At 60.5% G+C, this 49,478-nt stretch carries 28 protein-coding genes, 4 pseudogenes and 1 riboswitch (1 of these 33 only partly in view); of the genes and pseudogenes, 15 read left to right on the forward strand and 17 right to left on the reverse strand.

The window, feature by feature from the left end; translation table 11 throughout:
• The 14 genes and pseudogenes from EOC93_RS02575 to EOC93_RS02640 all read right to left on the reverse strand — a co-directional run.
• A protein-coding gene (locus EOC93_RS02575) for an RNaseH domain-containing protein (RefSeq protein ID WP_127203771.1) crosses the window boundary here: on the reverse strand, positions 1-7,581 show its 5' portion. Its footprint begins 2,352 nt before the window's first position; the window shows 7,581 of its 9,933 coding nt (coding positions 1-7,581); the start codon lies at positions 7,579-7,581; its stop codon lies off the left edge, out of view.
• 8 nt (positions 7,582-7,589) lie between these two features.
• A complete protein-coding gene (locus EOC93_RS02580; protein WP_127203772.1) occupies positions 7,590-8,042 on the reverse strand; it encodes a hypothetical protein in 453 nt (150 codons plus the stop codon).
• 39 nt (positions 8,043-8,081) lie between these two features.
• Positions 8,082-11,003 carry a hypothetical protein gene (locus EOC93_RS02585; RefSeq protein WP_127203773.1) on the reverse strand — a complete coding sequence of 974 codons (2,922 nt, stop codon included), beginning with the start codon at positions 11,001-11,003 and terminating at the stop codon, positions 8,082-8,084.
• Entirely contained in the window at positions 11,000-12,085 is a 1,086-nt protein-coding gene (locus EOC93_RS02590; protein WP_164547112.1) for a hypothetical protein, read from the reverse strand. Before EOC93_RS02590 ends, EOC93_RS02585 begins: the two co-directional genes overlap by 4 nt.
• A gap of 350 nt (positions 12,086-12,435) precedes the next feature.
• The gene (locus EOC93_RS02595; RefSeq protein ID WP_127203774.1) at positions 12,436-15,738 is read right to left on the reverse strand and encodes a UvrD-helicase domain-containing protein; all 3,303 of its coding nucleotides are present in this window, start codon (positions 15,736-15,738) and stop codon (positions 12,436-12,438) included.
• Positions 15,738-18,371, reverse strand: a complete 2,634-nt coding sequence (locus EOC93_RS02600) for a PD-(D/E)XK nuclease family protein (RefSeq protein WP_126104940.1) — start codon at positions 18,369-18,371, stop codon at positions 15,738-15,740. The genes EOC93_RS02595 and EOC93_RS02600 overlap by 1 nt, the downstream gene beginning before the upstream one ends.
• A gap of 471 nt (positions 18,372-18,842) precedes the next feature.
• A complete protein-coding gene (locus EOC93_RS02605) occupies positions 18,843-19,658 on the reverse strand; it encodes a hydroxymethylpyrimidine/phosphomethylpyrimidine kinase (protein WP_127203784.1) in 816 nt (271 codons plus the stop codon).
• Positions 19,649-20,254: a thiamine phosphate synthase gene (locus EOC93_RS02610; protein ID WP_095486989.1), complete on the reverse strand. Its 606-nt coding sequence runs from the start codon at positions 20,252-20,254 to the stop codon at positions 19,649-19,651. Before EOC93_RS02610 ends, EOC93_RS02605 begins: the two co-directional genes overlap by 10 nt.
• Entirely contained in the window at positions 20,251-21,024 is a 774-nt protein-coding gene (locus EOC93_RS02615) for a thiazole synthase (RefSeq protein ID WP_095486991.1), read from the reverse strand. The genes EOC93_RS02610 and EOC93_RS02615 overlap by 4 nt, the downstream gene beginning before the upstream one ends.
• Position 21,025: 1 nt before the next feature.
• A complete protein-coding gene (gene thiS, locus EOC93_RS02620; RefSeq protein WP_095486993.1) occupies positions 21,026-21,223 on the reverse strand; it encodes a sulfur carrier protein ThiS in 198 nt (65 codons plus the stop codon).
• A complete protein-coding gene (gene thiO, locus EOC93_RS02625) occupies positions 21,192-22,193 on the reverse strand; it encodes a glycine oxidase ThiO (RefSeq protein ID WP_095486995.1) in 1,002 nt (333 codons plus the stop codon). The genes thiS and thiO overlap by 32 nt, the downstream gene beginning before the upstream one ends.
• Positions 22,190-24,025, reverse strand: a complete 1,836-nt coding sequence (gene thiC / locus EOC93_RS02630) for a phosphomethylpyrimidine synthase ThiC (protein WP_095486997.1) — start codon at positions 24,023-24,025, stop codon at positions 22,190-22,192. The genes thiO and thiC overlap by 4 nt, the downstream gene beginning before the upstream one ends.
• A gap of 103 nt (positions 24,026-24,128) precedes the next feature.
• Positions 24,129-24,245: riboswitch (TPP riboswitch) on the reverse strand.
• A gap of 117 nt (positions 24,246-24,362) precedes the next feature.
• A pseudogene (locus EOC93_RS02635) lies at positions 24,363-24,620 on the reverse strand (aspartate 1-decarboxylase); the annotation flags it as partial.
• 613 nt (positions 24,621-25,233) lie between these two features.
• Positions 25,234-25,497, reverse strand: coding sequence for a hypothetical protein (locus EOC93_RS02640; protein ID WP_095487001.1), 264 nt, complete (start codon positions 25,495-25,497; stop codon positions 25,234-25,236).
• A gap of 3,056 nt (positions 25,498-28,553) precedes the next feature.
• Between EOC93_RS02640 and EOC93_RS02655 the strand changes: the two are divergent.
• From EOC93_RS02655 to EOC93_RS02705, 11 genes and pseudogenes are all read left to right on the forward strand, one after another.
• Positions 28,554-29,158 (forward strand): annotated as a pseudogene (locus EOC93_RS02655) (SMC-Scp complex subunit ScpB).
• Between the two features lie 562 nt (positions 29,159-29,720).
• On the forward strand, positions 29,721-30,290 hold the full coding sequence (gene msuE / locus EOC93_RS02660; RefSeq protein WP_095487005.1) for an FMN reductase: 570 nt from the start codon (positions 29,721-29,723) through the stop codon (positions 30,288-30,290).
• Positions 30,291-30,315: 25 nt separating this feature from the next.
• Positions 30,316-31,416 carry a dimethylsulfone monooxygenase SfnG gene (gene sfnG, locus EOC93_RS02665; RefSeq protein ID WP_095487007.1) on the forward strand — a complete coding sequence of 367 codons (1,101 nt, stop codon included), beginning with the start codon at positions 30,316-30,318 and terminating at the stop codon, positions 31,414-31,416.
• Between the two features lie 55 nt (positions 31,417-31,471).
• Positions 31,472-32,374 carry an ABC transporter ATP-binding protein gene (locus EOC93_RS02670; protein ID WP_127203775.1) on the forward strand — a complete coding sequence of 301 codons (903 nt, stop codon included), beginning with the start codon at positions 31,472-31,474 and terminating at the stop codon, positions 32,372-32,374.
• Complete coding sequence (locus tag EOC93_RS02675) at positions 32,374-33,270, forward strand: branched-chain amino acid ABC transporter permease (RefSeq protein ID WP_095487011.1); 897 nt, start codon at positions 32,374-32,376, stop codon at positions 33,268-33,270. The genes EOC93_RS02670 and EOC93_RS02675 overlap by 1 nt, the downstream gene beginning before the upstream one ends.
• A 3-nt stretch (positions 33,271-33,273) precedes the next feature.
• Positions 33,274-34,323 (forward strand): branched-chain amino acid ABC transporter permease, encoded by a 1,050-nt coding sequence (locus EOC93_RS02680; RefSeq protein WP_095487013.1) that lies wholly within the window; start codon positions 33,274-33,276, stop codon positions 34,321-34,323.
• A 49-nt stretch (positions 34,324-34,372) separates the two neighbouring features.
• A complete protein-coding gene (locus EOC93_RS02685; protein ID WP_127203776.1) occupies positions 34,373-35,704 on the forward strand; it encodes an ABC transporter substrate-binding protein in 1,332 nt (443 codons plus the stop codon).
• A 65-nt stretch (positions 35,705-35,769) separates the two neighbouring features.
• Positions 35,770-36,561 (forward strand): ABC transporter ATP-binding protein, encoded by a 792-nt coding sequence (locus EOC93_RS02690; protein WP_127203777.1) that lies wholly within the window; start codon positions 35,770-35,772, stop codon positions 36,559-36,561.
• A complete protein-coding gene (locus tag EOC93_RS02695; RefSeq protein WP_127203778.1) occupies positions 36,558-37,805 on the forward strand; it encodes an SfnB family sulfur acquisition oxidoreductase in 1,248 nt (415 codons plus the stop codon). Before EOC93_RS02690 ends, EOC93_RS02695 begins: the two co-directional genes overlap by 4 nt.
• 30 nt (positions 37,806-37,835) lie before the next feature.
• Positions 37,836-39,011, forward strand: coding sequence for an FMNH2-dependent alkanesulfonate monooxygenase (ssuD, locus tag EOC93_RS02700; RefSeq protein ID WP_127203779.1), 1,176 nt, complete (start codon positions 37,836-37,838; stop codon positions 39,009-39,011).
• The gene (locus EOC93_RS02705) at positions 39,008-40,438 is read left to right on the forward strand and encodes an FAD/NAD(P)-binding protein (protein ID WP_126104953.1); all 1,431 of its coding nucleotides are present in this window, start codon (positions 39,008-39,010) and stop codon (positions 40,436-40,438) included. The genes ssuD and EOC93_RS02705 overlap by 4 nt, the downstream gene beginning before the upstream one ends.
• 441 nt (positions 40,439-40,879) lie before the next feature.
• On the opposite strand, the gene EOC93_RS02710 is transcribed toward EOC93_RS02705, so the two are convergent.
• Together EOC93_RS02710 and EOC93_RS02715 are read right to left on the reverse strand one after the other, a co-directional pair.
• The gene (locus EOC93_RS02710) at positions 40,880-41,938 is read right to left on the reverse strand and encodes a class I SAM-dependent methyltransferase (RefSeq protein WP_095487025.1); all 1,059 of its coding nucleotides are present in this window, start codon (positions 41,936-41,938) and stop codon (positions 40,880-40,882) included.
• A gap of 57 nt (positions 41,939-41,995) precedes the next feature.
• Positions 41,996-42,191 (reverse strand): annotated as a pseudogene (locus tag EOC93_RS02715) (insulinase family protein); the annotation flags it as partial.
• Between the two features lie 925 nt (positions 42,192-43,116).
• Here EOC93_RS02715 and EOC93_RS34575 point away from each other — a divergent pair.
• On the forward strand, positions 43,117-43,584 hold the full coding sequence (locus EOC93_RS34575; protein WP_245458162.1) for an extracellular solute-binding protein: 468 nt from the start codon (positions 43,117-43,119) through the stop codon (positions 43,582-43,584).
• 161 nt (positions 43,585-43,745) lie between these two features.
• On the opposite strand, the pseudogene EOC93_RS02725 reads toward EOC93_RS34575, so the two are convergent.
• A pseudogene (locus EOC93_RS02725) lies at positions 43,746-43,976 on the reverse strand (IS21 family transposase); the annotation flags it as partial.
• 393 nt (positions 43,977-44,369) lie between these two features.
• Here EOC93_RS02725 and EOC93_RS02730 point away from each other — a divergent pair.
• The 3 genes from EOC93_RS02730 to EOC93_RS02745 all read left to right on the forward strand — a co-directional run.
• The gene (locus EOC93_RS02730) at positions 44,370-45,605 is read left to right on the forward strand and encodes an MFS transporter (protein WP_126104954.1); all 1,236 of its coding nucleotides are present in this window, start codon (positions 44,370-44,372) and stop codon (positions 45,603-45,605) included.
• 1,179 nt (positions 45,606-46,784) lie between these two features.
• Positions 46,785-48,143 (forward strand): SidA/IucD/PvdA family monooxygenase, encoded by a 1,359-nt coding sequence (locus EOC93_RS02740; RefSeq protein ID WP_127203781.1) that lies wholly within the window; start codon positions 46,785-46,787, stop codon positions 48,141-48,143.
• Positions 48,107-49,478, forward strand: a 1,372-nt coding sequence (locus EOC93_RS02745; protein ID WP_164759021.1) for a class I tRNA ligase family protein, incomplete at its 3' end; no start/stop codon positions are given. The genes EOC93_RS02740 and EOC93_RS02745, both read left to right, overlap by 37 nt.

The raw sequence follows: 49,478 nt of genomic DNA on the forward strand, positions 1-49,478 counted from the left end.
GACGGCCACACGGTAATTGCCCTCGGTTCGGGAGCCGAAATCAGGTAACAGCAGGCTTTCTGTGTCGGTCGGGATGTCGAGCTTGAAATCGCCGACATACATTTTTCCCTTGGCGATCGGAGGCACAGGGATGTTGGCTACGTCCTTAAACTCGGCCCTTATGCCGAATTTCTCGAGGAAACTTGCCGCGAAGGGGGCGAAGTCCTTGACATGGAACTTGCGGAACAGCTCCCGCCATTCCGTGACGATCTCGACAGATTCCTTCCGGCGGGTTTCCGAAAGCTGGTCGTAGGCTATCCCTTCAAATGCATCACCGTTCATGATTGCGTGGGACACGTTGCTGGCGATGTCGCCGCGGTAATGTTCCAGAGCGGGAAGCACTTCATCCCGGAAGGTCTCGAACCTCCAGTTGCGGCGGCGCGATTCCGGCAGGCGGCCTTCGTTCCTGACTTCCTGGATATGCTCTTCAGCTGTCAGGAGGTCGTCAGTTTCGCAAAGCGCCCGAAGCTTCTGGCAGATTTTGGGGTCGATGCCATTGGATGACAGTTCGTCAATGTCTTTCTGGAGGCGGATGCGCGGTTCCTCCAGCAGTGCTTGGGCCCCTTCTCGGATCGTTTCGATTTCGTCCTGAGCCACGCTGACATCGAATATGCCGTCAATTTCCTCTTCGATGCGAGCGCCCGGCTCAAGGGTAATGGGGACGTCTACGGCCTCGATCTTTTCGAGACGGTCGAGGAGGGAGGCGGCCTGTTCGGCATCGGTGCCTTGCCGCAACGAGCCGAACCGCATGACGCGTTCGACAACTTTCCGAGCCTGGCCGATGTCGTCTTTCATGGATGTCTTCGCGGTGAGGATGTTTGCTCCGACTTCCTTTTCGAGGTTTTCAGCGAGTTCCTGGCTGATTTCGAGAAAATCGTCGGCATCGAGAAGCATGCGTGCGCCGACGAACGAGCCGCGGTCCATGCGTTGGCGGACGATGTTGTCGAAGGCCTCGTCCCGCTCCTGCCCCTTTTCAGGGAGCAACGGGAGCTTTGCATTGCAAAGAAGGCCGACCATCTCCGCGGCGGAATACGGACTTGGAAACCAGGAGCGTCCGTAATCAAGTTCGGGAAGGAGGGCGATCTCGGCGTGGCAGGCCTGAAGGTATTCGTTGCTGTTGGCGGAGGGAACCTGCTCCCCCGAAACGATGGCCGACAGTTTCTTCAGGCGCAGAGCGACGTGCCGTGCGGCTGTTCCGATCAGGCCCTCGTCCTGAGAGGCTACTTCCACGGCCGCGGTCATATTGTTCAGGGACCGCGAAATCTTTTTCGCCAGGTCGCGGGCTTTCGGACGTTCCGCCGAGCTGGTTTCCCGCATTTCGGATTTGAGGTCGATATAGTTGTTGGCGGCATCCCGGAAATTCTCAAGGAAGGAAACCAGGCGGTTGCGCACGACGCCGTCCAGCCCCTTCGAGCGGTCCTGATGCATCGCATGCGTTTCGTCGAGCAGTTCTATGATGGCCGAACGGTCCTTGAGGCTCTCGGCAAAGTTTTTCACGACGGCCAGCGTCGTGTCGTCATCCCTGCCTTTGGTGATCTGGGTCCGCAGTTTTCCGATGAGATTGTCGCTGCGGGACAGCTCGTTCTTGATCTTGTTTCCGGGCTGGTAGTTGAATCGCAGCGCCTGAAAGCCTTCGATTTTTTGGAACAGGTGCGCCCGGCTTTCGCTCAGGGCTTTCGTCAGATCCATTTCATCGGCGACATTGGCGAGCATGGCCCGGGACAGGACGATCGTCGTGTGCTTGAGGGAGTCGAGGTTCTTGAAAACCTCACTCACATTTTTCCCGAGGTCTCCAGGCAACGAGTTTAAGGAACGCAGGATTTCGGCGCTCCCGTAAGATGGCGAGAAGATAGCCAGTTCGATCGCAAGCGGCATCAATGAAAGAAGCCGCGCCGACGCGCGTTCCTCCTTGCTGTCCCGGCCGATTGCTTCGACCGAACTGAATGCCTCGCTGACCCATGACGAAACGAGAAAGGGGTTGGACTGAAGGGCGGTGTGGTTGAGGTGGCCCGCGATTGCCGCAAGCTTCGCTTCCTTTGAAGTGATGACAAGCGGCCGTGACGGGTCTTCGGCCTCGGAGGCCCGTGCAAGATGGTATGCAAGCGAATAGCTTCCCGAAGCCATGAACCTGTCGAGGGACTGGTTTATCCTAAGGGTTTCAAGGTCTTCCGCTGGCGGAGTTTCAACCTCGGCTTCAGGAACCGCCACGACGGAACCGCCATCTTGCGGCAAAGGTTCTGCCATTGGCACGACGTCGTGTTCGGCTGTTTCAGGGTCAAGGATGTCGTCTTCCGGGATGACTTCCGCGAAAACATCGTCCGCGTCATCCGGATTGTCTTCCGCTTCCGCGGTTCCAGCCGCAACAGGTTCGGCGGCTGGAACCGCTTCCCGGTCACTGCCTGCCGCCTCGGGTGTTTCTCTTTCCTGTTCCCGGACTTCGTCGGATTGAAGCGTTCCTTTCCCGGGGCAGTCTCCACCGTCAGGGGACGGCAAAGCGGCCGGTGCCAGATAAGACAGGGCGTTCGCCAGCGCTACGGCAATGGAGCCGATGCCGGATTCGGCTTTTCCGACCTCCTCGTTCATTGAGGGGGCGAGTAGGATTTTTTCAGCTGGCTTGGCCGCCGTCATTTTCTCATCGAGTTCTGTGTAAGCAGCTACGGCGAGCTTCGTGCCGTTAAGTGCCTCCTCCCCTTCACCAAGGCACATTTCAGCCAATTCAGCGGATGACGGCTCGATATTGCCCTCCTCCGGCAAGAAGAGCGCTGTATGTTCAGACCCGAGGAACTCGCAAATTTCAGCGGCTTCCTTGTCCAGAATCTGCACCCGGGCGAGCAATGCGGCATTCGACACCTGACGCGGCAAGGCGGCAACAGCCGCCTGTGCCTTGTCCAGAAGGCCGGAAATGACCGACAGAGAGGCTGAAAGGCTATCCCAATCGGGTTTATTCAGCTTTTCAACCCCGTGTTCTGCTTCCACCACAATAGCGCGGAAGATGTCCTCGATGCCCATGTCAGCCCCCCTTGCGTGCCCGGCTCCGGCTTCTTGTCCGGCGTCCTGCGACGCTATGTTCCCGATCTCGATTTCCGCCTGTACTTCCGGCTCGCTCCGTGCTTCCGGTGCGTTCCCGGTCGTGCCTGACTGGCCGTCTTCACCGGGGACGGCGACCTCTCCGTTTTCGAAACTATCGAGATAGGCTTCGTACAACGGATTGTCGGAACGGTCGTCATTGGCGAAGAACCAAAGCGACGCCTTGCGTCTCGCTTCGATAAATTCCGCAGCTTCCCTGAATTCCTCTCCGGCAGCTTTCACTGCCCGTTCGAGAGGAAGCGACGGGTTTTCGATCGCGCGGATTTTCGCGAACTCGTCGGCGAACTGCCTGTATCCGCCTTCAGACAAGCGTGCGAAGATTTCAGGTGAGGTGCCATCGTCCTCCCAGTTGGCGGGCGACAGCCGCTTTTCCTCGGGGCGGCTTTCGTCAATCGCCCGGACGGTCGTCTCGATCTTGCGGTAGAACGGCCTGAACAGGCTTTCCTTGTCCCGCCTCGATATCGCCGCCAGGATCGGCTCGGGAACCGAGAAGAGCTTCGCGACACAATCGGCAATCACTTCACTGGATGGCTTGTCTTCAGGCCATGCCTTCACATCGCCAAGCACTTCCCTGATCTCAGTGCGGTGGTTGTGGAGATGGCTTCTGAAAGCACCGCTGAGCGACATCCTGTCCCGCAACCAGGCTGCGTTCACTTCAGGCGCGGAAGGGCGTACGGGTTCGGCTTCTTCGGCTATTGTCTGGTAGTCATCCATGCCCAGACGGCCGATACGAGGCGACGCCTTCTTCTGCTCCTGCTCCGCCAGGATCGATTTCAGGTTCACATAGTCTATCAAGCGCTCTTGGAATGCCGCCATCCGGTAGCAAAAGGCCTCGGTGTCGGCATATTCGATGCCGAACTCCTGCCTCAACTTTCCGGCTGCCTCGGCATAAATGGCAGCCTTCTCCGGCCTGAACATGGATTCGACGGTCATGAACTGCCTGGCAAGCAGCCCGTCTCCGCCCTCATGCAATTTCTTCAATGTGTGGATGGGGGACTCATAAAGCGTATCTACGATCGAAATCCCCGTTTCTGACTTGGCCCCGTTCTTCCCTTTGCGGGCAATTTGCTCGTAGACCGGATTGAAAATCCATCTCCTCCTGTTCTTGTCGATGGTGCGGGGGATCGCCGTTTTGGCAAAAACTATTGAATCCCCCAATTGGAGCAGAGCCATCAGGAACCGGGCAAAGGACCGGTCGTCCTTGACGTCGGTCTCAGGCAGCACGAGTTTCATCGGCACCTCTACCTTCATGGCGAGATCGTACAGTTTCTGCCTCGGCTTGACCGATGAATGGGCGCTGAGAAGCAACACCATCCAGTCTTCCGTGATGCAGGAGGGCAACGGCCCCAGCCACATCATTTCCAGAAGGGCTTCGATTTTCAGGTCACCGTTTGCCTTGGCGCGGATTTCAGCAGGAAGCGTCGTCGTTCTCGATTTCGAGAAGGAATCTTTCGGAATGGCGGTAGCACCGTGCGTTCCGTTTGTTCCGTTCATGAACGACAGGTCTCCCAAATATGCCTGCGGTTCCGGCCGCGTGTTGCCAGCATCATCCGTGCCGTCCCCGTCTTCGGGAGATGCAAGTCCATCAGACTCATCCGGCTCCTCTTGGTCTGCGGGTTCGACGGTTTCCGCCGTATCTTCGCGTTCGTCCTCTTCCGTCAGGATGTATGCGGGAATGTACTCGGCGACTTTCTTGGCGTGGAAAAGAGGTGCGGGCATTTTGACGGGCGAGCGTGTGTGGCCGAACCCGAAGCGCAGTCCATGACAGAGAGCCGCTATCCTGTCCGGGTCATCGCCTTCGAGGCAGTGGACAGCCAGAATGCCGATGGTGCCCGGCAGTTTGTATGGCTCTCCGGTGAGATCGCGCTCGCCTTCGATCTTGACCTTCATGAAAGCCAGCGCAGGCGGAAGGTCCGCAGCCACAGCTGCCTTCATCTGGGGGATCGGCCTGTAGACGGACAGCCCCTTGGGCAGTTTCTGGGTTCCGTCCAGATGCCCGGTGGAGATGTAGTTGTCTGCAGGTCCGGCCAGGCGCACGAGGCGTCCAGGCTCGGTCAGGGTGTGTGTCTTCTGGGTCTTCGTCCCAGTCTCCGCGCCAGTTTCGGGGTCGAGAATGGCGAAGGTCTGCTCCTTGCGGGTGATGACGGTCGGCTCGATCTGGTCCTGGATGCGCACGATCCGCGCTCCCGGCCACTCGGACGGATTGAAATCTGTGCCGACAAGCTTGCACGGTTCGTCCCATCCCTTGTTGGAAAGGGCTGGCCAGAGTTTCCTGGCATGGTCTCCTTCGAACATGACAAGGGGCCTGTGACCGCGGTCACATTCGTAACTTACGATCTCGGCGACGAACGTCTGGAAGTCCGATTTTTCCGTTTCACCGTTCCCGGTGTCGGCTTCATCCCAGCCAGCCACTGTCTTCAGCAGGTCGAAGAACGGAAGCGGATCGGTGATGTCTATGGTGCCGTTGACGGGCCGCCCTGCCCTGGCTGTCGTGCTCCCGCTCTCGATATCGATGGAGACCGACAGGAAGAAGGATGACGCCTGCCGGGTGCGGGTCCGGTTCAGGGAAACGACGGAAATCCCGGTGATCGTCTCCGGCCGGGTCGCAGGATCCAGGAATGCTTCGGCGACGTTGTCCCTGACCGGGGAAACAAGCGCGGAATGGCCGAACATGAGGTCGAGTACGGCAGCCTGTATGCGGAAGAACCAGTCATCGACTTTCGGGCCCTTGGTGTCGAGATACTGGACGTTGCAGTCGCCGTAGCGGGCCAGCGCCACGCGACCCGCGATCTTGTTCACGCCATCGTCGGCGAATTTGCGGGCATGGACCAGGACGCGAGTCGGCCCGAACTCCTCGGCCAGCGTCTGTGCGAACGGCTTCCAGAGGGAAACCCGGTTTTCATACCTGTTCCGTGCTTTACCGCCTGGAACGGCAAGAGACTTGCGGGGGCCGTGCACGCCTTCGGGCATCAGCCTATATTCGATGCGCAGACGGCTGTTGAAGAGTGTCCGTACGGCCATCCCGATATGTTCGGCATCGGTTGCGCTTGCGGAAACGATGATCAGCACAGGCAGACTGCTGCCGAACACCTGACGGAGCCTCGCCGAATTGTCCTCCCGCAACGCATCGAAGCGTTCCCTCTGGCTTTCAAGATCGGCGGGGACTTTCACTGACGGAGGCAGATCGCCATCGGCAAGCATTCTCCAGGTTTCGGCGATCGCCTTGTCGTCGATGTCGTTGTATCCGAGCGAGCGTGCGATCTCTTCGAGAACCATCACGGCTTTCATGGCCGGAATGTCTTCGTCGCGGCGCTTGACGCGCTTCGCCTTGTCGACAGGTTCGACAGAAAGCGGCTCGAGAACACCTTTCATGGCCTCGGCGATCCGGTCGAAGCAATCGACGCAGTCAAGCTCCGTCGCCCCCGTTGCCACGGAAGGCGTCGTTTCATATGCGGTGGAATAGGCGATGCCGACGAATGCCCCGTCCCGCGGCCCCGACATCACGAGCTGTGCGAAGCCAAGGCCCGTATCGACGCCCGATTTGAGCGCGCCGAGCACATAGGCCGGGTCTTCAGGCTCGCTGACGGCCCCTTTCAGGATCGGAACATGGAAGGAAACCGCCCGCCTTTCATCCTCGCCGAAGACGGCTGCCGTCAGTTTCCTTTGTCGGGGCAGGAATTTGGCAGGAACATCCGGCGTCCAACGCTTGCGCGATACATCGAGCCTGACGAAAGGTTGCGGCCTGCCGGGGTGCGTTTCGACGGTAAGCCGGGCCTGCATGGACCACGATCCGGCGGCGGCCGCCCTGGGGAAGGTCACGAAGCAGATAGAATTTTCACGGGAAGAAGACCGAATCAGCACACGGACAGGCCCCATTCCTGGAAACAGCTCCGTCCCGGCAATGCGTCGGAATGCTTCTGCATGGATGATGTCCCGGACATCCGTGAAGTCCTTGCCCTTGCCATCCTCGGTCTCGAGCGTTTTCCGGAAAGCGATTGCGGCAGATCCCTCTATGGCGAGACGCGTGATGTCTTCGACGAAGTCGGCAGGAAGCCCTCGGGATTCCGCCCACGGAGCCAGCACTTTCGCCGCCCACATGCGGACTGCATTCGAAACAGCCTTGAGGCATTCTTCTTCAGACGCAACGCATTCGGCAAAAGACCGCGGACCCTTCTCGCTGTCGTGCCAGCCGATCCCGCCCAGTTCGGAGTCCACATAGATCGGATCCGGAAGCCCGGCGGAGAGCAAGGCTCTCAATGTAGCATAAGGAAGGCGGTTTCCTGCGGCGTCTCCTGTGTTCCTGGCTGCCGTGGCCACAGCGGCGAAGGCCTGGGCCATGTCGGAATGCCAGCTTACCTTCACGCAATCCTGGGTGGGCATTTTGCCGCCAAGGAAGGACAATCCCATGACGGAGATACTTTCGGTCTTCTGTTCGGGCTTCGCCAGATAAAACATGCAACTTCCTATTGTCCGTCATTTCCCTTGACCAGCAGGCCCTGACATTGGGAAAGCGGCTCGAGGTATGGCCTGTAGAGGGCTTCATATATTTCGGCGTGCACGGCATCCTTAGAGTTCACGAGGCGGTCGAGAATGCGCTGCATCGCAACGAGGTAGCTTGTGGCGGCTGTGTCTTCGGACGGGCCTTCAGGCCGGGTTGAGTTCGGTGCCCAGGCCGCATCCACGAACAAGACGCGTGTCTTGCATCCGTTGCGCATCGACCGCCCGATCGTCTGGATGACGTCAATCATCACATCGGCGACGAAAGCCTCATTGAGATTGCCAAGCCTGCCGAACCTGACTGAGTGGCGCAAAAGTCTGCGAACGTCGGTCATCGTTTGGCGACGGATGGTTCGCAGCCGTTCCGCCAGTTCCCGCGGATCTACTTCCCGGCCGAACCTTTCGCGGTCGAACTCCATGGAGCTTCGGCCGACCATCCCGGCGACAAAGTCGAAACTCTACTGTGCCGGATGCGGCCTCGTCAGGAAAGCGACAGTGCCGATGGCCGCCTTGTCCGCCAGGTCCGTTCCGGCATAAAGCGGCCCGCCGAAAACGATGTTCACGCCGCGTGAGAGTGCCTTCATCGGAAAGACGACGGCATCCCAATCATCTCTTTCACCGAGCTGTTCGACCTGGGCGGCGGTGACATAATCGCCCATGTTGCCTTCGGGGACTGCATTGACGACGGCAATCAGCCTGCGTCCGTTGCGTTCGGAAACGGACATCGCGTGATCTTTGACCAGCCGCACCTGTTCGTAGCCGTTGACGACGAATGCAACTTTGCGGCCCTTGGCGAACGAATCCGCCAGCAGGCTTTGCAACAGGCCGCCTTCCCTGACGAAGTGATTGGTCATCGCACGCATAATGCGTTCCCGGTCTTCGTAGGGCGCTCCGGAAAATCGGAGGGCCTTCTTTGGATTCTGCGGGTCTGGAACAGTTTTCAGGAGGTAGCGGCTCTCTTTCCATGCAGTGTCGCTGTCCGCCCGACGCAGGATATAGTCCGGGCCGACTGGCACGTGGAATGCGGGGCTGTCTGCAAGGAAGGATGTCGCACTGGTGAGCAGGACATTCGGCCCCCGCTTTATGCCATCATGCCGCAGCAATTCGTGCAAGCGGTAGAGGAGCATTCTTGGTGCTCCCTCGAATGTTACATAATGGAGCTGGAGGCTGTTGCGTCCCCTGCGCTGCTGGAAGAGGAAGCGAACCCCGGCAAGCCGTCCGATAATCGAATCCGGGACGAGGCGACCGAAATCCATGCTGATGCCGTCAACGAATATCGGGGAGCGGTGCACCCCTTCCGCCGCCATCACATGCTGTGCCGGCAGCAGGGAAAGGAATTGCATGACCACGCTGGAGACGTTGACCAGAAACGTGAACAGGGCCGCGGATTTGGCCATGCCGAGTTCGGGATTGGGAGAAACGAATGCCATCATGGCTTCCCGCGCCTGCTCGATGGCATCGGCTTTTTGGACGCTGGAGGGATAAGACAGCCAATCCTGCAGGAAATCGGCGATCTTGCGGAAGGCCTCTTGTACCTCCTCATCCGATTTCGATAGGGTGATTCCCGTGCGCCGGATGTCGAAATCCCTTTCTTCGCCGTCGGCGGTATCGAGTGTCCTGAACAGCACCTGCCTTATGCAGGCATCCCAGAATGCCATGATTGCCCCGACGCGTTCATCCTCGGCTGAACGTTCCGCATCGGTACCGCGGCTTTTGGCGGGGTCTCCGAAAAGATCGGCGACTACCCTGTTGCCTGTGACGAAGGCATCGTCGTAGCTGGCGAAGAATCGGTTGCCTGATGCCGCGCGATCGTTCTGCAGTAACCGGACCAGAAACCTGTTCAGGTCGATGAAACGGGTCGCCTTAGACGCGTAATCGGCGACATTCGTTCCTGTTCTGTCGTTCTCTCCAAGAGCGATCGGCTTCAGGAGATCGTCGAGTAGCCTGTTTTCATATGAGGACTTCGCCCCGGATATCGTGATCTCGCCGATGGCCCGGCCGTCGAGGACGGATTGGATACCGTCCACCTCGTCCGCAATAACAACATCCGAAGCCCGGGCAACGGCTTCTATATGGCGGATGTGCTCTTCAGCGAAATGCGGCGGCATCCTTGTGTCGAGCGACATTACATGGCCGAGCCAGACATGGCGCTCGGCAAGTTGCCGTGCCGCCTTCATACGTCCGCACCATGAGGAGACCGGGCAAAATGAGGTCGACTCCTTATCTCGAGGCGTTCCGTCGGCCTTCAGCTTTGCTTGGGAAATGCGCGTGCAAGGTGGATCGAGATGCGGAAATGGCTGCTCGTCGTCGTACCTGTCGTCGAATCCGGCCAGCGCGCAATTCACGGACATAAGGTCGGCGAACGGAACCGTGCGGCCGAAACCTCTGGCATTGTCCAGGGAACCGATGCGTTCGGCCAGCTTGCGGGCATGGTTGAGACGGGTGTCGGGAGATTGGCCCATCAGCAGGCCGACATCGACACCATAACCTGATAAATCCGCCATGAGATTGAAGCTGACTTCAATTGACGGAAGCAGAACGACGGTGCGGAGTTTCCGTTCGTACAGCCAGGCGACGATAAGAGTAACAAGCGTCGTCTTGCCTGTACCGGGCAGGCCGATCATGTGCTTGAGTCCGTCAAGGGTGATTGTATCGGCTGGCTCCAGTCGTGACCTGTTGGCCGCGGGGGTCAGAACCTCCACCTTTGCCGCCCCGTTGGCATCCAGAAGACGCCTCGACCATGCTTTGGATGTCCTGTTGGCATCGGCGGCATCAATGGCGTCGAAATGCTCTGCGATGGCCTGCAGATCGGCTAGCGGTATCAAAACGGGGCTGCGTTCGCGCGCGGAAATGTTGTGGTACGGGCGTTCCGGCAGGTGTTCCGCAGCTTCGGCGAGATCGACGGTAATGCGCCGCGCTCCTGCTTCGCGTGGGTCGACGCCCATCGGCCTCCCCTCGCTCGCGGGCAACATGCCATGCAATCGGATGGGAACGCCTCTCTCAAGGGCTTGTGCCCATTGTTCGATCCTGGGATCGTTTCCGGCCCTGCGCATGAAGGTGATGCGTCTCGAGCGGGGGTCGATTTTGTATGGCTGGTCGACATAGTTATCGTCTTCCTCCCGCCTCATTTCCTCCCAGGTAAGGAAGTCGTAGACAGCCTGGCGGAGCTCGTTCTCGGAGGTGTAGCTCACACCGAGCTGGCGCAGCGAGAAAGCGGCCCTTGCGAAAGACGACAGCGAGGGATGGTCTGTTATCGAAGAAAAGCCGGAGAGAAATCCGGGCGTATCCGCCAGATCGTTGGTTCCTATGAACTGTTCGACCGCGGCACAGAGCCACTGGACCGCAATGACGTTTGAGTAGCCTTCGGGACGCTCTCTCACGAAAACGCCTCCGCCACCTGGGAAACGGACTTGAACTCTATGCCGTCCTTATTCTTGGACACGGCCGAAGCCGTACGCAGGTAATCGCGGTCGGACTGTAACCAGAAATCCGGCACGGCCACGATCCGGCGTCGGAAGGAAAGCAAGCCGCCTATGCCCGCAGAGAAGCGTTTCCCGAGAACGGCAGCGCTCGAATAGGACTTTACATCGATCCCGATTTTCGTTCCGTCGATCCCGATGTCGGCGAGATCGCACATTGGATAAAGAACGACATCGGACCTCTTTTTCCGGAGTGCGTCATAAAGGGCGATCTCTGGCAGGCCTGGACCGACCCAGAAAGTCATGATGGCAGGGTTCGCAATGCGCCAGTCGTCGTGGACAGGAACGTCGTGCTCGTCGCCCACGGCAGTGTCAGGCCACGACATGCGGCATTCCCTGACGGCGCAGCGCCCCAGTGGAAAAGTTGAGCGGTCGGCAGTGGCGAAAAGGGGAGCGTTGCAACGGGCGCACAGTCGCAATGTCTTGCCATGGAGTGCCGAAGCCGGCAGCGGAGAAAAGAACGACGGGATTTCCGAAGCAAGCTCGGGATTCTGGCTTGCGAAGGCCAGGACTTCCCTTCTTGTCCGGCAAGGTCCCCGGATTATGTTCTCGCGCACCGCTCGGTAAAGGCTGTCCGCATTCTTTCCGACTCTCGACAGGGCAGTTCTCAGCTTATCGTGAAAAACGTCTTCTACGATCGACCCCTCGTCTCCCATCTCTGCCAGATCGATACAGTCGGCGGTGGGTATGCCGTATCCCTCGTCCACAAGGATGGCATTACGTTCTTCGCATCGCGCGAAAGAAACCGGACCCCACTCCCGGATGGGTCGCGTCGCGAGTGTCGTGAAATCATTCACTTGGCTAGCGATGTCCGAAGGAAAACAGTCCCGCAGCGCTATTGCCGAGACAAGGGCCATTCCACGCCGCAGAGCGGAAGACATTCCCGGACCTTGAGATAAGACCTCACGGCTGGTCAGGGACGCACGGTGCGTTTCGACCAGTCCTCTCGCCGCCATGCGAACTGCGATGCTCGCTTGGTCCATATCCCCATTCGCCGAATCGATGACGCCACCCCCCTTTGTAGACTGGCGGTTAAACCCACCAAGTCAACACATCATCTGTGCGGACGAGGATGATCAACTGAAACGGCCCACAGAACCCGAAAGTAGACTAAAAAATGCACTGTATTCGAACGTTCACCCAAGCGCGTGCAGGTCTCTTCCGGTTGTTAGCCCCAGATTTCGGTTCTGCTCCGGACGAGCCAATCTGCTAGCGAACGGCAGCTATCAGCATCGCCACTCTTGAAAACATCCGATCCGCAATCGGCGCCATGGCTCATGCTGTTCGACGCCTGCTTTCGGCTAACGAGGGTTGTGGTCCGGGCCGGTGAGCTTCAATTCGCGGGTAGGACAGGCACGATTTCGCCGGTAGTCATATATACGATCGCGCCGCGTGGCGCCGACGCTGCCTCAAGGTAGCGCTGCAACTGCTGGACATACGCAGCGCGGTTCAGGCTTGTGTCGCGATCACTCTTCCAGTCCAGAACTTCCAGGACTTTGCCGTCCTCGATTGCGATCGCATCAACGCGTCCGGCGAGAAGATTGCCGACCCCTATCTCGCCCCAGATAGACAGTTCAGGCGCAAGGACAGGCAAGAGACGTTGCACATACGGCAGCCGATAGGTCTGCAGCGCGGTCGTCGCGAGTGCGCCTGGAGCAGGGAGCGCTCCCTCCGCGGGGTCGATGGCAACAAGCTCGTTGAGAAGACGTTCAGCGCGGGCGGCAACGTCATCCTGCGGTGAAAGTTCGCCCGTCAGAAGTTCCTCCATAAGCTTATGCAGAACCAGCCCGCGAGTCCTGCCGGCCCCAATGGGCTCGATGTATTCGAACGCGCCGCTCGGGTCGGCCGCCATAGTCGGCGCGAGGATTTCGGCACGATCCGCATCGTGGGCACTGGGATTGACCCAGCGCAGTACTGGTGAGGCTGCCTGAACGATTGCGGCTTGCCGTGCGAACGTATCTGCGTCCTGAGGTGACGCGGCCGCGTCGAAATTGGCGGTCGTGCGTGGCTCGAGTTGGTTGAACTTTAATTCCTCAAGCAGGTCGAATCTCAGGTTGAGCAGTTTCGACCACGCGCCTGGCTTGGCCGACGAAAGATTGGGAACGACCAACAGGTCGCGGGCGCGTGTGGAGGCGACATACCACATGCGTTGATTTTCCAGCGCCTGACGCTGCGCTTGCTCTTCGCGAGCACGCTTGAGCGCAGAGGAACAGACGCCGCCGATGATCCAGTGCAGCGTGTTGTCGGATTGACGATGAACGAAACGCTCGGAGGGTCTTGCACGCGTGCCCATGTTGATGGGGATCACCACCGGCCACTCAAGGCCTTTGGCGCTGTGAATGGTCACGATCTCGACCGCGTCCTTCGACGCGTCGATCCGGCCCTCCTGCCGCGAGGCGCGACGGTCCCAATCGAGCTGGAGATGACGGACGAAAGACCGGAGCCCCCGGACGTCAAATGGCCGCGCGAGTTCAACGATGCGATCAAGATTGGCGAGTGAGCGCGCGGCACGGTTGTTGCCGCTGCGCGCAGACAGTGCGACGCGCAGTTGAAGCTGCTCGATGGCCTCGGCCAACAAAATGCGCGGCGTCGTGACGTTCACCCGCGCGCGAAGTTTTTGCAGGATCTCGAGGATGGAACTGGCGATGCGATGGGACACCAGAGCGGGTGGTGTCGTGATGTCAAAGAGGCCCGTCAGTGAAGCGTCTGGTCCGGCCTGATGGACTTCTTCGGCGATGTCGAGCAACTCTTCGTCGTTGAGACCGACCATGGGCCCGCGCATGAAGGCACCGAAGGCAAGCCGGTCGCGCGAATCCGCCAACGTACGCAGCAGCGCCAGAACGTCCTGGGTCTCCTGCTGGAGCAACAGCGTCTTGCCGGCCTGCGATGCGACGGCAAGCCCGAGTGCCTCGAGTGCACGTTCGTAGCGCCATAGGTCAGTGCCGGTTGGAGCAAGCAGGGCAATGTCGCCCGCTTCAAGGAGGCGGCGCCTGCCATCGTGCTCGTCTTCGATCTCGATTGCGCCAACGAGTTTGGAACATATCCGCGCAATGTCGGCCGCCTCGACGTCGCGCTGCTCGGGCATGCCCGCCGTTCGACCGTCGCCAATGGTCACATGGGACGCGGAAGGCAGTCCATGGAAGGCGCCCTCGCGTGTGGCAGTGAGTGCGCCATAGCTCGGCTGACCGTCGGCATCAAGAACCGGTTGGAACGCGGCGTTCACGTAGTCAATGATGCCTGGCTGGCAGCGAAAGTTGGCCCCGATATGGACAACGCGATCGTCCCCCAGGCGTGCAATCGTCCGCTTCGCCTGATTGTAGCTGTCGATGTCGGCGCCACGAAAGGCATAGATGGATTGCTTGGGATCGCCGACCACAAACAGCGCCCCGTCGCGAAGGTCGGCATCCTGCCAGCGATCGGGCATGGCGCGCGCCGCGATCGAAAACAGGATGCTGGCCTGGATGGGATCGGTGTCCTGAAATTCATCGACCAAGATATGCGTAAAGCGTCGACCCACAGCCTCGCGCACGACATCGGTCTTGGTCACAAGGGCATGTGCGCGCAGCAGAAGGTCGTCGAAATCGAGGACAGCCGCGTCGCCCTTGCGCTCAACATAGAGGTCGGTGACGGGGTCGAGGGCACGTGACATCTGATCGACCATGGCATCGCCGATCTGGCCGAGGAGCTCTGCGAATTGCGTTTCACAGTTGTGGGAATGCGTCTCGGCCTGCTGATCGAGTTCCGGTCCTTTGTCCTTGCCATAGGCTGATTTCCAATAGCCGAGATTGCGCTGCTTCTTAAAAGCGAACTCGTTCCATTTCATCGAAGCAGTACGCGGCGGGTCGGCAAGTTCCCATAGCCGAGCAAAGGTTGGCTGCGTCTCGAAGCAGTTCTCATAGAATGCGGCGAGGGTTTCGAACTCTCCAACCAGGGTCCCGGTGCGGCGTTCCTTGGGATAGTCCGCTTGCCAGCGTCTGAAAGCACGGACGCTCTCGACAAATTCGATATCCTTTCGCAGCGAGAAGTCGACCGAAACCGTGCCGGCCCCCGGATGCTCAAGCTTGAGCTTGGCCAGGTCGAAGCTATCCTTGACGACCTTCAAGGGCTCGAATCTGGAGAGGACCGCGACCGGATCCTCGCCCTCCCTTGTATGTAGGGAGAGACGCTCGAACAGCCATTTGGAGATGACGCTCTCGAACATCGCGTCTGCCGCAGGCCCATCCATCATTCTCGACCCGGGGTCGAGTCCCGTTTCGACGGCATAGGCCATGATAATCTGCTGGCAGAACGCGTGAATCGTGCACGCGGTTATCTCGTCGAAGGCATCGATTGCCGACCTGAGGACAGCCTTCCGTTCGTTGAGCAACTCAAGGGTCACAGCCCCGCGCAAGACCTTTGGGATTTCTCCTGCCAGCAGCTGGGTTGCGTATTCGCGAATGCGCAGCGACAGCTCGCTGGCGGCCAGTTCGGTAAACGTAATCGCGGCTATGCTGCGGGGCGGCGTACCGTGCAACATCAGCATGACGACGCGGCCGGCAATCAGCGACGTCTTGCCCGTGCCCGCGGCCGCTTCGACCAGCAATGTCCTGTCGAGTTCCGTGAGAACGCGACTGCGCTCGAGAGCATCGCTCAGCATCACCGCTCCCTCCAAAGGGGCGCGAGCTTGTGCTGCGCGGCGTTGAAACCTTCATCTTTGCGCCGCTGGTAGCGGTCGAGCGCCGCAGGCAGCGCGATCCTGAGTTGGTTGTAGCCTGCGAACGCATCTGGTCCGGGATAGGCGATCCCAGCTCTGAGCCCTTCGACCGCGATATCGATGAAGCGCAGCAGTGTCTCTTCCGCTTGCTCGAGCATGTCGCCTTCAAGACGCGCCGGAGGTTCCATGGTGTCGAGGTAGACGAGGCGGGAGATGATCGTGCTCGCCTCGGGGATGAGTTGTTTGATCGTGACGGCGTAGAGTGCGCGCTGAACTTCCGTTCCGCCGCCGAGGATGACGTTGCGCAGATCGCGCGGCGTCTTCCCGGTCTTGTAGTCGGACATCCGGACGCCACGGCGGTCGGGCTTCACGTCGACACGGTCAATGCGGCCCTTCAAGAGGATGCCGAAACGGCCGATCAGCACCTCTTGGTCTTCGCGCCAGGGATCGGAACGCTTTGCCTGCGATTCAGGCGTGCCGAACGGCACCTCGCTGAAGCTGTGGGTACCAGGACCGAAGCGGTCATCGACCGTGAGTCCGCGGCGGGCCCGTCGCCGTGCCTCTTCGATCGTGTCCAGCCAGAGCAACCTCGGCGGCACTGCCCGGGTCAGCGGCCAGTGCTCCGCGATGCTGTTGGCTGCTGCCTCAAGCGCGCTATCGATTTCTGCTGGCGTTGCGCTGACAAGGCTGGGCATGCGCTCGACCGCGAGGCGCAGCAATTCATGCACGAGCTCACCGAAGGTCACCGCATCGAGTTGCAGCGGCTGAACGGCCAGCTCAGGCGCGGTCATCCCCAACACTCTTAGCCAAACATAGCCCAAGGGATCCCGCAGCAGCCGCCGGAGCGAGGTAGCGGATTGCGGCAAGCTCAGCGCGCGCAGAACAGCCGGATGGTCTTTCCTGAACCCACCGTCATGTGGCGTTGTCTCCAGCGTGCGCGTCCAGTTCGTCCAGCAGGAAACGACGCTCTTCATGCGCGGCAAAGCGATCGCATCCTCGGCACGAGCCAGCAGACGATCACCCTCGCTGAACGCATGCTCCGGCGCTCTCGTCCGGGAAAGAGGACGCTCGGCAACTTGGCGCTGCAGCAACCCGCTCTTGGCGAGGAACGCGCCTTCGGCCGATCGCCTGCTGCGCGACAGCGTAACCTTCGAAGCAGGATGACCGGTCAGGATCTCGAAGGCCAACCTATCCCGCTCGAGCCGGGGCAGGTCAACCAACTCGCGCTCGTTGAGCACATGCTCGGGCAGGAGCGGGTCTGCGTTGTCGCCACGCGGCCAACTTCTGCTCGAAAGCCCAAGCAGACGCATGTGCTTGCGTGGCGCACCAACCAGGTCCGCCGCCCGCGCCCAGACCACATTGTTGGCAGGGTCGCTCTGATCCGCAATGCGCAACGACGTTAGGGTCATCTCCATTGCTGCCGCCGGCGCCAAACGAAGGGCCTCCTGCCAGAGCCCAAGGCTGCTGCCGCGCAGGAGCAACTTTCCGAGTTTGACCGCAGCTTTTGCGCCGTCCACAAGGCCATAAAGCACCGGCATAACGACCGTTGCGATCGGGGAACCATCGGTCCGGGAGAGCGTCTCCAGACTTCGCGCCCAATGCTCCGGCTCAAAGAGACCCGCCTCGGTGGGAATTCCTTTCATCCAGTCAGGCGGAAGCGCCTCCGACAGGTAAGGAGAGAGCAGGGAGAGACGGCGAATGCGATCCTGCGACAGGCCGTTGATCATCGCATCGGCGAGCGCCGCGCAGGTCTGGCCGGCGCGCGTGCTCAGGGCTGAAACGCCGCTGGCGAAATGGATCGGGAGATCCGCGTCCGCCGCGAGGACCAGCATGTGATCATCCCAAGTGCTCAAGTCAGCGCTAGCGATCGCGATGTCGGATGCTTGCGTCACGCCGTCGCTCAACAATTCGCGCGCCCAGCGAAGCGCTTCAACCACCTCCGCGCGGGGATCGGCGCAAACCTCACAGGTCAGATGTTCACGAGGCTGCAAGTTCGTCGCCAGGATCGTGCCAGGAAACCAGCTTTTGTCTTGCGTGCCTGGCGCTTCCCAGGTGATTTCGATGACCGAGGCAAGGGCTTTGACGAGCGGCCGCCAGAGCGGGTCGACGGAAATAAGACGGTGGAGATGAAGAGGGCCGACGACAGCGCGCGCATGAGCGACGCGCGCAAGCGCGCGATCGCGCAGATCCACAGGCAACAGCGCGCCGATTGGAAGATGCTCGCGTAGATAGGCTTCGATGCGACCAAGGTCGTTCAGCCGAGCGCTCGGATAGAGTGGATCGTCAAAGCCAATGTCGGCCGCCCACACACGCTCCAGACTCGAGAGGACCGCCCGTGCCATGCCAGGCCTTGTCTTGACCTTTTCGAGCTCTTCAAAAGTAATCTCTGCGAGTGCTCGAGCAACGATCGGCACAAGGGTTGGGTGATCGGCCAGTCGGCTGAAACCACCTGCGAGGCGCGCAGCGAGCAGCGGGACTGTGGCGACGTCGAGACCGTGGTCACCCGCTTGCGCGGCTGCGACACGCTGCATGCGAAAGGCTAAGGTGCCCTCGACGACGACGGTGTGACGTTCCATGGTGAAAAGGACATTTGTTGCGGCGCTGCAAGCCGGTAATCCGACGGTAGATTCGGACGTATCCTAGATCAGGGACCCCGAACTACAAGGCTGCCCTGTACAAAAGCAGTGAGAACCTTTTCAGATTGCGAGCGGTCGCAGGACCGTAGCAGCGATGCGGGAGTCTCCTCTAGCGTGGTCAGCGATATCAACCTTCGACATCGGGGAGGCGAGCAGAGGTGGCTTGATGATTTATTTTGGAGTGGCAGCTTAGTGGTAGTTCTGCTCGAATAGCGGACTGACAGCTTCCGGCCCCTTCCAGGCATTCACAATGCCGGCCGGTCGCCGAACTGACCCAGAGCTGTTGACGTCGAAAACACATAAGCCGCTAGATGTTCGCCTTTTGTGCTTCCAAAGTCGCATAAAAGGGCAGTGTGGAACACAGCGTTGTAAGGATGGCATAGAGAAGCAGTAGCCCCTTCTTTAGTCTCGCTACGGGAAAAATTCTGGAAAATGGGTCTGCTTGGCTGGACGCAGAACGTTGTGCTTATTCAGCCGGCATTTCTGAAGCTTCTCGAACACAAACAGCTTGCCTTCGCGCACGCCGTCTTCGAGCGGCTTCGCCTTCGCCAGATGCGCCGCAATCGCGCTGGCCAGCATGCAACCTGTCCCGCGCATCGATGTGGCAAGCCGCGGTGCATCGAAGCGGATTGGTTGTTGATCGGAACGCAACAGAATATCAGTCGACCGGGGTCCCGACGCATGCCCACCCTTGATCAGCAGGGCTTGAGGACCGGCGGCCAGCAATCTTTGTCCTTGTTGCAGCGCTCCGTGCTCATCCGATGCCAGTTCGGAGCCAATAAGGAGCGCCAGTTCAGGGAGGTTGGGCGTGACAATGCAGCAAAGCGGCATCAGATCGCGCTTCATGGCGGCGATAGCGCCTGCTTCTAGAAGTGGGCGGCCTGAAGTGGAGGCCAGCACAGGGTCGAGTACTGCCGGCACTTGCGGAAATTTGCGCAGCACTGCGGCAACGGCAACAATGATCTTGGCAGTCGCCAGCATGCCGATCTTGATTGTGGCCACGTCGTTGGCCTGCAGCGCGGCGCACATCTGATTGGCCACCAGGCTAGGCGGCGAATGATGGATTTCGATCACGGCGTCGTGCGTTTGCACCGTTAGCGCTGTGACGGCGAGACGGGTGCGCACGCCAATGGCAGAGATCGTCTCGATGTCGCGTGCTATTCCAGCACCCCCGCTGGAATCTGATCCGCCAACGACAAGCACATGCGGTTCTCGTCTCATCGCCATCGGTCCGTCTTTTTGATCCATTCTCGCGTGCGCGCTTCGGGGTCGGAGCTCAACGTGATATCGGTGACCACTGCCGCGCTGTTGGCTCCGGCCTCAAAGACGCCGTCGAGGCGGTCGGGGTTGAGGCCGCCGATGGCGACCAATGGGATCGGCGTCACTCGCCGGTTCCACTCGCTGATCCGCTCTAGCCCTTGTGGCGCCCACTTCATCTTCTTCAAGACGGTGGGATAGATCGGACCGAGCGCGACATAGTCGGGCTCAGCAAACATGGCCGTTTCCAGCTCGACATGATCATGCGTGCTCAACCCGAGCCTGACACCGGCTGACCGTATCCTCGAGAGGTCGGCGGTTTGCAGATCCTCCTGGCCGAGATGCACGAAATCGCAGCCCTCCTCGATTGCCAGACGCCAATGATCGTTGACGATGAGCTGGCTTTTGTATTGGACACACAAGGCCTTCGACTTGCGGATCTCCGCGCGCAGCCCGGTTTCGTCCATGGTCTTGATGCGAAGCTGCACCAGCTTGACGCCGAGCGGCACCAGCCGCTCGATCCAGGCTGCACTATCGACGATCAGATAGAAGGGATCGAGCTTCATGAAAAAACCGCCCTGCCGATCGTCGGCGTTGACGGCATCGCGACCTCGCGCGGTTCGAGCATTCCCGAGCAAAAGGCTTCGCGGCCGGCTTCGACCGCCTTGCCGAAAGCACGCGCCATGCCGACCGGATCGGCCGCCTTGGCGACCGCCGTGTTCAGGAGCACGGCGTCAAAGCCGAGTTCCATGACGGTCGCCGCGTGCGACGGCCGTCCGAGCCCTGCATCCACAATCAGCGGGACGCCTGGGAATTGTGCGCGCATCGAGCGCAGCGCCGGAATGTTGACCGGTCCCAGGGCGGAACCGATCGGTGCGCACCACGGCATCAGGACCTTGCAGCCCGCTTCCAGCAGCCGCTCGGCGACGACAAGATCGTCGGTGGTATAGGGAAATACCGAAAAGCCGTCCTCGGACAGGATGCGGGCGGCTTCGACCAAGCCGAACACGTCAGGCTGCAGTGTGTCGTGGTTGCCGATCACTTCGAGCTTGATCCAGCTCGTCCCGAACACTTCGCGCGCCATTTTCGCTGTGGTGACCGCTTCCTTGACGGAGTGGCAGCCTGCCGTGTTGGGAAGGACCCTCGTGCCAAGCGAGCGGATCAGCGACCAGAATTCTTCGCCGGCCCTGCCGCCCGCCATCTCGCGGCGCAACGAGACAGTCACCACCGACGTGCCCGATGCGCTAACCGCATCGGCAAGGATGGCCGGCGAAGGATATTGAGCCGTGCCGAGAAGCAGCCGCGAGGAAAGCGCCGTTCCAAGAAGATCGAACATGCTAGCCTCCCTGCATGGGTGAGAGGATTTCGATCCGGTCGCCGTCGCTCAACTGGAACTCCGCCCGGTTGGCTTTGTGCACCAGGTCGCTGTTGACGGCCGTCGCCAGCCAATCGCCCTCATAGTCGAGCGCGGCAAGCAGTTCGGCCAGCGTGGTGGCGGCCACCTCATGCGCTTCGCCGTTGACCATCAATTTCATGAGCAAGCTCCTTGGTTCCGTCTTGATTGAAAACCAGGTCGGCAGCCTGGCGCGCCATGGCTGGGGCGAGGAGAAAGCCGTGACGATAGAGCCCGTTGATGGCTATGATCTCGCCGTTCGTTTCTACGCGCGGCAGGTTGTCGGGAAAGGCTGGACGGACGCCGACACCGGTTTCAACGATCTCGGCCTCGCCAAAGGCCGGATGGAGGGCGTAGGCGGCACCCAGCAGCTCCATCATCGATCGCGCCGTGACCGGTCCGACGGACTGGCTTTCAATCATCGTCGCGCCGATCATGAAACGGTGGTCGGTGCGTGGCACCACGTAGAGCGGAAAGCGCGGATGAAGCAGCCTGACTGGGCGCGACAGCGAGACATCAGGCGTATTCAGGATCAGCATCTCGCCGCGAACGCCGCGCAGTCGGCCATCGCCCGCGGCCATTCCCGTGCATTCGATCTGGCGATCGAAACCGGCACCAGCCGAAGCGTCGGCGCCGAAGTGGAACTCGACGCCCATCGCCGCCAGCCCATCATGAAGTGCTGCCATCGCCTGACGCGGGTCGAGATGGGCTTCGTCGGGGAAGAGCAGTCCGCGGCGGAAGCGGCCGGCGAGGTCGGGCTCGAGCAACACGATTTCATCCTCATCGACACGCCGATGACCCGAGGTGCGGCTGGCGAACCGGTCGAGTTCGCCCGCATCGCGCGGTGCGGCCACGAGCAGCGTGCCGGCCCGTGTGACCTGGCCTGGCGTCGCCGCATCCCACCAGTCGGCGGCATCGCGTCCGAGATCGAGCACCGGCTGCTCGGCGCTTTCGCACTCGCACCACGGCGCCAGCATGCCGCCGGCGAACCACGATGCATTGCCGCCGATGCCGTGCCGGATCTCGGCGACTGTGACCGTCGCGCCTCGGATGGCGAGTTCGAAGGCCGCGGCAAGGCCGGCAACGCCGGCCCCTTTGACCAGCACCCTCATGACGGTTCCGGCGCCTCTGGCATGAGCGGTACGCCGGCCTCGTCCGCTGGCATGTAGAGATCGCCACCTTCGCGATATTTTGCCGCCATGGCCGCCATGCCCTCTTTCTGGGCCTCGGCACGGATGTCGTGGGAGATGCGCATGGAGCAGAATTTCGGCCCGCACATCGAGCAGAAATGCGCCACTTTGTGCGCTTCCTTGGGCAAGGTCTGGTCGTGGAAGGAGCGTGCTGTTTCGGGGTCGAGCGACAGGTTGAACTGGTCCTCCCAGCGGAACTCGAAGCGCGCGCGGGAAAGGGCATTGTCCCTGACTTTCGCCGCCGGATGCCCCTTCGCCAGATCGGCCGCATGGGCGGCTATCTTGTAGGTGATGACGCCTACCTTGACGTCGTTGCGGTCGGGAAGGCCGAGATGCTCCTTCGGCGTGACGTAGCAAAGCATTGCGGTGCCGAACCAGCCTATCATGGCGGCGCCGATCCCTGAGGTGATGTGGTCATAGCCAGGCGCGATATCGGTCGTCAGCGGTCCAAGCGTATAGAACGGCGCCTCTCCGCAGACGGCGAGCTGCTTGTCCATGTTCTCCTTGATCTTGTGCATCGGCACGTGGCCCGGGCCTTCGATCATCACCTGGCAGTCCTTCGCCCAGGCGACCTGCGTCAGCTCGCCGAGCGTTTCCAATTCGGCGAATTGCGCTGCGTCATTGGCGTCGGCGATCGAGCCTGGACGAAGCCCGTCGCCGAGTGAAAAGGACACATCATAGGCGCGGCAGATGTCGCAGATTTCCGCGAAATGCTCGTAGAGGAAGCTCTCCCGGTGATGGTGCAGGCACCATTTGGCCATGATCGATCCGCCGCGCGAGACGATGCCCGTGACCCGGTCTACGGTCAGCGGGATGTAGTGCAGCCGCACGCCGGCGTGGATGGTGAAATAGTCGACACCCTGTTCGGCCTGCTCGATCAGCGTGTCGCGGTAGACCTCCCAAGTCAGGTCCTCGGCAATGCCGTTGACCTTTTCGAGAGCCTGGTAGAGCGGCACCGTGCCGATCGGCACCGGCGAATTGCGCACGATCCATTCGCGGATGTTGCGGATATTGCGGCCGGTCGACAGGTCCATCACCGTGTCGGCGCCCCAGCGGATCGCCCAGACCATTTTTTCGACCTCTTCGGCCATTGACGATGTGACAGCGGAGTTACCGATGTTGGCGTTGATCTTGACCAGGAAATTTCGCCCGATGATCATCGGTTCGCTCTCTGGATGATTGATGTTGGCGGGAATGATCGCCCGCCCGCGCGCCACCTCGTCGCGCACGAATTCCGGCGTGACGAAGTCCGGGATCGCCGCGCCGAAGCTCTCACCGTCGCGCTCAAGCTTGCCGCGCACGATCTCGCGTCCAAGGTTCTCGCGGATAGCCACGGACTCCATTTCAGGCGTAATGATGCCGGCGCGCGCATAGGCAAGCTGAGTCACCGCCTTGCCGGCCTTGGCCCTGAGAGGCCGGTTGCGAATGGGGAATTCCGGCGTCAGGCGCTCGCCCGTGACGAATCCATTGTCTTCCGGCCGGACATGGCGGCCGTCATAGGCCTCGACATCGCCGCGAGCCGTGATCCATTCGTGGCGAAGCCGGGCAAGGCCCCTTTCCATGCTGGTTTCGACAGTCGGGTCCGTATAGGGGCCGGACGGATCGTAGACGGTGACGGGTGGCTCGCCGGCAGTCGGATGAACAGAGATTTCGCGCATCGGCACCCTGATCTGGGGGTGGAGGAGGCCGGGCTTGTGGATTTTCCGCGAGGCGGGCAGTGGTCCCGTCGACACGGCGGGGGTGAGGGCATTCATCGTGAGGCTCCTTTGCTCATGCATTGGAGACCCAGTTCTGTGCCGGAAGGATGAAAAGACGCTTCTGTCGACCTGCCGAAACAGGACCTCGGGCATAAACTCCCGCAAAGCGCTTGCACCGTCCCTACGCCAGTATGAACTGGATCAGGTTCAACGGGTCACTGCGCCGCGAAAGCAAGCAGTATCTCAGCCCCTTGCCGGGACTCCCCTGGTGAATGCGTCAGGTTGGACGGGCCGACGCTATCTTGTCAAGCGCATTCGGGCGCCTTCGGCCGGTGGCGATGACCGGCGGCCTGTCAAAACCGGGCGGAGAGCTCGCGCATGCATCGGGGACAAGTCACGCCCCGGAGACCAGGGCTGGAATGGCCAAAGCCTCTTTCGCTTCGTGAAGGATGGAGAAACTGTATCGGCCATGTGCGTCGAGATCCACCGAGTAGCTCAGGCGGTCACGGATGTGGTTATCCTGGTCCAAGGTGACGATTCGCGGCTTCAGCGAGGTGATTTGCACCTCGTCCAGGTAGATGGAGTTGCAGATAATGATCTGGTCGTCGGGCTGGCAGGTGCGGGCGGCCGCTCGATTCAGGATGCAGCATCGGCGGCGTTCCCGATACCAATGATATCTTGCGGGCAACTTATGCAATCACCGGCTTCGTAAAACCCGACGGCGGCGGCCGTGTCCTGGCGCTGAGGATGTGCCGCTGTTCCAGCAGAGAAATCGCATGGGCCGCGGAGTTTTCGCTCTGCGTGGACGAGTTGACGCAATCGTTTAGCTTGCTTGCAGTTCGTACGACCGCCTTTGAAAGCAACTAAGCTATTGCATGCGGCGATCGATCGCTACATATCCGGCCGCCATTATCCGAGTATTGATCCGCCTGCTGTTGGCGTTGCCGTACATGGCAATCCCTGCGGGGTCGTCGGCGGCCGGATCGGCCGTGCCCTCCAGTCTGAATTCCCCTGCCGAAAACTTCCCTGGCTTGGCTATGCATGCGGTAGATGAGATCGCCGCCTACCGCGACCTGGTCGAGGAAGGCATCGACGCGAAGAATATCGCCGCCCAGTTCGGACAGTCTGGTTATCGCCATGCGTCAGCGGCTCAGACTTGCGGTCTCGAGAGCGGCCTTGCGGGTCACCTCCCTTATGATTCAGATGTTGGAAGACGGCTTCTCGTTACCAATAGAAATGGCGACTACGGAACGCGATCGCGGCCATCAGGAAACACCTGTCTTCGGCTCAACCTCGACATGGCGTCCGATCGACCGCAGATATACAGCTATCTCGTCCATGAGATGATCGCGTTCGCCGTAGATTTCAGCAATCCTACGCAGCTGTGGCTCGACGGCCCTCCGTTGCGCCGGCGTCAAATCAGCATCGCCAAAGACGTATCCCAAGTTGCCAATCGCGCAAATGTTGCAGCCGGCGTCCGCAACTGCTTGCACGAATGCGGGAATGTCTTTTTCTTGCATGGTCTTCATGTCGAATCTCTCGTGAATGGCGAGCTCGCGCCCCCATGCTGCCTTTTCAGCGTGTCCTCTGGGCGGCGCAAGCCTTGAGCGTGGTTGTGCCCGGGCAACCTCGACTATCCCGTCTGCCACGCTCTTTAGAGTCGGTGGGGTCTGGTGATCGCAGGCTGGGCCACTCAAAAGCCTGCAAGAAGAAAGTCATGGCGACCATTGCTCAAGATCGCAAGGGTGCGTGCAAGACCTTCCGTTGGCAGTCATGCACGCCCACTCAGAGAGAGTCCGGCCGCGGAAATTCTCCCTTATTCGTAAGAAAGCTCATTGAGCAACTGGGCATTGAGCAACTGGGTCTCACGTCGCGGGTCTCGTGTGCTTCACAGCCGAAAATAGGGTACCGCCGTGGCAATTCTCGAAAAGTGCAGGTTACCTCGTTCAGGACACGGCGGATTGCCTTCCGACGGCACCCTTGCTGCAACGTGCGACCTAACGAGACATATCTCGTTCGCGTTCCCTCGACCTGTCTTCGTATTGCTGCTTGCCCTGCGATTTCAGGCCCTCTGCTAGCTCCTCGGCCGCTCTTTGGCCTGCAATGTCACTATTCAAGATCATGTCCGGCATCCCTGGATGGTGATAACCGTAACGCGCATGCAGCTTCCCTCAAGCGCAGCGCGTATCCGTCGATTAGTTTCGTCGTCCGGAACCCGAAGCCCTTATCCGGCCTGGTGTATCCATCATTCAACCGGTATACCGTTCCAAACTTTGGCGGACCATTTACCTCAGGCATGATCATCTCGCGTGACATTGTTTTTTGGCGGCGCCATCATCGCACGTGGCATTTTCTAAAAATCAAGACGTGTTAATTTGTAAAATCAGGGATGTGGCCGCGCCCGCTGCGAGGATTTGCAGGTAGCTCTTCAGCTCCAACACGATGTGTGAGGCGGCGGTGGAAAAAGGCAACCGACTTTTAATTGGCGGTACTCACTTCGGAAGCGCTGCAATCGATCCTGAGGATACTATTGATCGCGAGCGCCCAATGCGTCCGCCGTTGGATCCAGGTGACCTCGCCGCTCGCTCCGCGTTCGGCGCCCGTCGCAGAAAGGTAATCGCGCAATTGCTGCACATGCGCCTCGCGGACGTAGGCGTGGGATTCACGTCCGATTTCCAATTGATCGCGGCGTCGACCCGTCCTTTGATGATCGCGAAGGCATCGGCCCGTCCGGCGATATGCTTCGTCGCGAGCTCAGATTGCGATCTCGGGCACAAGGCGAGATCACAGTTCTGCGATCTGTGGTAACGCGAGCCCGCGAAGCGCCGCCGCGGCCTCTCTTTGGAATCTGGCCGAGAATCGTCGTCGTCTGAGATCAGTTGATCGAGCAGTTCGCGCGCGCGGGACGCGCTTGCGTCCAGTCTCTCCCGCGAGCTCGCCCGTGACAAGCTCCTCCATCAGCTTCTGAAGGATGACGCCCCGACGCGCTCCGGCACCGACCACCTCCGGATGCTCAACGTGGCTCTCTGAGGTCACGACCCCATCGAGAGGGTCGCCCAGCCGATCAGCGTCGTGCCAACTGGGCCGGCGCCAGACGACCGGTGGGGCACTTTCCTCAATGCACCGCTGTTCGGCGGCAAACATGTCGGAAGACTGCTCGTTCGGCCGGGAGGCCAGCGGCTGCGTTTCCCGACGCGCAAAGGACGAAGCTCCAGCTCGGGAATTTCATACTGACGCAGATCGATAGAGCTGAACCAGGAGTCTTTTGACGCCTGAGGGTGTGTGGGACAATCAGAATATCTCGCACCCGTATGCAGGCCACATACCAGGTACGCTCACGCTGATTGGCATCTCGCCGGTTCACCGCCATTGCCTCAAGATGGCGGCCCCGCGACACGCTGTGTGGGGTTTGTCAGGTCCGCGCCACAGGCTTGGTAAGCCGATGTGTTGTTTGCCGTCGGCTAAAGAGCTGAACAGCAAGCATAAACTTCTGTCGCCGGCTCGATCCGTCAGATTGGAACGAGATTTGCACCCTTGAGGGTGAGACGACGGCAGCAGCCGACCGGCTCTCCTGTCGCGGACCCCGCGATCGACATAACCAAGGAAGGAGCCCAGCATAGCACAGGCACCGCCAGCCGAGAACTCCCCGATGGCCGGCGCGAGCCATGGGTCGGTGGTAGATCGGCTGGTCGGCATCGACCTCGCTCGGGGCCTGGCTGTCTTCGGGATGTGTGCCGCCCATCTCGGTCCCGACCCCGGCGAAGGAGGACTAGTCGGGTTTCTGATGGAACTAACCCATGGGCGGTCGTCCGCCCTGTTTGCCGTATTGGCTGTTTTTTCGATTCTCCTGATTACCGGTCGCAAGGCGCCGAAGTCGGGGGTTGCAGGTAGACAGGCCATTGCCAGAGTCGCAATTCGTGCCCTTGTTTTGGTCGCGCCCGGGATGCGGCCCGACGCTTGGGCGGTGCCATGAAAGATGAAATGGCCGCCTCCGGTCTCGTTGACGAATTGGAGGCTATGGTGGCAAATAGGCGCGTTGTCTGATCGCCGCTTTGATACTGGCGGTCCGATCCTGCTCAGACATTTAGATCCTTCAAGTTCACCTTCGGCCGCGTCGGCATCTTGCCGACTGGCTTTACGCATCCACGTCATTCCGCCGATGCTTCTGCACCGGGCCAAGTCGACATTTATCCCCACTTGGTGCCTCTTACAGACCATCGTGTTTCAGCATCAGTCGGTTCCTATTTTGCCGAGACTCAGGACCGATTGATACTGTGCCGTTAGTGAACGCTACCCGGGATCTCGACTGGCTAAAGGCTCGTTGTTCGCAGCTCATCCTGGCCAAGACGTTGTTAGCTGGCCATTTCAACACCATCGAAGTGGCTGACCAGGTGAATGCAATGCTCGACCGCTTCCTAGCAGTCGGCCTCCGACGCCGCGCCACTACGCGTAAGTAAAATATGTGCGCAGGACGCTGCATACACGTTAGTGGTGGGTTTGGTCGGGTTACGACCGTCGATCAGCTGACCAGCTGTTTGATCGGGAGCTGGATCATCTGCCGCCGGAGGCGCGGTGGCGCGAAAGGATGCAGCGCGTCGAGGCGACGATCTTTGCAGCCAGCGAGCCCGTTGGCCGTGCGACGCTGGCGCGGATCGTCGGCAAGAACTGCAGCATCGATCTGCTAATCGACGATATCCGCGAAGAGTTGCGCGGCCGGCCCCTATGATTTGGTCTCCGTCGCCGGCGGCTGGAAACACCTGACCCGCCCCGGCCTATGCCGACGCCATCCGCAGTGCATTTGGCAAGGCCGTAGGAGACAGCGTGCGTGGTGTAGACCTGACCCAGTCGGACGTGCTGGTGTTGATGTGCATCGCCTATTTCCAACCGATCACCCGTGGAGAGCTATCGCCATTCTTCGGCAAGGAGATCAGCCGCGACCTGGTCGGCCATCTGCGTGGTGCGAAGCTCATCGCCTCCGGTCCACGCAGCCCGACCCCAGGCGCGCCCTACACCGACGTGACGACAAAAGAGTTCCTGGTGGAGTTCGGGCTCGACACGCTGCGCGACCTGCCGGATTTCGAGGCGCTCGAGGATGCTGGACTTCTGTCGAAGGGGAAGCTGCTGGAGGGCGCCATAGTGCCCGGCTTTTCCTCCCATCACTACAACGCCGACGTCGAGATCGAGGATTAGCTGCTCGCTGCCGCGCAGCAGCCGACCGCCGGCGCGTGATGCTGTTCAAATCTCCGCCGAACGTCGGGATCTTCGGTACGCATAAAGAGAAGCGGGTCTAATCAAACAATGAAGCGACACCCTTCGGTAGCAAGCGCCTCAAGTTGCGAGCTTGGCGTCCTTGGAAAACGGTAGGCGAAGGAGACGTGTACGTCAGTCAGTTATTACTGTGCTCAGGTGCTCTCTGGCTTGGCGCGAAGTCACTTCTTTGGTCTCATCTGCGGTCGAGCTGCCTCTGCGGCGTCACTTTTGGATCTGCGATTAAAGTCTCAAGCTCCACGATATCTGCAGTTATTTATGAGAGACGGACCGCGATGGGTACCGGCAGCTTGATTGTCGTAACTGTGGGTTTTAGCCGATCGTTAAAGATTCCACCCCTTTGCCATGTGGGTAACAGCGCCGTTTTTCCCATTGACGTCAAAACATCAGAACAAAGTACCTTAGCTCTACAGATTTAATAGAATATCGTTTGATCTGGTTTGGTGCGGCCTAGCGCGCATGCAAAGTGTGGGAGATTGATGACTTGGCACGATTATCGGTTCTCGGAATATCGGGCGGCGTAAGCAACCCGTCCCGTACCACGGCGGTGGTCAATGCGCTGGTCAAGGCGGTCGCGTTGCGCGTGCCTGCAGACACCGGTCTGATCGAGATCACGGAGGCGGCACCCTCACTTTTCGCCGGACTATCCCGCGGCGCACTTGGCGCATCTGGAGAAGCGATTATCCAGCGTGTCGAGAAGGCCGATTTGCTCGTGGTCGGAACGCCTGTCTATAGGGCTTCCTACACTGGCGCCCTCAAGCACCTGTTCGACCTGGTCGATTATCGCGCGTTGACGGGCAAGACCGTGCTTCTCGCCGCGACCGGCGGGAGCCCATACCATGGCCTGGTCCTCGAACATCAGCTCCGGCCATTGTTCGGCTTTTTTGGCGCTGTCACCGTCCCTACGGGCGTCTACGGCGCGCCCGACGATTTCGTCGATGGCGAAATCGTCGGCGCAGCCATCATCGAGCGCATTGCAAGGGCTGCCACCGACGCGGTCTCCTTGCTCAACTCCAGTCACGCAAATGCTGCCGTCGCCACCCGCGTCGGCTGAGCCAATCAACAGGGGAAACGACGACATGAGTTCGCATTCCGACGCCATCAAATTCGCCTACTGGGTCCCGAATGTTTCCGGCGGCCTGGTGATCTCCAACATTGAGCAGCGGACAGGTTGGGATATCGACTACAACCGCAAGCTCGCCCAGATTGCCGAGGCCAACGGGTTCGACTATGCGCTGAGCCAGATCCGTTTCACGGCCGGCTATGGGGCCGACAACCAGCACGAATCAGTCTCGTTCAGCCATGCCTTGCTTGCCGCGACCACAACGCTGAAGGTTATCGCAGCGATCCTGCCCGGCCCGTGGAACCCTGCGCTGGCGGCCAAGCAGATCGCTACCATCAACCACCTGACCAATGGCCGCGTCTCCGTCAATGTCGTCAGCGGCTGGTTCCGAGGCGAGTTCGCCGCGATTGGCGAACTCTGGCTCGATCATGACGAGCGCTATCGCCGGTCGGAGGAATTTATCCGAGCGTTGCGCGGCATCTGGACGGAAGACAGTTTCACGCTGAAGGGCGATTTCTACCGCTTCACCAACTATTCCATGAAGCCGAAGCCGATCGAGCCCTTGCCCGAGATATTCCAAGGCGGCTCGTCGCGAGCCGCTCGCGACATGGCGTCTCGTGTCTCCGATTGGTATTTCACCAACGGCAATACCCCGGAGGAGATCCGGAAGCAGGTCGACGACATCCGCACCAAGGCGAAAGCCAACGGCCACAAGGTTAGGATCGGCGTCAACGCTTTCGCCATCGCCCGCGAGAGCGAGCAGGAAGCGCGCGCCGTGCTCGACGAGATCATCGCCAAGGCGAATCCGGAGGCGGTGCAGGGCTTTGCCGATCAGGTCAAGAATGCCGGCAAGGCCTCGCCGGAAGGCGAAGGCAATTGGGCGAAATCCTCCTTCGAGGATCTCGTGCAATACAATGACGGCTTCCGCAGCAATCTCATCGGCACGCCTGAACAGATCGCCGAACGCATCCTGAAGCTCAAGGATGCCGGCGCCGACCTGATCCTGCTCGGCTTCCTGCATTTCCAGGAAGAGGTCGAGTTCTTCGGCAAGCGCGTCATCCCATTGGTGCGCGAACTGGAAGCAGCTCGCGACAGGGAGCTTGTCGCCGCGGAATAGGTCAGGCGCGGCCTTCGGGCCGCCGCCAGCTCTCCTTCAAAAACAGGGACGTTTCATGATTGGTGCTTCGCTGGGAGCCGCCGCATACGAGCGCGCGCCCGAAATTTCCCGCATTCTTGCTGGTGTTGGCCCCGTGGAGGACACGCGCCGGGCGCGCCTGTCGGCAAAGGCTGATGCGATCCTGACGCTGAATGGGATCGGTATTTCCTTTGGCGGCGTCACGGCATTGAGCGATGTCGACCTTGAGGTCAAGAGCGGCGAGATCCGCGCGGTGATCGGCCCCAACGGCGCCGGCAAATCCTCGCTGATCAACATCATCAGCGGCCTCTACCACGCCGACCACGGCACGATCACGATCGACGGACAGCCATTTGCCCGGGTGCCGGCGAACCGTCTGGCGCGACTGGGCGTTGCACGAACCTTCCAAAACCTGGCGCTGTTCGGCGGGCTTTCGGTGCGTGACAACATCGCGTCCGGCCGCGTCCACACCAGGCACGCCAGTTTTGTCGAACACATTGCAGGCCTGCCACGCGCCCGGCGCGAGGATGCCATGATCGCCGAAAAGACCGATCAGATAGTCGCCTTCCTGCATCTCGAAAGCGTCGCCGACCGCCTCGTCGCCACCTTGCCTTACGGCCTGCAGAAGCGGGTCGAGCTGGCGCGCGCGCTGGTCGCCGAGCCGAAGCTGCTGCTGCTCGACGAGCCGATGGCCGGCATGACGGCGACCGAGAAGGCCGAGATGGCCGGCTTCGTGCGCGCCGCGCGCGACCGGCACGGCGTCACCATCATCCTGATCGAGCACGACATCGGCGTTGTCATGGGCCTCTCCGACCGCGTCGCCGTGCTCGACTACGGCCGCAAGATCGCCGACGGCACGCCGGCCGAGGTGCGCGCCGATCCTGCGGTGATCCGGGCCTATCTCGGCACCGCCGAGGGCGAAGACGGCGAGGGCATCTGATGAGCTACTATGATTTCCTCTTCGTCATCGAGGTGCTGGTCGGAGGCCTGCTGTCGGGCGTCATGTACTCGCTCGTCGCCATCGGATTCGTGCTGATCTACAAGACCTCGGGCGTGCTGAACTTCGCGCAAGGCTCGATGGTGCTGTTTGCAGCACTCACTTTCGTCAGCCTGGTCGAACGCCGCGTCCCTTTCGCGCTTTCGCTGCTCATCACCTTCGCGGTCATGGTCGCGCTCGGCTTCACCATCGAGCGGACCGTGCTCAGGCCGCTGGTCAACCGCTCGCCGATGACGCTGTTCATGGCGACGCTGGGCCTCTCCTACATCATCGAAGGTGCCGCCCAGCTTATCTGGGGCACGCAGGTGCACGGGCTCGACCTCGGCATCGACGACACCCCCTTCGAGGTCGGCGGCGTACTGATCTCGTCCTTCGACCTGCTGGCGGCGGCGATCGCCGCCGCCATGGTCGCAGGCCTCAGCGCCTTCTTCTATTGGACGCGGATCGGCCTTGCGTTTCGCGCCGTCGCCGACGATCAGTTCGCGGCCCTCGCCGTCGGGCTGCGGCTGCCTCGCATCTGGGGCACCGTGTGGACGGCGGCCGGCTTCGTCGCGCTGGTCGCCGGGCTGTTGTGGGGCGCGCGTCTCGGCGTCCAGTTCTCGCTGTCGCTGATCGTGCTGAAGGCGCTGCCGGTGCTGGTGCTTGGCGGCTTCGATTCCATCCTCGGCGCCATCGTTGGCGGCCTCATCATCGGCGCCAGCGAGAAGCTGGCCGAGGTCTATCTCGGCCCGTTCGTCGGCGGCGGCATCGAGGGCTGGTTCGCCTATGCGCTGGCGCTGGTGGTGCTTTTGGTGCGCCCCTCCGGCCTGTTTGGCCAGAAAACCGTCGAAAGGGTCTGAACCATGGCCGTGCAAGCTCTCGACACCGCAAGGCTTCCAGTCGACTGGGCGAAACTCGTTCAGAAGCTGGCATTGCCGACCGCCCTGTTCGTCGTCGCCTACGGCGTGGTCCCTGCCTATGCTTCGGGCTATCTGGTCGAGGCGATCCTGCTGCCATTCCTGGCGCTCAGCCTGGCGGCGGTCGGCCTCAATTTGCTGACCGGCTATTGCGGCCAGCTCTCGCTTGGCTCTTCCGCCTTCATGGCGGTGGGCGCGTTCGGCGCCTACAATTTCAACCTTAGGGTCGAAGGCCTGCCGCTGGCGGTGACCATGATCCTGGCCGGAATTTCCGCCGCCGGCTTCGGCGTCGTGTTCGGCCTGCCCAGTCTCAGGCTGCGCGGCTTCTACCTCGCCGTCTCGACGCTCGCCGCCCAGTTCTTCGTGCAATGGGCGCTAACCAAGTTCGGCTGGTTCTCCAACGACAACCCGTCCGGGGTGGTCTCGGCGCCGCACCTGGCCGTCGCCGGTCTTTCGCTCGACAGCGCGACCGGCCGCTATTTGCTTTCGGTGACGACGGTGATCCTGATCACAGTGCTCGTGTCGAGGCTGGTCAACAGCGCCACCGGCCGCAACTTCATCGCCGTGCGCGACAACGAGACCGCGGCACGGGTCATCGGCGTTCCGGTGCTCAAGACCAAGCTGCTCGCCTTCGCGCTGTCGTCCTTCATCATCGGCGTTGCCGGCGTGCTGTGGGCCTTCACCTATCTGCGCACCGTCGAGCCGGCCGGGTTCAACCTCGACCGCTCGTTCCAGATCCTGTTCATCATCATCATCGGCGGGCTGGCTTCGATACGCGGCGCCTTTCTGGGCGCGGCGTTCATCGTCGTCTTCCCGCTCTTTCTGTCCCGGCTCGGCGCCTTCGTGTTCGGCGGCCTGTTCGATTCAGGTGTGCTCGACATGAGCCAGCGCATCGTGCTTGGCGCGCTCATCATCATCTTCCTCATCGCGGAACCGAACGGGCTGTCGGCCCTCTTCGACCGCCTGAAACGACGGATCGGCTCGAGGTCCAGCTGAGCGCCGCTCGACATCCTCTCACGGACCACAACCTCAGGAGATGCAACCCATGACCTTCTTCAGTCACCTACGAAAGGCGGCGATCGCCACGGCCTTCGTCTTCGGCGCGACGGCGGTTCACGCCGACGAACAGTATTTTCCTCTGCAGAGCTACCGCGTCGGCCCCTATGCCGCCGGCGGCACCGGCTTCTTCGGCGGCTTCATCGACTATCTCAACCTGATCAACATCCGAGACGGAGGCGTCAACGGCGTCAAGCTGACCTGGAGCGAAGGCGAGACGCAGTATGAGGTCGAGAAGGGCGTCGAGGTCTACGAACGATTGAAGAGCAATCCCGGCATCGCCGCCTGGAACCCGCTTTCCGTAGGCATCGCATACGCCATGATCGACCGCATCACCGATGACAAGGTTCCACTGATAACCATCAACCATGGCCGCACCGACACGACAGATGGGCGCGTGTTCCCTTACGTCTTCCCGCTGCTGCTCAATCCCTACAGCGAGACCTCCGGCATCGTGAACTACATCGCCTCCAAGAAAGGCGGCCTCGACAAGCTCAAAGGCAAGAAGATCGTGGTGCTCTATCACGGCTCGCCCTACGGCAAGGAGACGATCCCGATCTATGAATTGCTTTCGCAGAAATACGGCTTCGAGCTGTCGCAGATCGAGGTGCCGCATCCCGGCAACGAGCAGCAGGCGCAATGGCTGACGATCCGGCGCGAGCATCCGGATTACGTGGTGCTGCGCGGCTGGGGGGTGATGAACCCCGTTGCCCTGAAAACCGCCCAGAAGACCGGCTTCCCGGCCGACCATATCGTCGGAAACGTCTGGTCCAACTCCGAGGAAGACGTCATCCCCGCCGGCGATGCCGCTAAGGGCTACACCGCCATCACCACCCAGGCCTCGGGCGAGCAGTATCCGGTGGTCCAGGAGATCGTCAAAACCGTCTACGGCGCCGGCAAGGGCAATCTCGAGGACAAGAGCCGCATCGGCTCGGTCTACCATAATCTCGGCATCGTCAATGGCATCCTTAATGTCGAGGCGGTCCGCATCGCACAGGCGAAGTTCGGCAACCGCACGCTGACCGGCGACGAAGTGCGTTGGGGCTTCGAGCATCTCAAGCTCGATCCGGCGCGCGTCGAGGCACTCGGCGCCAAGGACCTGTTCCACTCGATCAACGTCTCCTGGGACAATCACGAGGGTGACGGCTACGTGACCTTCCAGCAATGGGACGGCAAGAAGTGGAATGTCGTCTCCGACTGGATCGCTCCCGACTGGAAGCTGCTGCGTCCGATCATCGAGAAGTCGTCCGAGGCCTATGCCAAGGAAAAGGGCATCAAGATCCGCACGGCCGAGGACGCCGACGCGGTGGTCAGCAACTGAATTTGGTATGCGCGGCCGACAAATCTGGCCGGCCGCGCCATCCACCTTCCCGAGCGGAGTCATCGATGTCCATCCCGGAATACCCGATACTGTCAGTTAGCAGCGTGGAAGCTGTCTACAACGGCGCCATCGCCGCCCTACACGGCGTCGACTTGTTAGTTGGCAGGGGCGAGATCGTCGCGCTGCTCGGCTCCAACGGTGCCGGCAAGACGACACTGCTGCGCGCCGTATCCAATCTCCTTCAGGCTGAGCGCGGCGCCATTACCGCCGGTCGGATCACCTTCGGTGGCGGGGATGTTTCAAGGGCAAGCCCCTCGCACCTAGTCCGCAGCGGCCTTGTCCAAGTCCTCGAGGGCCGGCATTGCTTCCGCTCGCTGACGGTCGAAGAGAACCTCTTCACCGGCGCGCTCGGACGCTCGTCCTCTCGCACTGGCGTCAAGGCCGACCTCGATCGTGTCTATTCACTTTTCCCAAGGCTCGCCGAGAAGCGGCGAACCCGGTCCGGCCTCACTTCCGGGGGCGAGCAGCAGATGACGGCTATCGGCCGGGGTCTGATGTCGCGGCCGAAACTCTTTGTTCTGGACGAGCCGTCGATGGGGCTGGCACCGCTGATCGTCGACGAGATCTTCAGCGCCCTGAAATGGCTCAACCGCGACGAAGGCCTTTCGATCCTCGTTGCCGAACAGAATTCGGCGGTCGCGCTGAAATACGCCGACCGCGCCACCGTGCTCGAGAACGGCGTCAGCGTGCTGGAAGGATCGGCTGCCGACTTGCGCCAGCGCACCGATATCAAAACCTACTACCTCGGCGGCGCGCCGCTTCCACCGCAACATTTTCCCAAGGAGACAGCAGCATGACCATCCAATCCAGGCAGGCGTCGGATAGCCACAGTGCCGTCCCGCCGGTCGAACGACCCTCTGCCAAGGCGCATGTGATCAAGGCCGATGCCGAGGCAATCGCTGTCGCCGAAAAACTCGCCGCCGAATTCGCCAGGGATGCCTCCAAGCGGGATCGTGAACGCATCTGGCCGAAGGAAGAGCTCGATGCGTTTTCGCAGAGCGGCCTGTGGTCGATCAACGTGCCGAAAGCCTATGGCGGGCCGGAGCTCTCCTATGTGACCCTGTCGAAGGTGATCACCATCATCTCGGCGGCCGATCCGTCGCTCGGCCAGATTCCGCAGAACCATCTTGGCGTCGTCGCCGCTATCCGCACCGTCTCCGACGAGGCGCAGAAGAAGCTGCTTTTCGCTGAGGTGCTGTCCGGCACGCGCTTCGGCAACGCGTTCTCCGAGTTCGGCTCCAAGCGCGCGGCCGACTTCGAGACAAAGTTCGTCGACGCCGGCGACCATGTCGTGGTCAACGGCCAGAAATTCTATTCGAGCGGTGCTCTGCTTGCCCATCTGGTGCCGATCGTGGCCCTCGATGACGAGGGGCGTGCCTGGTATGCCATCGCCGATCGCGGCGCGCCCGGGCTGACGGTCATCGACGACTGGTCGAGCTTCGGACAGAAGACGACTTTGTCCGGCACGGTCCTGCTCGACAATGTCAAGGTGCCCAAAACGCATCTCGTCCCCGGCTATAAGGGCTACGACAGGCCGACGGCCGACGGCGCCATCTTCCAGATCATCCAGGCCGCGGTCGATCTCGGCATCGCCAAGGCGGCGATCGACGAGACTGTCGGCTTCGTGCGCACCAAGTCGCGCGCCTGGATCGACAGCGGCGTCGATCATGCCTGGCAGGATCCTTATACGATCCAGGCGATTGGCGACCTTCGCCTGCGGACCAACGCGGCAGAGGCGGTTCTGGAAAGGGCCGGGCTTGCGGTCGATCGCGCCGTGGCCGACCCGAACGAGAAGACCGTCGCGGAAGCGCAGATCGCGGTTGCCGAATCCAAGATTCTCACCACAGAGATCGCCATCATTGCCACGAACAAGCTGTTCGAGCTCGCCGGCACACGCTCGACGCTGGCCGAGCACAATCTCGACCGGCACTGGCGCAACGCCCGCACCCACACGCTGCACGATCCGGTGCGCTGGAAATACGCGATCCTCGGCAACTACTACCTCAACGACGTAAATCCGCCACTCCATGCCTGGAGCTAGTGAGCGCCTCCAAATCACAGAGGACCATTCATGAGCATTGCCACTCCCGACAGGATCAAGGTCCTGTGGTTTCTGCCGACTCATGGCGACAGCCGCTATCTCGGCACCTCAGAGGGGGGAAGGGCGGTCGACTTGCCCTATCTCACCCAAGTCGCGAAAGCCGCCGATGCCATCGGCTACTATGGCGCGCTGCTGCCGACAGGACGCAGTTGCGAAGATAGCTGGGTCGTGGCGTCGGCGCTGGCACCGCTGACGCAGCGGCTTCGCTTCCTTGTCGCCGTCCGGCCGGGCCTGCAATCGCCGACGCTAGCCGCGCGCATGACCTCGACGCTCGACCGCATTTCCGGCGGACGCCTGCTCATCAACGTCGTCACCGGCGGGGATCCGGTCGAGAACAAGGGCGACGGCATCTTCCTCAGCCATGACGAGCGCTATGAGGTGACGCGGGAATTCCTCGACATCTACAAGGCGGTGCTTCGCGGCGAGACCGTAGCGTTCGCAGGCAAGCACTTCCGTATCGAGGACGGTCGCCTACTGTTTCCGCCCGTGCAGACGCCACATCCGCCGCTCTATTTCGGCGGCTCGTCCGATGCCGGTAACGCGGTCGCCGCCGAACAGATCGACAAATATTTGACCTGGGGCGAACCGCCGGCGGACGTCGCGGCAAAGATTGCCCATGTGCGCGGTCTTGCCGAGAAAGCCGGGCGCCAGGTGACTTTCGGCATCAGGCTGCATGTCATCGTCCGCGAGACCAATGATGAGGCCTGGGCCGATGCCGACCGCCTGATCAGCCGCCTGGACGACAACACGATAACCGAGGCGCAGAAGGTTTTCGCGCGCATGGATTCCGTCGGCCAGTCGCGCATGAGCCGGCTTCATGGCGGCCGCCGCGACAAGCTCGAAATCGGTCCGAACCTGTGGGCTGGCGTTGGCCTGGTGCGCGGCGGCGCCGGCACCGCCCTGGTCGGCGATGCGGCGACAGTTGCGGAACGGATCGACGAATACCGGCGCATTGGCATCGATAGCTTTATCCTGTCCGGCTATCCGCATCTGGAGGAGGCCTATCGGTTCGGCGAACTGGTGTTGCCGTTGTTGCCGCTCGATCATGAAATCTCGACCCGCCCGACGGCTGTCAACATGGGACCGTTCGGCGAAACGGTGGCCGGCGACCATCGGCCTTCGGCACCGCGCGCGAGTCAGTCTTGAGCGCCAGAGACTTGGGCAGGGGACCGGTCGTAGCCATCATCGGTGGCGGCTTTTCCGGTGCGGCGACCGCGTTTCATCTTGCGCGGCTGCTGCCCGCCGGTGCTGCCGATATCGTGGTCGTCGAGCCCAGAGACGGGCTCGGCTATGGTCTGGCCTACTCGACGGCCGATCCTTCACACCGCATCAACGTGCCGGCGTCGAGAATGACGCTGATCTCCGGCCAGGACAGCCACTTTGCCGATTGGCTGGAGCAGACCGGCGCGATTCTCGACGATGCCGAGGCTATTGCCGCAAATGGAGCACTCTACCCACAGCGACGCGTTTTCGGGCGCTACGTGGAATCTTATCTCCAACCCTTTCTCTTCGGCAAAGTGATCCGTCATGTCAGGTCCGCCGTCGCGTCAGTCGAGCTCAGTGGCCAGGGCTACATCCTGATTCTCGCTGATGGAAGGACGCTCGCAGCCGACGCCCTAGTGATTGCGGCGACGCATCCGCCACCCGCCTTGCCATCGGCCCTGCGGTCCGTGGCTGCTGCAGCCCGGCTGTTGGCCAATCCCTATGATCTCGGAGGGCTGCAAGCGATCGGCCGCGACGACCATGTGCTCGTAGTCGGCACTGGACTGACGTCGGCGGACATCATTGCCACGCTGGACCGCAATGGGCATCGTAGCCGCATCGTCGCGCTGTCACGTCATGGTTATCGTTCGCGCAGCCACGCGGTGCTCCCGGTCGACCCGATTGGTGATTTCATCAGTCTGCCTTCACGCAGCGCAACAGTGATGCTCAGACGCATCCGGGCCACGATCCTAGATGCCAAGCGTCGGGGCGAAGACTGGCACCCGGTGCTCGATGCCGTCCGACGTCAGGGACAAATCATCTGGCAGGCCCTGCCGCTCGACGAGCAACGCCGCCTCGTGCGCCATTTGCGCACGCTGTGGGATGTGCATCGCTTCCGCATCGCGCCACAGGTCGCGGACGTGCTCGATCGCCGCGTTGCCGAAGGCATGCTCGCCTATCGCGCCGCATCGATCGTCGGCGCCGAGCAGGTCGACGGGCGCATTCGCGTCACGATGCGGCCAAGGCGCCAACCCACTCAGACAACCGAGACGTTCGACAGGGTGGTCGTCACGACCGGGCCGGCGCATGCCGATATTTTCCGGACCAACACAGCAATTGCCGATCTCGGGCGAATGGGACTGGTCCGGCTAGACCCGATTGGCCTTGGCCTGGCGACCGACAGCCAAGGCCGTGCGCTCAGCACTTCCGGCCGACCGACCGACAGCATTTTCGTCAGCGGGCCGCTGGCGCGCGGCAGCGTTGGCGAATTGATGGGAATTCCCGAAGTCACCGCGCATGCCGAGCGTATAGCCGCTGAAATCCACCAATGGCTTGGATACCAAACGGCGTTGCGTCGTAAGGCGTCGTGAAGCTGCAAACACGATGAGGCTATCCAGATGACACTCACCGAGCGTATTGCGAAGGTGGAAGCCCATCGTGTCGTAAATAGGCCACTGGTCGCGTGCCGCTCCTGGCGCTTTTAGCAGATCCGCTCGACCTCGGAGGTGCCGATCTCCATGCCCAGACTTCGCACCGGCGTCCACCGCTTTGATGACGATCCGAGACGATCAGCCCACCGCGGCGGGTCGAGAAAGCACTGGGCGGGAAGACGCCTACAGCGAGGCTGCTCGCCTTGTGGCCGCAGAGAGGGAAAGAATCTGCCGCCGGACATCGACTTCAGTGGTTTAGAGAAGGCGGCTCGGCAGCGACCTCTGCGTGAACCCAGACGCCTTGAAAAGCCCTATGCGTCCGGATTTTTGGCGGTGATCTTCATCAAATGCGATGAGCTGCAATTTCTGGCGACGGCCACGCTAAGGGCGGGCCTCCAGCACCATGTTGAACGGTGTCTCCGCGGCGCGACGCAATCGCTTGAAGCCGCCGCCGGTCACCACCTTGCGCAGCCTCGCCTCACCGGCCTGGGCTCCAAGCGCGAGCCCGACTTCCTGCGACACGGACGCGGGCGTGCACACGAACGTGGAAGCGGCATAGTAAACGCGTCCGACGGGATTGAGGTTCGCCGCCAGATGATCATGCGCGAACGGCTCGACGATCATCCACGTGCCATCCGGCTTGAGCGATCCGTGGACATGGGTGGCGGCGCCCGTCGGGTCGCCCATGTCGTGAAGGCAATCGAAGAATGTGACGAGGTCGTAGGTTCCGGGATAGCTCTTGGCGGCCGCGACGTCGAACCGCGTGTTGACGCCGACGCCGGCTACCTCGGCCGCCTTGCGGGCGCGCTCAATCGAAGGGGCATGATAGTCGAAGCCGACGAAGCGCGAATTGGGGAAGGCCTGTGCCATGAGCACGGTCGATGCACCATGACCGCATCCAACATCCGCGACGTCCACGCCGCGTTCGAGCTTCTCGACGACGCCCTCCAAGGCCGGCAGCCAGGAGTCGATCAGATTGGCATTGTAGCCTGGACGGAAGAACCGTTCCGTACCGCGAAACAGACACGCGCTATGATCGTGCCACCCGACGCCATTGCCGGACTGGAATGCCTGCCTCACCTTTTCTTCATCGAGCCACAGCGCGGACAGGAACTCGAATGCGCCTGCCATGAAGGCCGGGCTGTCTTCATCGGCGAACACCAGCTCTTGCTCGGCGTTGAGATAGAATTTGTCGCTCGCTTCGTCGTAGTCGACGTAGCCCGCCGCCGCCTGCCCGGAAAGCCATTCCCTTACGAGGCGTTCCTGGGTGCCGGTGCGTGTCGAAAGTTCGGCGGCCGTCATCTTGCCGCCTTCGCGCAATGCCTTGAACAGGCCGAGTCTGTCCCCCAGCAGGACTCCCGCGCCCGTTGCGATCGCACCGAGATCGCCGACCATTTTCCCCAAGAATGCGTCCAACTTTTCCTGATTCGCTTCAGACATCTGAATCTCCCTTTGGGTTCAATCTCTCCAGGCGACGGAGCCGTGCTCGTCATGAGGCGCCTTGAGCATCAGATGCTCGAAGACATGCAGATATCCCCGGCGGCTCATCCGCGCTGCCGATCCTGCACCAGACCATATGGGTGACGACCGGCGCGGTGGTCGGGAATGACAGCCACCTCCATGCCGTTGAAAAGCAGGAAATCCGTCATTTGCCCTCGTCGGTAACCGGCGGAGCCGGAGTGGTCGTCACCAGGGCAAGCCCTGTTGCAGCAGGTATCCTTGGGCAGCCCGTCAGAACATCGATGACTCCGGTTGTGGTGCCGGGGCGGGCGATCAGGGGCCAAGTGATTGTTCCGCGGCGGCTGTATATTCTGGTAAGGTGATCATGCGAATTCTTGTTAATCGGTCACGTGTTTGCGGATGACCCGCATGTACTGTGCCAAATGAGAAAACCATTCAAACGCAATCCAGTAGATCTGACTGTATCCGACATTGTCGGAATTTGGACATTGCCGAACGCGAAGCGCTCGGGGCTTGTGACGATACTTGAGCGTGCTGCTTCGGAGGAGGGATGCGCCTCGAACCGGCCGCGAGGCCTTCCTCTGGCAACGGATATTCCGGCCGGGTTAGGCCGCGAGGAAAGCGACGGTGAATAAGAGGTAGAGGACCAACCGTTTTGAGCAGGTAGTTGCCGTGTTGCGCCCCCAGGCAAAGGCCAGCACCACGGAGCAGTATTTCTGGTGGCGATACTACAACGCCTTTAAGTGCCGGTTACCCGTTTTTACCCAGTTGGCCTGGTGCATTCAGAGCGAGGTGGTTGGAAACCGCTTATTGTGGCTATGGGCGAACTCGGGATGGAGGAGTGGACCCAAAAATTGGCAAAATGCCCCAGGGAGGATTACATGGGTCGCTCATTCCCCGTACTCGTTACAGATGCGCGTCGCTACGCAAACAGCTTGCTTTTGACTTGGCGTTTTTTGCCGTCTCGGCATCGCTCACTAATTCGGCCGCTGCCGATACCGTGAACTGGCGTCAATTCGAAGGGACCAGCATAACTTGGGCCTACGACATCCACCCCTATGCGGATGCTCTCGCTGCGCAACTTCCGGAGTTCGAGAAGCTGACCCGGCATCAAGGTCACGCCGGAACTCTACCCAGACAATTCTTACTGGAACAAGATGACGATCCAACTGACGACGAAGTCGCCAGCATGGGATGTGTTCGGCACTGGCATTCAGCCCGCGTGGGACCTCGCTTCGAGTGGCACCCTGGAGCCGCTGGACAAATACCTGAGCGATCCGAAGCTTACCGATGCTGGATACGACTACAACGACTTCTTCCCGAGCCTGCGTGCGGCGCTTACCTGGAAGATGGAAGCCGGTCAGATCGCAACGGGGGAGGGCGGCCAGATCTGGGCAATCCCGCATGCATTTGAGAACATCCAGCTGTTCTACCGCAAGGATACCTTGGAGAAGTATAACATCGCGGTTCCGACGTCTCCGCCGGAAATGGCCGGCCGCACCCCGATGGCGATCGACTCAAATATGTTCGGCTTCTGGAACGATGTTGCGGGGAAGCCGGCATCTGGCGAAGATCGCCTTCGCTCCGCCGCTGCACGCACCGAACGCCACGAGCTTCGATTCTAACATCTGGATCTGGGCTCTCGCCATGAACGCGGCTTCCGAAAAGAAGGGCGCGGCCTGGCTGTTCATCCAGTGGGCCACCTCCAAGCAGGTGGCGCTCAAGGGGTGGTCGTCCGCCCAGATTAATTGTCGCTCAACAACTCCAACAAGGAGCATCGTGATGCCTGCTCCTTATCCTTCGGTCGCTTCGGTCGCGCCGGCAGAACGCCGACACCGTAGTGGGAAGCCATCATGCCGAAGCTGCGGTTGATCTCCGGATCGTAAAAGCTTGCGCGGTTCACACCGGACTTCAGGTTGTCGGGAACAATCAGGCGCGGGACGCCGCCAAAGAAGCGGAACATGCGCACATGCGAGCCAATCCAGTCCGGCAGGGTCTGGCTCCAGGTCGCCTCGGCGAGGTCAGAGCGGAGCAGTTTCAACAACGCCATCCGACATCTTTTGTCGGGTTTGTCGAGTTTGCGATATGGCCATTTTCAGTCGATCTCTTGCTTTGCCTCGGGCTAATCAACTGAAAAGCAATCACAAAGTTCCTTCTTCAGCTCAATCAAGCAAACTGGCATGACTCTTGAGAGCCTTCGTTGCCGGGCGGGCAACAGCTGCCGGCCATAACTCGTGTCACGGGTAGCCACGATGAACAGGCGAAGGACCGCAATGCTTCAGGCTCTCGATCTAAGGAAACGTATTCCTTCGACCATGACAATGGTCGCACCAAAAACGCGAATCATATTTGAATACATAATTTATCTTCATCCTGCCCGACGCAAAGTACAATTTCACGGCCTAACAAAATGAACGCTCGCAGCATCTCGATCATTAATCGCCGTTTGTGGTACAGGCGCATGTTCATTGCTGAACGATCTCTGATTTCCTTCGCGATGGGCGTTTTTGCGCTGTTTCCAGTCTACCTGTTGTCGGTTGATCGCGACGAGATCTTTTTTGGTTCGATCTCAGCAGCAGGCATGGCGGTCGCTATATTCATAGTTTTGATCAGTCCTACGCTGACACGCCAGTTTAGTGTGCGGAGGCTCGCACCCATCGGCGGGCTTCTCTATGCAGCAGCCTGCGCGACCATACTCTTGAACGAATTGTCGGGGGTGCGCGCGACATTCCCCTACTTCCTCAGCTACATGCTGCAATCAAGCGGATGGGCGCTGCACTTCACTATGGGCTCGATATGCATTTCCGCCCTCTCAAGCGATGCAGACCGGCCATCGAGCTTCATGGCCTACTCTGCATTCTCCACCTTAGGGTTAACCTGCGGACCGCTGCTGAGCAGCCTCCTTGCCCGGTACGCCGGCTTGGGCACGCTGGATATGTTCATTCTGGCAATGCTCGCGGCGACGGCAGGGTCAGCGTTGTCATCGTGGGCAGCGCAACGTGCGGCGAACATCCGCGAAGCCGATATTCCGAATAACGCCTCGATTGCGCGCGACCTTTTCGGTCTCCTCTTCAGCAAATCTGCTCTGTTTTTTGTTCTTGTACTGTTGTCGGGAAGCATTTACACTACTTTGATAAACTTCCAGGCTCTATTTGCTAACAATTCAGGTCTTCCGTACGAAATATTCTTTGGCTTTTGGGCCATAGGAGTAGTCGGCTCCAGATTTGCAATTGGTCCGCGCGTAACCCGCAGTGCGGCCGACCGCACGTTGCCGCTACTCCTGGGCGGGATGGTCGTTTCGCTTCTCGTTTTTCACTACTCCCCGGGCCACCCCGTCGTTTACGCAATGGCATCGCTGGCGACCGGCATAACTTATGGGCTATCCTATCCCCTGATGCAGGCAGAAGCCGTCCGCGTGACTGCGCCGCAGTCCCGGACTTTGGTGCAGATCATCTTCAGCCTTTCCTATTTTCTTGGCCTGTATTTCTTCCCCTTCGCCGCCGGGCTCGTCTCAGTCCAGCTGGGATACGACACGCTGACGCTGTTGATTGCCGGCTTGGCTCTACTGCAAACGGCTATCGCTCTCCTTGGCTATCGCACGATCCGGCGCAAGCCGACCCCGACCGTAGTTGGCAGAAAAGGCTGAAGCAGGGCACTATGCACGGGAGATCACACGTCGTCATCGGAGCCGGGCCGGTCGGTCGGGCAGTGGCGCTGCAACTTGCGGACCAGCCGGACTCGTTCGTTGTCCTGATTGACAGGAGCCATTCTGCGCTTGCCGTGGCGCAACGGCTTCTGGGCAATCTCGAAAACGTCCGCTTCGACGTGTCGTTGGGTCCATCCGCTCTCTCGGTTCAAGCCCGATCGCTGATCATGGCTACGTCTTGGAGAGATTCCCGAGTTTTGGTCGGCAAGCTTTTGCACCAAACGCACGAGGCAGGTCTACACACCCCTATTATTTGCGTGGGCAGGCCGAGCCCTGGGGATCCTGACATTCTCCGGGTACCGCCTAACGGTCCGCCCGTAGTCTTGGGAGCGGGTCTCGAACCAGGACTGGTTGAATCTTTAGTCTCGCTGGTTGCGGCTGAAATAAAGGACATAGAGAGCATAGTAACTCATTGCGGAGGGATTCCCATAATTCCGGAACCTCCGCTGAACTATGCTCTTGCTTTTGGGCGTCGGCTGCCCATAGAGCAGAGGCTCGCGTTGGCTCGAATCGATGGCCAAGCCGTAACGCGAAATCGATTCGAAAGCGTATCTCAGCTGTTCGTGGATGGCGTCGGCCTTCTCGAAGCATACGATGATGCAATGGTTTCGTCGACGGCTGAAGGCGCTCATCCTAGCATTCCAACGCTTCGACAATTGACTGTGCGGTGGCCTGGCTTTGCGGATGGCGTTCGGATGTTGCATCGCCTCGGGCTGCTGTCCGATGAGGAGATCGAAATCGGGAGCGCGCGCCTGCAGGTTAAGGAGGTCACGGAGGCGCTTTTAAGTCGCCAGAGCCCAAATGACGATGGCGACCAGGTCGTCCTTAACATCGCAATTGAGGATCGCCAAGGGCGGGTTGGCCGCTGGACGTGCATCCTGCGCTCCGAGCTTCAGGAGCGAGGCATCTCAAGCATGGCTATCGCCACCGCAGTTCCGGTGGCCGCAGCCGTGGAATGCGTCACGCGTCAACAGTTGCGGGGTCCCATACACCCCGGCAAAGCCGCGCTCGCCGATGTCGCCGCGATGGCCCTCGAGCAACTGAGGAGAAGCCGGATCGCTGTCTTAGCCGAGCGCGCGACCGGGCTGTTGGAAACAAGCACGATTTTGGGAGCCGGGCATGCAAAGACGAAAGACACTACTCGTGGGGAGCGGACCAGCAAACCTGGCACTGCTGACCTGCCTCAAGGAGCGGGGATCCTCAGTTCTGGATTCGCTGGAAGTCCTTGAGCGCCGCGACAGCGCAGAATGGCACCCGGGCATCGCTTTCGAGGATTCGATGCTCCAAGTATCGTTGTTCAAGGACCTGGCGTTCCTGAGGAATCCGGCAAGCCCATTCACTTTTTTCTCGTTCCTGCGTGAGAAGGAGCTTCTCTATCACTTCATTCATACGAACAATCTGTATCCTTCAAGGAAGCTGTTTTCCGACTATCTGGTCTGGGTAAGCCGGTTCTTTGCGAACAAGATTTCTTTCGGCAAGGAGGCGGTGGCGGTCAGGTTGCACGAGAAGCCGTCGGGAACCCAAACCCTTGTCGTCATGACCAGGGATGTCTCGAGCGGAGATGTTTCAGAAATCGAGGCAGACGACGTGGTCGTCAGCCTTGGGCATGAGCCATACATCCCCGAAGAACTGGCCGTCGACTCCGGCCGCGTGGTGCATTCAAACTTCTTCCTATCCCATGCGAACGAGGGAATGATCAACGCTAATGCTCGCGTTGCGGTCGTCGGGTCCGGGCAAAGCGCCGGCGAGATAGTCAGATTCCTGCTCCAACACCGGGAAGTGTCGGAAGTTATCGTCGTTGGTCGGCGCCACCTCTTCGAACAGACGGATGACAACCCGTTCGTAAATGATTTCTACACTTATCCACACTCACTGAAGTTCGCGGAGTTGCCATTCGAAGATCGCAAGAGGTTTCTTTCCGACACGAGGAACACGAACTTCTCCACCGTCACCAAGGACGTCCTCAAAAGCATCTACGATCTTCGATTCGAGGACCAGGCGTGCGGGCGCGACAGGCTCAGGCTGTTCCCGTATACTGAAATCACGGCGGCAAAGCGTCTCGAGAATGGTCTTCGTCTTGACCTTCGCGGAATCGGAGGCAGGCCGGACTCGACGAGGCTTGAAATTGAACTCCTGGTATGCGCGACGGGCTTTTCAAACCGTCGCCATCTATCATTCTTCCAACTGCTGCAACCGCGAATGGAAGATGCCGACGTCGTTGTCGACGAGTCCTTCGAAGTGGGACTCGATCAGATGCCAGAATCGTGTCTCACCGGTCCGAAACCTCGCGTTTTCTTGGTGAACCACTCTTTTGGCCTTCGGGGCCCAACGGAGCACACACTCGGCGGTCTGGCCGAACGGGCTGCGGTGGTGGCGAGGGCGCTGGAAGACGGGCACGTGCTTCAACCTGCTCAAGGTCGCCCCGAGACCTTGCCAGCGGCATGGCCAACCCGAAATTCGAGAGAGGAAACGAAATGATGTGTTCGCAAGTAATAGATCTCAAAAATGAAACACGCGCGGTCCCCATCTCGATCGAAGGGGGCATCGTCATGCATGATCCCTTCCCGGAAGGGGGCGACGTTTCCATCCGACTACTGAAGCTCAGTCCAGGCGCGACCACTTGCCGTCACAACCATACGGAAGTCGAATTTTGGACGGTGATCTCTGGCGGCGTTCGAATTCATCTAGACGAAAAGACGTTCCTGCTGCTTGGCGGAGAGAGCATTAGGATGGACCCGCTGAGCAGGCACAGGATTGAGGCTTTGGACAGCGGTGCAGTCATGCAGACAGTGTGGTGGCACAGCCGCGCAGCCTTCGAAGAGGCGACTTCCACGACCGAAGCGATAGGAAAGAGCAGACCGCTGCTGCTGGTGCCCGCAATGCTTACCCCGAATGGGAACATGCATATAGGTCATGCCTCAGGACCGTTCCTCTACGCGGATGTGTTGCGCCGAATTGCCGAAACCGGCGGCCGACAGGTTTTCGTGCTGCAGGGCACGCACGGTCACCTTGAGCACATTGCAATTGCGGCCGACGCTGCTGGACTGGAATACTACCAGCTGGCCGAGAAAAACACGGCTTCTTTCCAGGAGGCTCTGCATCGGCTCAATGCAGTTTCGGATATTTTCCTTGGGACAAAGCCTGACCGCCGCGGCAAGGCGGTCGTTCTCGAGGTCTTCAAGCGACTTTGCAGCAAGGGCCTGATCGCTGAAAGAGAGCATTTGGTCCCGTATGACGTCCAAAGTGGGCGCTTCAAGGTGGACGCCTTCGTCCACGGCAAATGTCCATATTGCGGCGGCTATTCCTCCGGTCACGAATGCGAGGATTGCGGCGCGCTGGTCCTCGATGCCGAACTCCAGGATCCGGTCGATCTCGACGGGCGCTCGCTGGAACGTCGTCCCCTGAAGCGCCTTTTCCTGAACCTCGCTCCATTGCATGACGCACTCGAATCCTTCGCCTCGCGGAACTTCCTGCCCATTTACGCCAAGCTCTATATCGAGTCCTGGCTGTCCCGGGGGCTTCCGGCGGTCTGCATCTCAAACCCAAACCGGGAGGGAATTCGGATTCCAATCCCAGGATTTGAATGCCAGCGGTTTACCATCACCATGGAACACGTGCCTCGGCACTTGCTCGCCTTAGAAACGATAAGAGAAAAGAGCGGATGCCCCGCCTTCTGGTACCAAATCCCACGGGACGAGATGCCGGAGCTGGACATTCTCTTCGGGGCGGACAACGCCTTCGGACGTCTGTTGGTTATTCCCGGGGTACTTTCGGCGCTTGATCTCCATGAGATGCTCCCCCGACGGATTTTCG

It is taken from the genome of Mesorhizobium sp. M6A.T.Ce.TU.002.03.1.1, assembly GCF_003997275.1.
GTDB classification, from domain to species: Bacteria; Pseudomonadota; Alphaproteobacteria; order Rhizobiales; family Rhizobiaceae; genus Mesorhizobium; species Mesorhizobium mediterraneum.

Bases quoted from the DNA above. Each gene is read 5' to 3' on its own strand.
- EOC93_RS02580 (WP_127203772.1), bottom strand. From the start codon at position 8,042: ATGGAGTTCGACCGCGAAAGGTTCGGCCGGGAAGTAGATCCGCGGGAA.
- EOC93_RS02590 (WP_164547112.1), bottom strand. From the start codon at position 12,085: ATGGACCAAGCGAGCATCGCAGTTCGCATGGCGGCGAGAGGACTGGTC.
- EOC93_RS02595 (WP_127203774.1), bottom strand. From the start codon at position 15,738: ATGCTGAGCGATGCTCTCGAGCGCAGTCGCGTTCTCACGGAACTCGAC.
- EOC93_RS02600 (WP_126104940.1), bottom strand. From the start codon at position 18,371: ATGGAACGTCACACCGTCGTCGTCGAGGGCACCTTAGCCTTTCGCATG.
- EOC93_RS02605 (WP_127203784.1), bottom strand. From the start codon at position 19,658: ATGGCGATGAGACGAGAACCGCATGTGCTTGTCGTTGGCGGATCAGAT.
- EOC93_RS02610 (WP_095486989.1), bottom strand. From the start codon at position 20,254: ATGAAGCTCGATCCCTTCTATCTGATCGTCGATAGTGCAGCCTGGATC.
- EOC93_RS02615 (WP_095486991.1), bottom strand. From the start codon at position 21,024: ATGTTCGATCTTCTTGGAACGGCGCTTTCCTCGCGGCTGCTTCTCGGC.
- thiS (WP_095486993.1), bottom strand. From the start codon at position 21,223: ATGAAATTGATGGTCAACGGCGAAGCGCATGAGGTGGCCGCCACCACG.
- thiO (WP_095486995.1), bottom strand. From the start codon at position 22,193: ATGAGGGTGCTGGTCAAAGGGGCCGGCGTTGCCGGCCTTGCCGCGGCC.
- thiC (WP_095486997.1), bottom strand. From the start codon at position 24,025: ATGAATGCCCTCACCCCCGCCGTGTCGACGGGACCACTGCCCGCCTCG.
- EOC93_RS02640 (WP_095487001.1), bottom strand. From the start codon at position 25,497: ATGAAGACCATGCAAGAAAAAGACATTCCCGCATTCGTGCAAGCAGTT.
- sfnG (WP_095487007.1), top strand. From the start codon at position 30,316: ATGAGTTCGCATTCCGACGCCATCAAATTCGCCTACTGGGTCCCGAAT.
- EOC93_RS02670 (WP_127203775.1), top strand. From the start codon at position 31,472: ATGATTGGTGCTTCGCTGGGAGCCGCCGCATACGAGCGCGCGCCCGAA.
- EOC93_RS02675 (WP_095487011.1), top strand. From the start codon at position 32,374: ATGAGCTACTATGATTTCCTCTTCGTCATCGAGGTGCTGGTCGGAGGC.
- EOC93_RS02680 (WP_095487013.1), top strand. From the start codon at position 33,274: ATGGCCGTGCAAGCTCTCGACACCGCAAGGCTTCCAGTCGACTGGGCG.
- EOC93_RS02685 (WP_127203776.1), top strand. From the start codon at position 34,373: ATGACCTTCTTCAGTCACCTACGAAAGGCGGCGATCGCCACGGCCTTC.
- EOC93_RS02690 (WP_127203777.1), top strand. From the start codon at position 35,770: ATGTCCATCCCGGAATACCCGATACTGTCAGTTAGCAGCGTGGAAGCT.
- EOC93_RS02695 (WP_127203778.1), top strand. From the start codon at position 36,558: ATGACCATCCAATCCAGGCAGGCGTCGGATAGCCACAGTGCCGTCCCG.
- ssuD (WP_127203779.1), top strand. From the start codon at position 37,836: ATGAGCATTGCCACTCCCGACAGGATCAAGGTCCTGTGGTTTCTGCCG.
- EOC93_RS02710 (WP_095487025.1), bottom strand. From the start codon at position 41,938: ATGTCTGAAGCGAATCAGGAAAAGTTGGACGCATTCTTGGGGAAAATG.
- EOC93_RS34575 (WP_245458162.1), top strand. From the start codon at position 43,117: ATGACGATCCAACTGACGACGAAGTCGCCAGCATGGGATGTGTTCGGC.
- EOC93_RS02730 (WP_126104954.1), top strand. From the start codon at position 44,370: ATGAACGCTCGCAGCATCTCGATCATTAATCGCCGTTTGTGGTACAGG.
- EOC93_RS02740 (WP_127203781.1), top strand. From the start codon at position 46,785: ATGCAAAGACGAAAGACACTACTCGTGGGGAGCGGACCAGCAAACCTG.